This is a genomic window from Acinetobacter pittii ATCC 19004 = CIP 70.29, from assembly GCF_000369045.1.
Lineage (GTDB): Bacteria > Pseudomonadota > Gammaproteobacteria > Pseudomonadales > Moraxellaceae > Acinetobacter > Acinetobacter pittii.
In genome coordinates this window covers 1-57,671 of sequence record NZ_KB849786.1, presented here as the reverse complement: position 1 = coordinate 57,671, position 57,671 = coordinate 1, and the positions used below count along the sequence as shown (strand labels likewise).

The following is a 57,671-nucleotide window of genomic DNA, read 5'->3' as shown; positions in this document are numbered from 1 at the left end:
GGTCACGGTCTAATAATAGCGGAGAACTTGTTCCTTCAACTTGAATTTCGAGACCAGCCTGCTCAAGTTTGGGTTTAAAGTTTTCAACTTCTTGTAGTACCACTTCCCATGGATTTACAGAGCTCAAATAACACTTAAGCTGCTGAGCATCTGCCTGCGCCAAGTCTGCAAGGTCTTGGGTCAATTTTTTCAAGCTTGAAACCTGACGCATCATTGCATCTAAATGTTCAGGAGTTGCTTTTCGAATCCCGTCTTGCATCGCTTCAATTTGTGCTTGCAATACAGCCAAAGGCGTTTTTAATTCATGAGAAGTATCTGCCACCCATTGACGTCGTGACTCTTCATGCTGATGTAAAATCTCTGCCAAATGGTTCAACTGGGTTGATAAATCACCTAGCTCATCATTTCGCTTAATGACCACTTGGTGTTGATAATTTCCTTTGGTTAATTCATTGGTTGCATTTAATAAACGCTGAATTGGCTTTTTAAAATAAGTCGCCATTAACAGTGCTGCAACTAAACTTGATAGTAAGGTTAAAGCATAGATTAAGAGTAAATAACGTTTTTGATTACTAAAGAAATTAATACTCAAAGCGTCTTCTTTATCTAAAACAGGCTTTAAACCTAAATATCCCACGACTTTATTATTTAAAATAATTGGGCGAAATGACATCTGATCTGAAGAAGGCGGTTCACCTACCACAAACTGGTGCTGTGCATCATATAGAGATAGACGCGAACTCAATCCTAAACGGTCTGGTAAAGCGATAAAACGTTTCTTTCCATTTTGGGTTTCAATATCTTTTAAGCTTCCCTTCTTTGATTTATTTTTATCATCACTTGGGCGAAACTGATTTGCGCTTAAAGGGAAACGTAATCCTTCAAAGGGTTGATACTGTGAAGGTAAATTTTGCTCGAGTGCTCTTAATTCCTCATCACTAAAAATAGTATTTTTATTTGTCGGCGCAACTTGAGGCGAAATATTGATGAGCGCGTGTTCATCAAAAGAATGCTGCTGTATGGCAATGTCATATTGGCGACGGAGCCACCACTGCGAGAGACGATCGTAGTCATCGGGAGCCGCGGTTCCTTCGATTTGTAAAATCTGTGCCTGAATCGCATTTCCCCAATCATGGTACACGGTATAGACATCGCCAAGATTGGTAATGAGGCGGTCTAGTTTCTGCATTTCAACGTCAGCCACGTATTTGGCAAAGTTCTTTTGCATGGTCCAGTGCAAAACGCTCAAGCTTGCAGTCGCAATAAGCAATGTGGTGAGAAGGACTGTCAAAAATAACCGTAATGCAATGGGAACACGTAGAACGTTCAAAAGCACTCTCTCATTTTTACCCTATATTTTGCATTGTAACCAACAACGAAAAGAAAAACTCTCCATTGTTTCTACATCTTTATTATCTAATCTTTAAGCCATCAGAAAACACAACATTAAAAGGCTTTAAATATGAAAATGACAGCAAAAATTGCATTATTCAGTGCGGCAATTGTAACAATGGGAAGTTTGGCTGCGTGTCAATCGACAACTCAACCACCTAAACCAGAGCATGGAATGATGCAAGATGGCCCACGTGAGGGTCACCACCGTATGAAGCACCGTGAGTTCACCCCAGAACAAAAAGCTGCATGGGAACAGCACCGCGCAGAACGTCAAGCTCGCTTTGAACAAATCCAAAAAGCATGTGATGGTAAGGCCAATGGACAACCCGTAAGTGTTCAAGTTGGGGATAAGACACTTGAAGGGACTTGTAACCTTCGTTTTGAACCTAAACGCCCTCAACCACCTGTTAATGCCCCTGCTCCTGCACCAGTTCAAGCAAAATAATTCTAAAAATCATAAAACAAAAGGCGCCTATAGGCGCCTTTTGTTTATACATAACTGTTTACGATTTTGACTATTTGTATCATATAAACATAACCAAAAGTATTTACACTCAAAGCACTTACATAGTTTCAGCATTTTTTTCTTGACTTTGCAGTCACAAAGTAAAGGTCCTGAGGTGCTTGTACAGTTATGCAAGTTGTTGCACGATGTAATAGTCCAAGGTGCCTCATGGCACATTATCATAGATTAAGATTATAACTCTGGTTTCACCAGTATTGAGGAACCCGATATGCCACAATACAAAGCGCCCTTACGTGATATGCAATTCGTTTTGCATGAATTATTAAATGCTGAAGAACACTATGCAAAATTACCTGATTTCCAAGGTAACGTAAGCCGTGAATTGGTTGATCAATATTTAGAAGCTGCGGCGGACTTCTGTGAAAATGAGCTTTCTCCTTTAAACCAAGTGGGCGACCGTGAAGGTTGTACTTGGAATGATGGCGTAGTCACTACTCCAACAGGTTTTAAAGAAGCTTATCAAAAATATATTGAACTTGGCTTTCCGTCTTTATCAGCAGAAGAACAATACGGTGGTCAGGCCTTACCTAACTCTTTAGGTATCGCAATTTCTGAAATGGTAGGTAGCTCTAACTGGGCATGGGGCATGTACCCAGGCTTGTCTCACGGAGCTGTACGTACGTTAGAACATCACGGTTCTGATGAACAAAAAAATACTTACTTACCAAACCTTGTTTCAGGTGTTTGGACAGGTACGATGTGCTTAACTGAGTCTCATGCAGGTTCAGATTTAGGTATTATCCGTACTAAAGCAGAACCAAATGCTGATGGTAGCTATGCAATCTCTGGCGAGAAAATCTTTATCTCTGCTGGTGAACATGACATGGCTGAGAACATCATCCATATCGTTCTTGCTCGCCTACCTGGTGCACCAAAAGGTACTAAAGGTATCTCATTATTCATCGTTCCTAAATTCAATGTAAATGCAGATGGATCTATTGGCGAACGTAATGCGGTACGTTGTGGTTCTATCGAACACAAAATGGGTATTCATGGTAACGCAACTTGTGTCATTAACTTTGACCAAGCTAAAGGTTACTTGATTGGACCTGAAAACCGTGGTTTGAACTGTATGTTCACCTTCATGAACACAGCACGTATTGGTACTGCTGTTCAAGGTTTAGCAGCGTCTGAATCATCTTTCCAAGGTGCGTTAACTTACGCGAAAGAACGTTTAGCAATGCGTTCACTTTCTGGTCCTAAAGCTCCAGAAAAAGAAGCAGATCCTATTATCGTTCACCCTGCTGTTCGTAACATGCTTTTAACTCAAAAAGCGTTTGCTGAAGGCGGTCGTGCTCTTGTTTACTTACTTGCTCAATACGCAGATATCGTTGAAAAAGGCGAAACTGAAGAAGAGCGTAAGTTTGCTGACAACATCTTGTCTTTATTGACTCCAATTGCAAAAGCATTCTTAACTGAAACAGGTTCTGAATCTGCTAAGCACGGTGTACAAGTCTTCGGTGGTCATGGCTTTATTTCTGAGCATGGCATGGAGCAAATCGTACGTGATACACGTATTGCTTGCTTATACGAAGGTACAACTGAAATTCAAGCGCTTGATTTGTTAGGTCGTAAAGTATTGCAAACTCAAGGCGCAATGCTTCGTGATTTCACCAAGATCATCCATAAATTCGTAGAAGCAAACAAAGACAATGCTGCTATGAAAGAATTTGTTGAACCGCTTTCGGCACTTAACAAAGAATGGGGCGATCTTACTATGCAAATCGGTATGCGTGCGATGCAAAACCCAGATGAAGTCGGTGCTGCTGCTGTAGATTACCTATACTTCGCAGGTTATATCACTTTAGCTTACCTATGGGCTCGTATGGCGCTTGTAGCACAAGAGAAATTGGCAGAAGGTACAACCGATGTTGACTTCTACAATGCGAAAGTAACTACTGCTCGTTTCTACTTCAAGAAAATCTTGCCACGTGTACGTTCTCACGTAGATGTGATCGCAGGTGGTCTAGATCCATTAATGTCATTAGACGCTGAACATTTCGCTTTCTAACCATAGTTAGTTGCGATATGCAATGTTAAAAAACAAAAAAGGACTGCTCAGTTTTGACGGTCCTTTTTTTATAAAATCAATGATAAATTTACACTTTAAATTCCATATCCATTTCGTTTTACAGGATATCTAGCACAGGCCAATGTGCACAAAAAAGGTGAACGATTATGCCAATTTACAATGCTCCTTTAGCTGATATGAAATTCATCTTAAATGATGTATTTAAAGCAGAACAATTTTGGCAGTCTAATGAGAAACTCGCTCATGTAGATGCTGCAACAGCTGAAGCAATTTTAGAAGAAATGGCTAAATTTGCTCAGAACGTGACTCATCCATTAAACCGTACCGGTGATGAAGAAGGTGCTCGCTATGAAAACGGCGAAGTATTCACACCAGCTGGTTTTAAAGATGCATTTCGTCAATATGCAGAAGGTGGTTGGATTGGCTTAGGTGCCGATGAGGAATGGGGCGGTCAAGGCATGCCAAAAATGCTCACCGTTCTTTCTGATGAAATGTTATTTACGACTAACCCATCTTTCATGCTTTACCCGCTTCTTTCAGTGGGTGCAGGTATGGCTTTAAGCAGCTACGCATCTCAAGAACAAAAAGAAACTTATTTACCTAAAATTTATTCAGGTGAATGGTCAGGTACCATGTGCTTAACCGAGCCACATGCAGGTACTGACTTAGGTATTATCAAAACTAAAGCAGAACGTAATGAAGACGGTACTTATAACATTACCGGTACTAAAATTTTCATTACTGGCGGTGACAACGATTTAGCAGAAAACATCATTCATTTGGTACTTGCTAAAACTCCAGATGCCCCTGCTGGTTCACGTGGTATCTCGTTATTTATCGTACCGAAATACCTTGTAAATGAAGATGGTTCTTTAGGCGACCGTAACCATGTTGGCCCAGGTTCTATTGAACATAAGATGGGTATCAAAGCATCTGCAACTTGTGTGATGAACTTTGATGGAGCTAAAGGTTACCTCGTTGGTAAAGAAAACGAAGGCCTTGCTGCAATGTTCGTGATGATGAACTACGAACGTTTATCAATGGGTATTCAAGGTTTAGGTGCATCTGAATTTGCTTATCAAAATGCTGCTCAATACGCGACTGACCGTTTACAAGGCCGCAGTGCAGCTGGTGTTCAATCACCAAATAAACCTGCTGACAGCATTTTAGTGCATGGTGATGTACGTCGTATGTTGTTAAATGTACGTGCCAATAATGAAGCATCTCGTGCATTTGCTGTCTATGTAGGTCAACAACTCGATATTACTAAATTCTCAACTGATGCAGCAGCAGTGAAAAAAGCCAATGACCGCGTTGCGCTTTTAACTCCAATTGCAAAAGCTTACCTCACAGATACAGCATTCCAAGCAACTTTAGATGCTCAAATGGTATTTGGTGGTCACGGCTATATCCGTGAATGGGGTATGGAACAATGTATTCGTGACCTTCGCATTGCTCAAATCTACGAAGGAACCAACGGCGTTCAATCTCAAGATTTAATTGGTCGTAAAACCATTAAATGTGGCGGTGCATTCATTGCTGAATACATCACTGAAATCCGTGACTTTGCAAATGACCTAGACACTGACTTGAACTTCATTAAAGATGCAACTTTAGATGCTGCAACTGAAATTGAAGCAATCACTCAGTTTATTATTGAGCAAGCTGCTGAGAATGTAGAGTTCCCGAACTCAGCTGCGGTTGATTATTTACATGCGGTTGGTTTACTCAGCTTCTCATATATGTTTGCAAAAATTGCTGCCGCTGCTAAAGATAAGTCTGGTGATTTCTATCAGAACAAACTTGCTTTGGCTCAGTACTTTGTTGAACGTATCTTGCCAGATATTGATGCGCGTATTGCTAAAATCAAAGCTGGTTCTGACTTAATTATGGGCTTTAGTGAAGATTACTTTACAAATCAAGCTTAATTAAGTTCTTTATAAAAAACGCCTGAATAATCAGGCGTTTTTTATTTCTAATCATAAAAGATAGATAACTTTTACGTTTTTAATTTCTCGACCAAGAAGTCGGCTGTAATATTGACACTGGGTAAAAGCCCTCGTCTTGTCAACATCAATAAACTTGTCGTTACGCTACCAGCAGACCAGTCTGGCAAAACATGAATTAAGCTACCCTCAGATAGTTCATTCATACAAAAAGTTTCAGGTAAAAGCGTAATACCCAATCCCCTTTTTGCAGCCCCCTTTAAGATCTCCGACTCATTTGCTACAAAGCGGATGTTTGGACGTACTATCTCTTTCTGACCATTTATATTTTGAAAATGCCATGGATTCATTTGCAATTCAGGCCATAAGCCTTCGTGTTTAAGCAAATCTTCTGGTGTATGTATAGGAGCCGTTTTCTTTAAATATGTAGATGCTGCAACAGCAATAATTTTGTCATTTTTAAGTACACGTTGAATTAATCCAGAATCCGGCAGTGGTTGAAAATGACTACGGATCACAATATCAAAGTTTTCGCTCATAACATCAACGTAACGATCAGTTACCTCTACTTGTAATAACAACTTAGGATAACGTTCTGCAAGTTCAGGCAAACAATCAGATAGAAGATACTGAGCAATGGGCACAGAAGCACTGAGCCTGACTACACCACTTGGTTCTTGTTGTTGTATTAATAGATTTTCTTCTGCATAACGAAACTCATCTACTGCATTTTTGGCATGTTGATAAAACAGTTTTCCTGATTCGCTTAAGACAAAACTACGTGAACTACGATGAATTAACGTTAAGCCCAGCTTATTTTCTAATATTGCAACACGCTTACTAATAGTTGATTTAGGTAAATTGAGCTGTTTAGCTGCGGCAGAAAATCCTTGATGCTCTACAGCAACAACAAAGAGATAAACATCATTCAAGTTTTGTCTAAGTAGCATTATTCAATGTCCATATATGTAGACAATAAGTTTCATAATACCTGACTACTAGAAACTTTTCTGTCGACTTATGATGATTTTACATATCAAAAAAGAGTAATCATCATGTCAACTTTCACTTTATTTTATGGCGTCCCTTCTGGCTGCTCATTTGGTTCAATTGTTGCCTTGGAATGGTCAGGTTTACCTTATCAACTCTGTAGAATTGAGATGCCGGCTCAGTGTAATACCGAGGAATACCGCAGAATTAATCCAATGGGTGAAACGCCTGCACTGCTCTACGATAATGGTAAAGTTTTAACGGAAAGCATGGCTATCTTGAACCATGTCATGGCAAAAAGCCTGAATGCGGCTTTTCATTATGAACAAGGAACAGAACAATTTAATCTCTTTAATCAGAAACTAGCTTTTTTGAATACGACTTTATTCAATGCATTTAGCCCACTCTGGTATAGTCTTGAACACTCTTCATCAGAAAGTAATAAACAAGCATTACGTGAATATGGAGCAGTCCAAGTTAAAAAAGCATTTACCGCTTTAGAAAATAGTCTGATAAATCAAACTTGGCTAATGGGCGATCAATTGTCTTTTGTAGACGGATACTACGCAGGTATCGCACGATGGTTGAAATATCATAATGTTATTGATATTGATCAATTTCCAAACTGCAAACGACTTTATGAACAATTACAAAATGAGGCGGCGGTTAAATTTGCACATGCAATTGAACAAGAACAATCCGTAAAGAGTACAGGTAACTTTTTAGGCCATATTGTATTTGAAGATGTCATTCAACAATATAAAAATTTGAAATAGTCTTTGTATTTATAGTGGATATCACCTTAGTTAGTACCTGAGTTGAATTAAATCTTCATAAAAACGCCGGAATAATCAGGCGTTTTTTATTTTGTATTTACTATTTCCATTGGCACAAAATTTGTTTAATTTCTAAACATTACGAAGTAAACAAAAGATCTTATTATGCCTGATCCTAAAAAATACGAACGAATACTTGACCGTTTCGGACATTACGCCGTAGAAGCCTTCCATTATTTAGCCTTGTTTATTATCGGGTGTATGGTGGCATGGTCGGCAGCCAATACAGTTTTTGAAATTCTGACCGTCAAAAAGTATGCTTCAATTGATGATATTTTATTATTATTTATTTACTTAGAACTTGGAGCAATGGTTGGAATTTACTTTAAAACCAATCATATGCCTGTACGTTTTCTTATTTATGTCGCGATTACGGCCTTAACCCGTCTACTCATTTCAGATATTCAACATGATCATAAAGCGGATATCGATCAAGTCATTATTACAGGCTCAATTTTGATTTTAGCCTTATCTATTTTAGTCGTACGATTTGCTTCATGGCACTACCCATCAGTGATGAAAGAGAAACATGCAAAAACCTCAAATAATTTGAAAACCCCTCAACCGCAAGATGACGAGTTGGCATAAAAAAAGGCCTCAATATCGAGGCCTTTTTATTTTTACATTTAACGAACTCGGTAAATGTTGTGTCTTGAGTCTACTAATAAGTATTGATTAGGGGTTTTAACCCAGTGGTATCCACGTGGTGGCGCGTATAAACGGTGCGCTCTCCAGTCCGAAACATAATAACGGCTATGGCGATATTGGGTAGGAATACGCTCACCACGTTTAAAAGCAACATAGTTACCATAATGCTTACCACGATCAGCATTTGACCAAACTGGCGCTCGGTGATCATTACGATAATCATGACGGCGGTCATCACGATGCTCATATCGATCATAGTTTTTACCATGGTCATTGTTCCAACGGTGTCCAGGATCGGCCATCGCGGTAGCTGATATACCTAACATTAATGTCGAAAGTACAAGAACGATTGGCTTTTTCATGGCCTATTTCCTTTTAATCTTGATATGAAGCTAGATTAAAAGAGACTCAAGGAGAAACCATGAATAAAACCGCTTTGATTGCTAAACTTTGTAATGACTATAAAGAAAATATGAAGAATCTGTATCTGTGCTACCATTAGCATTTTTCAAACTAGGTCAATTGCTGTGTCTGAAATCAGTTTTGAGCGTCTTCATCAATTTTTTTGCAAAGTTCCAAGTGTACAAGAAGCCCGTATTATGGCTCATGGAGCAGATGGCGAACATGCTTGGTGGTTTAAGTTCAGTATTGACGTAGAGCATGCACTTGCATGGCAAACAGTTCAAGAATTAGGTCATGTTTTAAATTATCTATCGACAAATGAACGCCTACCCACATTATTCTTTCCTGTTTCACCACCACCTTATATGAACGGTGAAGCGAAAGACTTTTTATCATGGATTATTCAATGTAATCATCCTGAATTCTCTCCGGATGTGGTTTGTGATTGGCTTGAAGCGCGTTTGCCGAATCCTGTTGACGATGAGTCGCAGTGGAAAATTAAGACGGATTTGAGTGAAATAGAAAAGTTAGATGATAAAGCGTTGGATCAATTGATTCCGCCAGCGCCTTAAAATATTCAAAGTTTTATTTTCTATTTTTAATTAGCACGACAGGGTCTTACCGCTTTAATTTCTATTTGTAGTAGCTAATTCGTTACTTTGGTTTCGCCCAAAGTAACCAAAAGCATTTGTCATCCACAAAACCTGTTCACTGTTTTCGCTTATCTAATTTTATTGCAAAAACAATTTAATCTCAGATTTTGGGCAGGTTGTGGATGACTCTAGGCACAAGCCATTTTTGGAAAACTCCAAAGATAGTGATTAAAAAGTCGATAACCCTGACCATTCCATAAAACGATAAATCCAATACTTCACTTTAGATTCATCTGCATACTTCGCGTAATCCACGCTCATCTGTCTATCTTTTAGGTTTGACCACGAGGTATTGAAGTAATCTTGCGCATCTTTAAAGACTTGATCTTGAACTTTGCCAATGACCAACATATCCGTTTCAAGGTTGTAATTTTTTAAATTACGGGCCGTAAAGTTGGCGGATCCTACAATTAATTCAGCGTGTTGGGCGTTATATTTCAAAATCATTTTGCTATGGTTCTGCTCGCCATGAGTATCACACCAACGGATTGGAATACCGACAGCATGCAACTCTGAAGCCACCTGACGGTTTGGAATACCATTCTTTTGTCGACCAAATGCATCTTTATTTGGATCAAGTAAAACACGAACAATAACACCTCGTTCTTGAGCACTTTTTAGAGCTTTAATAATCTTACGTTCAGACAAATAGAACATACTTAAATCAAGATGTTCTTTAGGTTTAGCCGTATTAATTAATTTTAATACAGCTTCATAGATTGCGCCTTCAGTTAACACCTGCACTTGAGGCTTGCTAACGTCTTTTTCAAAGTCACCTAAAATGAGCGATGGAGAGCTACTGCCTGACATTTGTGCAACGGCAGCTTCAGTTTGGAGAACATCAGCAGCTGTTGCCCCTGTTACAACCAACGCGACATTAGAGTGTCTAGAACTACCATCGTGTGGATTTGCTGAGGTCACCAATGACTTCCAACCAGCATCGGTATCGACCACAACAGTCTTACGGTGATTGGCCTTAAAATTAAATAAGTTTAGATAGCTGCGCAGTGTAATTTTTTCATCACCGAATGGATTCGGTAACCAGCCCTTTTCAGGGTTATTGCCAATATTTTGACAGCAGATATACCAAAAACCTGACCAGAATGGATTAGAAGCTCGTAAAGGAGCTAAATTCGTTTCAATCACATCAACACCTGCCTGACGTAACTGACGGTAGTGTTCAGGGCTGATACCACCATAAACCGAGTTAATCGGGTCGGTAATCATAACGATCTGAATTTGGCGGTTCTGTCTTTTCTTACTTACTAATGCATCGGTTAGCTCTTGCATTAATGGTCTTTGCTTGAGTTTGGAGTCACCCACTTCTGAGTTAAACAAGAACATATCCACCACAATTGTGGTTTTTGCCTCATCAATCATTTTCAAGATTTCATCAAAAATATGCTGGTCAACCTGCTGTTGCCCTTTTGCATCAAGATAAGTTTTGTCTGCTAAAAATTTAACATCGGCATGTCTAAGCTTGCCACTAAAGTTAATCCCTTGTGGTAATGGTTTTACTGTGTGGTAAATTGCTGACGCAACATATGCAATAACAACAACGCAAAGTAATACCGCCATATAACGACGCCCTGACCAATTTATTTTTTGATGAATTCGTTGAAAAATACGCATAAAAAAGACCTAACTTGATGGTTTCAAATTAGGTCTTTTGGATTGATTTTTCAAGTTTAGTTTCGTGTTAAAGCCTTAGAAACTAAAATCAACACCTACAGTAAAATTACGTCCAACTTGTGGAATATTTGATAAGAATGAAGCATGTTGATAAACCGTGTCATCTAACAAATTATTTGCTTTCATATAAACACGATAATCTGTTTTTGCACCATATTGTCCAGAATATGCCACGCCAAGATTAAGCATGTTGTAGCCTTCAGTTTCGGTCTCGTAAGCTGCGATCTTATCTTGGTTAAAGACATGATAGTACTCGGCAGAACCACTAAAACCATCGCCAAAGTCTGCATCAACTTTAGTACCTAAACGTCCCGCTGGAATACGTGGGGCATTACCCTCTGCATCAATTTTACCGCGCACATAATCACCAAAAGCACTGATCTTGTACATTGGGGTAATTTGATAACCAATTTCACCCTCAGCACCATAGAAACGAGCTTTATCTTGAGTATATTGAACTAAACGGAAGTCTTTATAACGGTCAAGGGTTTGCGCATAGATGTAGTCATCAAACCAGTTATGGTAAACATGAAGATGGTAATCAAGTTTGTTATTATCAAAATGCAAACCTAACTCAACATTATTCGATTTTTCCTTACTGAGTTGATCATTTCCTAACTCATAAGTATTTGTCGCAAAGTGCCCACCATTTGCATATAACTCTTGAGCTAAAGGTAAACGTTCCTGATGTGAAGCGACAAAAGAAAGTTTGTAGTTCGGTACAAACTCCCAATTCGCAGCACCTGCGTAAGAAAATGCCGAACCATCAAAATCTTGTTTAGAGTTGTCGTCTACATCAATTTCTTGCTGATCTGCACGGGCAGAAAGCTCAAAATGTACGTCTTTCCATTGTTTATGTTCTAAAGCAAATACACTCCACTTTTTGGTAGTGGTCGGGGCCATAAATGCTTCTTCGCCAGTTAAATCTAATTTCTGTTGACCTAACTGTGCGCCAATTACCCCTTCCCAACTTGCAATCGGGTTATGTACTAACTCAATGCGTCCATCATAGCCTTTGTTTTGGAATCGGGTTGCAATTGCGCCCTCTTCAATTTCATCATGCTGATAGTCAGTATAGCTTGCTTGCGCACGTAACTTTTGGAAGCCTGCAAATGGATCATTTAACTCAGTTTTAAAATCATAACGCTCAGATTTTAAGTCAATCCATGGGCCGCCGTGTTCGTGCTCATGTTCTTCATGTTCATGATCGTGAGTTTCTTCACCCTCTTCATGTTCATGGTCTCCACAATGCAGATGTGGTCTTCCACCTAGATGAGCGCTACAACTTTCATATTCATGGCTATGCCCCGGTAAGCCATATTGATCCCGACGGTTGCTATAAGAAATACCCGTATAACCACGGTCATAAATCCAAGACAAACCAACGTTAACTGAATCACCCTGCGCAAAGGTATTGTCTACACGGCGCTCTTTTTCACCTTCATGAATATAATTGGGCGCAATATAATTATTCGCATCACGAGTTAACCCCTCAACACGTAAAGCAACTTGGCTGCCCAAGCCAACAGTTACGCCAGCACTCGCTAGTTTTTCATCACTTCCAGTGTTGTAACGTAAGCCAACTTGTCCTTCATAACCATTTTCAGGCATTTGCGTAGGGATCTTGTTATCAATGACGTTAACTAAACCACCGACAGTCCCCGCACCAAACAATAAAGTTGAAGGGCCGCGAATTACTTCGACTTGTTTCGCAAGCACAGGATCTACAGTGACGGCGTGGTCAGGAGACAACGTCGATACATCAATATTTTCTGATGAATTTTGAAGAACTTTAACACGTGGTCCATCTTGTCCACGGATGACTGGACGGCTCGAACCAGCCCCAAACTGATTCGCGTAAATTCCCACTTCACTACTGAGTGCATCCCCAATGGTAGCAGCGCCTTGCGACAGATGCTTTTGATCAACCACAGTATCTGCAACAGCAAAATCTTGTGACGTTTGCTCAAGTGGATGAGCCTTAATTCGAATGGTTTCTAACTTTTCAACATTTTCACTTTCTGCTGCAAATACAGGTACCGATATTGCAGCCAAAATGGATAAGGTCAAAATATTTTTATAAAACTGCATTGGATGTGTCCCGGATCACGATATGTTTTATTTTGTTATATTATAACATTTCAATTGTATTGCAATAAAAAACATTTTTAATCTGATGATTCGCTAGACTGTTTGCTTGGATGATGTGAGTAATTTTTGATTTCTAATGCCTTTTACAATCTCTCATGCTGTTATAGCGCCACCTCTTTCAAAGTTTAGCCAAAACACTTTGCCAGTTGCAGCTCTAGCAATTGGAAGTATGACACCCGATCTTTACCGCTTATTTACAATGCAATCAGGTATGTTGACACATCAATGGAAAGGCCTGATTTATCCCAACCTTGCCTTAGGCTTCATTTTTTGTGCTATTTGGTACTTTCTATATCGACCTGTAATTTACCGTTTTTTCGGCATTCAGCATGATCTTGGCCTCAACTCTTTAAAACGTATTTTTTTATTTTTGGTTGGAACATTACTCGCACTTACTTTAGGAATTGCAACACATTTAATATGGGATGGTCTAACACACTCAGACTTTCGGACTTTTGTATTTAAAGATGTATTAGCAACAAATATTCACCTTTTAGGACACCCCTATCCCTTACATCGTCTTTTGCAGTTAGGCTCCTCTGCTCTTGCCTTACCTTTTATTGTTTGGATGTGTGTTCACTATTATCAGCGCTATAAACAACACTGGAAAGTAAGTAAAAAAATTAAAATTTTTGCATGGTGTCTGTTGTTTTTATCTACAGTGTTAGGCCTATTTTCTTTTTGGGATTATGCCCGCTACATTCCTCATGAAGTTTGGCATGCCGATACCTATTATTTCACGGGCCGCTCCATTAATGAATTTATGCAAGGTTGGTTAAGTACTTTTAGCTTAGGATGCTTACTATTCTTGATTTTAGATCGACAACAAAGAATGGGATGAATAACTAAAATCGCTGCCAAATTGCTCATTTTCAGGTTAATTTCTGCGGTTTTTTGATCTAGTTCTTGTGACAAACCATCCAACAAGGCATAATCGAAAACTTACTTTTTTGACGGTGCGCGGTTTACGCATCCGTCCTTTCAGCCAATATAGTTTGGATAATCTTCATCATGATGCGAACTCATTACTGTGGCTCTTTAACTGAAGCCCAAATCGACCAGACCGTTACACTATGCGGTTGGGTACATCGTCGCCGTGACCATGGCGGTGTTATTTTCCTTGATATGCGTGACCGTGATGGTCTCGTTCAAGTGGTTATTGACCCAGATACTCCAGAAGCATTTGCAACAGCAGATAAAGCACGTTCTGAATATGTATTAAAAATTACAGGTCGTGTTCGTCGCCGTTATGAAGGTACTGAAAACCAAAATATGGTGAGTGGTCAAATCGAAGTTTTAGGCAAAGAAATCGAAGTTCTTGCTGCTTCTGAAACTCCGCCATTCCCGTTAAATGATGACACGATTAACGTGTCAGAAGAACACCGTTTAAAATATCGTTTCTTGGACATCCGTCGTCCAGAAATGTTAGATCGCTTACGTTTCCGTTCTAAAGTAACTAACTTGATCCGTAATTATTTAGACGATCACGGTTTCTTAGACGTTGAAACTCCGATTTTAACTCGTGCAACTCCTGAAGGCGCGCGTGACTATTTAGTACCAAGTCGTGTACAAAATGGTAGCTTCTACGCACTTCCACAATCACCGCAATTGTTTAAACAATTATTGATGGTGGGTGGTATTGATCGTTACTACCAAATCGCGAAATGTTTCCGTGATGAAGACTTACGTGCTGACCGTCAGCCAGAATTCACTCAAATCGACATTGAAACATCGTTCTTAAACGACGATGAAATCATGGATTTGATGGAAGGCATGACTGTTAAATTATTTAACGACTTGCTTGGCGTAAAATTTGAAAAATTCCGCCGTATGCCATATAGCGAAGCAATGCGTGACTATGCATCTGACAAACCAGATTTGCGTATTCCGTTGAAACTCGTTGACGTTGCAGACTTAATGCAAGAAGTAGAGTTCAAAGTATTTGCTGGCCCTGCAAAAGATCCTAAAGGTCGTATTGTTGCTTTACGTGTTCCTGGTGCAGCTTCATTGCCACGTAGTGCAATCGATGAATACACCAAATTCGTTGGCATCTATGGTGCTAAAGGTTTAGCGTACATTAAAGTTAATGAACTCGCTAAAGGAATTGAAGGTCTTCAATCTCCAATCGTGAAATTCATTGAACCGATTGTACTTGAACTGTTGGAACGTGTTGGCGCACAAGATGGCGATATCGTATTCTTCGGTGCTGATAAAGCGAAAGTTGTAAATGACGCAATGGGTGCGCTTCGTGTCAAGATTGGTCACGATTTGAATCTTTCAACTTGTGAGTGGGCTCCACTTTGGGTTGTTGACTTCCCAATGTTTGAAGAAACTGACGATGGTAAATGGACTTCTGTTCACCACCCATTCACACTACCTAAATCTAGCGTAGAAGACGTGAAGAGCAATCCAGGTGAAGCACTTTCTGTTGCTTACGACATGGTATTGAATGGTACTGAAGTTGGCGGTGGTTCACTTCGTATTTACACATTAGAAATGCAAAAAGCGATTTTTGAAGCGCTTGGTATTTCTGATGAAGAAGCAGAAGAGAAATTCAGCTTCTTACTTAACGCGCTTCGTTATGGTGCTCCTCCTCACGGTGGTTTGGCATTTGGTCTTGACCGTTTAGTTATGCTTATGACTGGCGCGACTTCAATTCGTGACGTTATTGCGTTCCCGAAAACTAAGACTGCTGAATGTCCACTTACTCAAGCACCTGCTCCTGTTGAAGCAAACCAGCTTCGTGACTTGGGTATCCGCCTACGTGAAAAGCCAAAAACTGAAGAATCTAAATAATTTTTAGATTTTCTCAATAAGAAACCCTGCTTATGCAGGGTTTCTTATTAGACAGTATTAAACAAACATTCAATTTTCATAAGCTATGCTTTGCGAAAAAGCACGTCAGTGGCATAATAGGCTGCTTTTAATTAAGAGGTCAGCTTTATGGCTATGCGCCCTGATGTACGTCGACATGCTTTAGTCGTGATTGTATTCTCCCTCGCACAATGGTTTTTCATGCGCTATATTCTTGCAAATGAATTATTTAATATGACTACAAATCAACGTATTTTATTTTTCTGTGTAAGTAGCTTGGTTGGTGCATTGCTCATTTTTGTTGCATTGATTTATATGGTTTTAAAAGGAAATGCGGACAAAGAGTAATGCAAAAGAAATTACTCATTCTTGGTAAACGTGGGGGTATATTGCAATGGTTCGAAAATATTCTTGCCACTTCTCACCGACACCCTAATTATGTGATTCAAGGCTTTGCTTTAAATCACAATAATACCTGTGAACGATTTCTTAAGAAAATTTTACCAAATAAAGATATATATACAGCTAATTTACTAAAGAAAAAGTTACAAACATTTCAGCCCGATCTAATATTGATTGCCGATCTCTTTTATTTTAATGATTATCTACTAGAAGTTTTAGCTGACTTTCCATGCAAAAAAGCTCATTGGATCGGAGATTTTTTTGATTCAAGGCTAAAAAAAACAAAAGAAATTATTGACTTATACTGCTTTACCGACTTCAGTTTTATTAAAGATGCTAAAGATATAGGATTAGATCATTCAATCTACCTTCCACTAGCTTACAATCCTGAAATCTTTTTTCCGAAGGATGAACAAAAAAATGACAGACTTTTATTTGTAGGAGCTTGGTCTCCTGACAGACAAGAACTAATTGAACGAATTCCGCTCCCAATTACTATTTATGGTAAAGGCTGGAATAATCTTGTAAAAAATGACAGTATTATTCATCCACATAATATTAGTCTACCCAATGTCGCTGAACTTTACCGTAAACATAAGTATGTTCTTAACCTCATTAATAAAGTAAATATACGACAAGGCATGAATATGCGTTGTTTTGAAGCACCTGCTTGCGGTTGCATTTTAGTCAGTGAATATGTAAAAGATCTTGAATTTGCATTCAGCATAGAAAATGAAATTATAACTTTTTCAGACCCTTCCGAACTGCAAAGCAAACTCAAAGAAAATTCTATTAATCCCTTACTAGCAATGGACAAGGTTCAACGAGATCATACCTATAAAAATAGGATAGATACGATTGTTGACCTATTGCTTTAAGAGTATCGTTACCAGTATTCATGTTATAGGTTCTACTCAGTGTTTGTTAGTATCATTGTCCCAAGTTATAATCATGCTCAATATTTAGAAGAAAGAATTAATAGTATTCTTAATCAAAGCTATTCACAATTTGAATTAATCCTTTTAGATGATTTGTCACCAGATCATAGCGCTAAAATTTTAGAAAAATACCGAAAACATCCTAAAGTTTCTCATTGCATTATCAATGAAAAAAATTCAGGCTCCACCTTCTACCAATGGAACAAAGGGATGCATTTAGCGAAAGGAGAGCTGATCTGGATTGCTGAATCCGATGATATAGCAGATCCTCGTTTTTTAGAAAAATTAGTACCACAGTTTGAGAAAAACCACAATTTAGTACTGGCGTATAGCCAATCATATCGAATGAACGCTAGAGGAGAAATAACTGGTTCTTGGAAAGATTTTACAGATCAAGTAGACCCAAAACTTTTCGAAAACAACTTTGAAATGAAAGGGCTTGAATATATAGAAAAATTTTTAAATACTCAAAATACTATTCCTAATGCGAGTGGGGTTATTTTCAAAAAACAAACTTACTTTGATGTGGGAGGGGCTAACCCGAGCTTACGCTTCATTGGCGATTGGGAAATTTGGGCAAAGATCGTAACACAAGGCGATATTTTTTTTACTCATGAATGTTTAAACTATTTTCGTTATCATAATACAAGCGTTATTGCGCAGGCAAAAAAGAAAAAAGATCATTTTGAAGTTAGACGTCAAGTCATTTTGTTCCGCCAAAGCATGTCACAGTTTTTAAAAGCCTATTCCCATCAACATCCAGAAGCGAATAAGGCTTATCAAATTAACCAAAGATGTCTATCAAAAGAATTAAGAAAAAATGCTTCTTTAGCTATTCGTCGTCGTTATTATAATCGGATTATGCCAACCTGTATAACAGCGCTGGAGACTTTACCTTTCTACATTGTACCTATTTATATTCTAAAACTACTTATACAACTTATTTTATCAATTTGCTTCGTTGCTCCTTATAAAGCATTATTAAAGCAAACAAAATAAAAAAGAGGAGATTCCTGCTCTTTTTATTTTTTAAATTTATCTAGAATTTGATGTATTGAATGATCAAGTTGGCGATTATTAAAAAATAAAATCTAAATATTTAGTTTATTTTCCCAAAATATTATTCAATTTTCGAGTCATCTCTCCCGTATGGTCTTGTACTTTTAATTTTTGGACAGCCTCAACAATTTGATGAGCATCTAAAAAATTTAATAAATATAACCAACGCTTTTGAGCTAAGGAGTTTAATTGTTGTTTGATAGCCACATCCTGTACTGCAACTTCATCATAAAGTACTAGCAATTTGCTTCCGGACATAATAACCTCTGCAACCATCGAGGTTGAGTCTGGGCTCGCTAAAATCCAATCAGCTGCTTTAATGTAGTCTTTAATATCACAACTTTGCCCTTGTGCAACCCATGTTAGCAAGTCATTTGCCTGAAAAATATCGTACTGTTCAGTAAGCTCTTGTAACTCTTTTTCGAAATTAACTGACGTTCTACGCGATGTCGTAACTAATAATCTCGCTGTTGGATATTGCAACCGAATCTGTTGTAAAACAGTTGCCCATTGTACAGCATCACCGATTTTGACTGTTTTGGTATTCGCACCAATTAGAACTGCTATCACTAATTCAGCACTGTGAATTCCTAAATGCTCACGTGCCTGATCACGTGTCAAAGGCAAAGCACACATTTTATTAGGTGCAACTGGGTAGTAAAAGTAATGTGGCAATGTAGCTTGTTGATCATGAATGGTAAATACCACATCGAATAAATCAGCACGAATTCCTCGTAATGAACTCGCTACTAAATTTTTAATGGCTTGATTATTGCGTAAATGTTGTTTTAACAACAAATTGGCGAGCAAGGTATTTCCCCCCGCTGATACAATATATGCAACTTGTTTCTGTTCTAACGACTTGATAGTTTTCATATCAAGGAAATAGCATAACCAATGAGTATTTATTGAAAAATTGGACAGAAACTTAAGAACACGGTATAACCATTTCTTAGGTAAATTTAGTTGAATCCATTCCACTTGATAGTTTTTCTGTTGATTCAATAGCTGAATCATTCCCTGAGTTTGAGTTTCGTGACCAGGTTTACCATCTGTCAATGCAAGAATAAAATCCTTTTGTTGTGTCATCAATACATAATCCTATACTGAAAACAGTGACTGATATACTTGTACTGTATGATCAATCATTTTCGTGAAAGTAAGTTGTTCTTGTGCTAGTACATAAGCAGTTTTAAAACTACTCTCTGGATCAGATATTTTTAAATAATTTTGGATGAGCTGCTGTAAAGCCAATATATTATTAGGTTCACATAAAAATTCTGTGGGAATAAATTCAGACATCATCCCGACATTTGTACCAATAACTGGTCGCTCAAGCAACAAGGTCTCAGCAAGTGTATAAGGACCGCCTTCACGTAAAGATGAAACAATTAAGGCTTCATGTTCCGCAATCAATGGATGAATATTATTACTATAACCATATAGCTTAACACGATCAGCTAACTGATATTCTTTAATCAATTTTTCCAGTCTGTCCCGTTCTTCACCATCACCAATAATAGTTAATTCACAAGGAATGTTCTGCCAAGCGGCTAATAAAAGATTAAAACCTTTCACTTCATTTAAACGGCCTATTGCAATAAATTTTCTATTCTTTACAAATGGTTGAGCAGTTATATTTAAGGAAATCCCATTATAAACCACACTTACTTTATGTGGTTGCCCTACTATTTGTGCAAGACGTTTACTTACACAAATAATATGATCAAATGCCAAATAGGTTTTAATATTCTTTTTTGCACCATGCATGGTTACAACACATGGAAAATTCAAACTATTCAATATACCTTGTAAAAGTTTTGCTGTTTTCGAAGCATGAGCATGTAGCACTTGTGGCTCTGTCGCCAATATTAATTTTTTAAGCCGATATTTTGTCCATGGGTTATAACGGCTACCACTCATGTCGAAAGCCACAAAGTTCACCGCACTTTTCACCTGACTTTTATATTTCTGATGTGCAATTAAAGATACTTCATGTGATTGTGACAAACCAGCAGCCAACTCAAGTACATGCTTTTCTAGTCCCCCTTCCTCATCACTCGCCATTACAAGAGTAATTTTCATGCTTATCCCTCACGCTTACCAAGCTTTAAACGGAGCTTGACAGCAAATAATGAATCTTTACCACTGATTTTAATACGTTGTAGTTGAAAAAAGTCTGGCTGTTCGCCTTCAATTCCTTCTACAGTCGTTACAGCATTGCTATACCCTGACTGTTTTACCAGTTTGACATCGCGGTCTGAATAAATCCCAAATGGATATGCAAAACTGGTCACGGGTTTGCAAATTAATTGCTCAAGTTGTTGCTTTGAGTCAGTCAATTCTCTTAAACAATCGGCATCACTGAGTTTATTTAAATTGGCATGCGTCAATGTATGTGAACCAATTTCAATCAGCCCACTGTCTGCGAGTTGCTTGACTTGGGCATCATTCAACTTAGCTTCACGCATAAGTTCACCACTATTGTGATGTTCTTTTTTATAAGTTGACCAATCTCTATCATGACGGTCAACCACCACATAAACTGTTGCTTTTGCTTGATATTTTTCTAAAATTGGATAGGCATTTTGTAAGTTATCTAAATAACCATCATCAAATGTAATTGCTATTGTTTTAGCAGGGTGTTCCCCCCAACCATTTTGTAACTCTTGCATAGTTACAAAATGGAATCCTTGTGATTTCATCCAGGCAATCTGCTTTTCAAATTCAGCGGGTTTCACACGAAGTTTATTAAATTTAGCACCATCAATATGGTTTCTGACCATGTGATACATCAATATACGAGGCTGATTCCAACTTATTTTCGGCTTCCACCAAGCATACTTATAACTTAATACGAAGATAAGCAGAACCAATAAAATCAGTATATATAGCACAATCTCAAACTCATTATTTTGCTAAAAGATATGTTGCCACACGGTCTGCTTCTTTAAAAGCATAAGGTTGTGGTAACTGTACAACATAAGTCTGCTGTGAGATTAATTTTGATTCTAACATTTGGTCAACTGAGTGCGTAATCCGGTCGTCTTTCAAACGGTCCATTGCCATCACCCCGACTCGACAACCCGCGGTAAGCGCCTCAAAAATCATAGAGACGCTGTCTTCTGTCACCCAAACTGCTTCTGCTTTTTGCATTTCTTCGAAAATCCAGCCTTGGGGTGTTTGATCAACTGGAAATATGTGTAAATGCTGGGCAAAACTTTGTTGCCTTAAAATATCGACAAACTCTGCTGGGGTTCGACGTGAAGTGGTCAGAATAATTTCAGCGTCTGGATTATTCTCAACAATTTTTTGAACACTGGTTAATACTTTATTTTGGTTCCATTGATGTCGTTTAGATGAACCACCTAAAGCGATTAAAACTCTCGCGGTTTGATGACGATTTTCATTACGGATAGGATTTAATGCACCACGCGTGACAATCACATGGTTATCGGCGTGAATACCATCATGCTCCGGAATAACAGCATAATCAAAGCAACCAATAGGTAAACTCGGCTTCATTAAAATAATCGTTTTAGCCTTTTTAAAAATTCTACCGAGCAACAAAACACGAAAATGTGTGTGGCTTCCCACGCCAAATACAAAATCAGGCGCTTGTTTAAATAAGGAATTTTTCGAAGAGAAGAGTGCCTGAATTAAGGAAATAATAGGTAAATCAGAAATTAGGACCTCTTCAAAAGTTGTTTCTGGCTGTTGTCTTTGCATTGCCTGAAACAAGCCTAATGCTTGTGAGCGGTGCCCTGCCTTACCATCAGACACATAGACAATATGCATAGAAGCTCCCTAAGCCAAAAAATAAAAAAGGCGAAACCGAAGTTCGCCTTTTTATGTTAACGGATTAACTTATTTTACGTAAGTTAACCAGTGTTCATATTTCGGATTTCTACCTTGAACCGCATCAAAGTAAGTTTTTTGGATTTCAGTGGTAATTGGGCCACGAGTACCCGAACCGATTGGACGGTCATCGTATTCACGAATTGGTGTTACTTCAGCAGCAGTACCTGTGAAGAATGCTTCGTCTGCGATATAGAATTCGTCACGTGTAATACGGCGCTCAACAACTTGGTAACCAAGATCTCTAGCGATTGTCATCACAGTTTGACGTGTAATACCATCAAGCGCACCACCAGCAATATCTGGAGTGTGTAAAACGCCATCTTTAATCAAGAATACGTTTTCACCTGAACCTTGGCATACATAACCTTGTGGGTCCATTAACATTGCTTCATCGTAACCAGAATGTGCAACTTCTTGGTGAGCAAGAATTGACAACGTGTAGTTACCAGATGCTTTTGCTTTACACATCGTCACGTTTGGATGATGGTGAGTAAATGATGAAGTTTTTACGCGAATACCTTTCGCCATCGCTTCATCACCAAGGTATGCACCCCACGCCCACGCAGCAACAGCAACATGAATTGTGTTATTTGTTGCTGCAATACCTAGTTTCTCTGAACCGATCCAGATCAACGGGCGTAAATAGCAAGAAGCTAGTTTATTTTCACGAACAACATCGATTTGTGCTTGTTCAAGCGTTGCTTGATCATACGGCACTTTCATTTGATAAATTTTTGCTGAATTTAACAAACGTTTTGTGTGGTCTTGAAGACGAAAAATCGCTGTACCTTTAGGAGTTTCATAAGCACGAACACCCTCAAATACGCCCATACTGTAGTGTAAAGTATGGGTTAAAACGTGAATCTTTGCATCACGCCAATCAATTAATTTTCCATCTTGCCAAATAAAACCATCACGATCAGCCAAATTCATGGAACACTCCAAATTGTTATAAAATCATTCACTATCCAACTCAACCGAAGCGGTTGGGTCTATTAATCTTTGCCATAAATTGCAAACGACCGCACGGGTACTACGCCAGTCCGCTGCGCTGACTTGCATGGATTGATTTGCAAGGGCTAAACGGTGGCTTTCGGCACGTTCACTAAGATAGGCTCGAATTAATGCTGTGGCATCTTCACTGGATAAGCAGTCTGCTTTAGCAGCATCTTCTAATATTCTTACATTATCAGAATAATGGGCGAGATCGGGTTTCGTCCCGCTCCATGCAAGTACAGCATACTGTGCCATAAATTCGATATCGACGATACCACCTGCGTCCTGTTTTAAATGAAAAATACCATGTTTTTTTTGTTCAGAAGACGAACCTAGGTGGTCTTTCATTTTCTGACGCATTTTCAACACTTCCTCACGAACATAAGCCTCATCTCTAGATTGAGTCAATATCTCGCGTCGAAATATTTCAAATTTCTGGCAAAGCACCTCATCACCTGCAATAGAGCGCGCACGTACTAATGCCTGATGTTCCCAAAGCCATGCACTTTTCAACTGATAGTGTTCATAGGCTTTCATGCTTGTTACCAATAAACCTGCTTCACCTGAAGGTCTTAAGCGTGTATCAATTTCATAGACACGACCATCTAGCGTTTGCGTAGTCATCAAAGACATAAACTTTTGAGCAACACGCATAGCAAATTCAAAGCCACTAATTGACTTGGTTCCATCCGTATCAGCTTGTTCATCTAGGTAATGAATAAAGACAAGGTCTAAGTCAGAACCATAGCCCAGCTCAATACCACCCACTTTGCCATAACCAATGACAGCAAAAGCTTTGTAGTCTAGAGAGCAGCGTTTTCCATCAACATCACATGGGTAACCATGACGCTTCGCCACGGTCTGATAAGCTAAATGGAGAGTTGCATTTACACTGACTTCAGCAATATCAGTTAATGCATCGGAAACCTTCATAAGAGGGCTTTCAGCTAAGACATCACTTGCAGCAACAGTTAACACATTGCTCTTTTTAAACAGGCGAAGTGCTCGCATTTGGTCTTCGACCTGATCAATCTCAATACGGAGTAACTGCTGACGTAATGAGTCTTCTAAGTCCTTACGCTTTGGTAACTCAAAGTCCATCGATAAGAACTCATCCAACAGTACTGGATACTGAGTCAACTCTTCACAAATCCATGGGCTCACTGTCGCCATTTTCACTAAGCGTTGCAATGCTCCCTTACTTTCAATCAGCATCACTAAATACACGGTTCGACGCATGACTGATTCAATCAGCGGCATTAAACGCAACAATGCAGTTTGAGGTTGTTCAGACTGTAAGATCGCTTCAATTAAATGAGGCCAAAATGTTTTTAAACGCTGCACAGCATTTGAAGGAAGTTTTTTAAGTGCATGACCATGCCAAAACTCATGAATCAGATTTTTCGCATTGTCATCCAGCACTTCATCTAATTGCTGCTCTAACTGCCCAAAATTTTCAGTTGCGGCATTAGAGCTGGTATCTTCAATCAGTTGCTTAAATTGAACTTTTACCTTTTGACGTTTTTCATTAAGAACATCGAGAAACTCATTCCAGCTCGTAAAACCTAAGGTATCTATAATGCGTTGTCTTAAGTCCAATTCTTCTGGTAATAATTGGGTTTGTTGATCATTTAGAGCTTGAATCGCGTGTTCAACACGGCGTAAAAATAGGTAAGCATCTTCAAGCTCTAATACAGCTTGTTTTTCTAATAAGCCAGCTTCCCCAATGTGCTCAAGACTGACTAAACATTGACGGTCTTGTAACTCACGTTTAGAACCGCCGTAAATAAGCTGAAAGACCTGAACAATAAACTCAATTTCACGAATACCACCCGCTCCGAGTTTAATATCATCCTCAATATGACGACGTAAGACTTCGCGCTCAATCATGGCTTTCATGTCACGCATAGCAGCAAAAGCGGTGTAATCGACATAACGGCGGAACACAAAAGGACGTGTCATTTCTAACAAATCCTGCCCTTCTTTACCTCCAGTCACTACACGCGCTTTAATCCATGCATAACGCTCCCACTCACGGCCATGTTGACTTAAATATTTTTCTAAAGCGGCATGACTAATCGCTAATGCCGAACCATCCCCCCAAGGGCGCAAGCGCATGTCGACTCGAAACACAAAACCATCTGCGGTAATGTGCTCAAGTAAATAAATGAGTTTTTGTCCCCACAAAATACAGAACTGCTGTACATCAATACATTTGCGGCCATTGGTTTCACCTTGCTCATCAAAGGCAAAAATCAAATCGATATCACTCGATAAGTTAAGCTCTTGGGCACCAAGTTTACCCATGGCAACCACAATTAAATCTTGAACTTTACCAGAGTAACTTATCGGTTCCCCATATTTCGCCACAAGTGCTACACGCGCAAAATCTTTTGCAGCACAGATACTGGCATCTGCAAAATCAGAAAGTTCGCGAGTGAGTGTGACAACATCGGTCAGTTGGTTAGCATCCTGCCAAATCCAGCGGAACATTAAACGGCTACGTAAAATGCGCATTCCGCGCATCCAAAGCGTTTCATCACCAATCCCATCTAGCGTGGTCTGTACAAATTGGTAAATCTGTTCGGTAGAGAGCGGTGCAGTAAATTGATCTATTTGATAATCTTTTTCTAAAACAGCTTGATGCAAACCTAAAACTTGTTCTGCGTACTGACTGGCACGCAATGTTTTTTGTAACTGCTCCGCATTCATATAAAAAGCTCTTTTCCTCGTACTCTGTTTTTAGTTATAGCAGTTCGAGTAGTGTTAGGAAAAGGGATTAGACTAATTTTGCTTCTGATGAAGAATGATGTTCGGTATGCACCTCATGACTTTCTTGAGCTGAAGGTAATAAAACCTTAAATGTCGTTCCCACCCCTTCTTTAGAGCTAACAGTAATTTGCCCCTGATTAATCTCGACAAAACGCTTGCAAAGACTCAAACCTAAGCCAGCACCTTTTTCCCCTGCAGTGCCTTTAAAGCTAGCAGTAATACGTGGATGGAATAAATTTGCCATTTGTTGCTCGGTCATGCCCAGACCTGTGTCTCGAACAGTAATTTCTACATTTGTATCCGCTTGTTGAGCTTCAATAAAGACTTTGCCTGATCCATCAACGTCGGTAAATTTCAACGCATTTGACACCAAGTTCTGAATTACAGAGGTCATCATATTGATATCGGCGTAGATGTTTAAATCATCTGGAACACCATTAACCAGTTCAATATTTTTCTTTAAAGCTAAAGTGTGCAGTACATCGCAAACGATATTGCTGACTTGTCTAAGCTTAAAATTAATTGGGTGATAAACAAAACGTCCTCCCTCGGCCATCGCCCATGTTAGTAAGCTTTCAAGCAAGTTATAGGTCGATTGTGAGGTGTCGTATAAATAATCTGCAATATTTTGAATACTAGATTCATCTAAGGTTTCACGCTCTTTGGCAAGTACTTCAGAAAATCCAAGCAAGCCATGAAAGGGTGCCCGTAAGTCATGTGAGATAATCGAGAAAAATTTTGTCTTACTTGAATTAATCGCTACCTGTTGTTCATAGAGCTCGTTTAACTCTTCATAGTTAAACTTCAACTCGACTTGCTGCATAAAAGTAGAACAATAATCGAGCAATAATTGAATATCATCATCTTCAAACGTTGCCGCATCGTCATCAAAAAAGACAGCAAAACCCATCGAAGTTTTATCAGGGTGTAGAAGATGCACAGCCAATGCCCTGCTGCAATCAATATTTAATTCTTTTAAATAGTTGATTAAATTTTGATATGAGGGATGTAAGTGATTAATCGTCTGTTGTTTGGCGAAGCACTGTTTTAAATGCTTTGATGGTTTAAACGAGATTGCCGTCATGCCTTCAGGGCAACGGTGCCAAAAGTAGGGTTCCTGATTAAAAGTCAATAAGGCTTTTTTACAATTCAAAAGACGAAGACTAAACCGGAAAAATTGCTCGATGTAGTTCTGCTCGGCGTTTAATCCAAGCAACAGAGATATCCTACAAGCACTTAACTGCTCAACCTGATTTAGTTCTAAACGTTGGAATGTCATTGCCCGCCTCACAGATTATGTCGTTTTTGGTCGGAACCGCTCTCAATAAATGTACTTATAATCATTATGATCTACTACAAACTTTAACACAGTACATTAAAAGAGCAACGTTCTTTTCAAAATAGAAATGTGAAGTTTCAATTAAAGGTTTTCAGATACATAAAGTGGGTATGCTTGAGGAAAATACAACAAATATTTGAAGGTAGACAGTTGTAAGATGTTAGAAATGCGAGTTCATAATATTATTAAAAGATGGTCAAAAATATTAGTTGAATAAGAGTTTAGATTCTTGCTCAGTTTCGCTTTTATCAAAGATGTTTGGTATTTAAAGAAGAACTTCTTAAGCTTAAAAAATGAAAGATTTTTATAAGCTCTAAATTTATAGCTAGAAATTCGAGTCCGACCCTCGGGATCAAATAATCATTTCATAATTTCTTAACTCCTATCTACTTTTTTATATCCAACAAAAAACCCCTAAGCCGTTAGCTTAGGGGTTTTCGGAGAATCTTAGATTCTGAATCTGGTCCCGAGGGTCGGACTCGAACCGACACGTCATCTCTGACAGCGGATTTTGAGTCCGCCGCGTCTACCAATTTCACCACCTCGGGAGAGGAAGTATGTTTGTGTTGCGTATATTAGCGCGTTTGTAAAACTTGTCAAACCCTAAGTGAATATTATCGTTCACTTTTAGATCATTTAAACATTTTTCATGATTTAGGTCAGAAGCACAGCCATAAAAAAGCGAAAAAGTTTATACTAGGCCCAATTTTTGTGGTGTTTTTTCTCAAATATGCAACTGTCTGACTTTTCCTTTGAATTACCTGATGAACTTATTGCCCGTTACCCACTCGAATCACGTAGTGCTTCACGGTTATTGCACCTAGATTCAAAGGGTCAATATCACGATCACATGTTCACAGACATTATCGATCTGTTCGAAGAGGGTGATTTATTGGTGCTTAATGACACCAAGGTCATGAAAGCTCGACTTAAAGGAAAACGCTCTACAGGCGGTGCAATTGAGATTTTGGTTGAGCGTATGCTGAACCACACTACAGCGTATTGTCATATTAAATCGAGCAACTCACCTAAAGCAGGTGCTGAGCTTTTTGTTGGTGCAGACAATATTCCTGTGATTGTTCGTGGTCGTCACGAAAATTTATTTGTGGTTGAGTTTTCACAGCCCATCTTGCCTGTACTTGAGCAATATGGTCAGTTACCTATTCCCCCTTACTTTAACCGTGAAGCAGAAGAAATTGATACTGAACGCTATCAAACGGTTTTCCATAATCCCGAAAAAATTGCCAGTGTTGCCGCTCCTACTGCGAGCTTGCACTTTGACGAAGAGTTACTAGCAAAGTTAGAGCAAAAAAATGTTCAAAAATCTTTTGTGACTTTACATGTCGGTGCTGGCACATTTATGCCTGTTCGTACTGATGACATTACCAATCATGTCATGCACAGTGAATGGTGTGATGTTCCTCAAGAAACTATTGATTTAATTTTGGCGACTAAAGCACGCGGCAATAAAGTGATTGCAATTGGTACAACCGCGACACGTGCTTTAGAAAGTGCAGCTCAAGCTCATGGCGGTAAAATTGCAGCTTGGACTGGCGACACACAAATCTTTATCTATCCAGGTTATGAGTTCTGCATCGTAGACCGTTTAATTACCAACTTCCATTTACCAGAGTCTACCCTGCTCATGTTGGTATCAGCACTTTCAAATCGAGACAACATTTTGGCTGCGTATGAACATGCAGTTAAAAGCCGCTATCGTTTCTTTAGCTATGGCGATGCAATGCTGATTGATAAGTTAGAAGTTTAAAAATTAAAGCTGGGTTAAATTTTATAAGCTCATTTAAATTTTAATCCAGCTGCCCCAACTACAATTTCGACTAATAATAAAATTTATGAAACTGCTTTTTCAAAAAATTCAAAGTGCTTTTGACAATCAAAATACACATAACAGAATTACTTTAAAAAATATTGAGACACTAAGAAATTTACTTAGTCAGCAATTACCTCCCGAAATACTTATTCATTCATTAAAAAATTGGACAGGCACCCAACAACTTGATATTCGAAATTATATTTTTTGGAATGCTACAATTTTCGCCTTAGTTTGTATGGCCTTAGGCTTTTTAATCTCGATTTACTTCTTTCCTTTTGCCATTCTTGCGATTTTTTATGGTTTTTACCATAGAGCATCGACGGCCGAACTGATTTGCCTACTTCAAGATATCCAAATTTATTATTATGAACATAAATATAATTTCAAATTTGCAACTGAAGATAACCTACCTAAAGAAGGAACATCCGCTTCAGACTTTCCTTTGTTTAAGTTAGGCAATCAAGAAAATTCAGTTTTAACTGCAATACACGGCAAGTGGCAAGTAAGAGAAACAATTCATCCATATAAAATCTTTAGATACCATTATATCAATCGAGAGATGGCCTATAATTCAAAAGGTAAATGGGAACTAAAAGATGTTAGCTATAATTTATACGGCGTCATTTTAGAGAATTTTCCAGTTCGCGGAGTCAGTATTTCAAGTAAACAGAAAAAGGCTTGTCGCTTAGGGGTAGCTTGGGAATCAAGTGATATCCGTTTTAATCAAAAATACCAACAAAGCGGAATTAATGAGTTGGATTTAGTAAAATTTCTAAGTCCAGACCGTTTGTTATTATTAGAAAAAATGTTGGAAGATTTTCCAGGGGATTTTTATGTACACCCTGAAACATCTGCATTATGTTGGCTTTGTAATGTAAATCTTTTACGGCAACAAAGCTTATATGGCGCTAGTGTACGCGAGCTTACTGAGTGCCTTGAATCTCTTTCAATGCCAGAGTTTGAGCAATTTGCAAATAAATTGCAGCATTTCATTAATGAAACTCAAATGCCGAAATCATAAAAGTAATTATTTATGACTTATTTCTATTTATCTCATTCAATTTAAAAGATAATCTAAAAATAACACTTTATAATAATGACCTCATTACTTCCATGCCAATTGATACCTTACAAGAAGCTCTGCATATAAGACGTAAGAAAAATACACAGGTTTTTCGCAATATTGCTCGACTTTGGGATGCTGGACAAAAATCACAAACAGATCAAGAACTCTTAAATGCGTTACATCCATGGCGTGAAGATCCTAACCTTCGTTTTGTTAATGTATTGCCGTATTTGTTAGGTATTTGCAGTATTACGACTTTATTCTTTGGATACTTTTTTCATCCTCATATTCAATATATTTTGAGCCTCTTATGGGCATTTTTAACTGGTTTTCTGGCCTATTTGCTCTATGAACCGCAAAAATCTCTAAGCGAAGTCATTCACTATTTAGAAGAACGTATCACCACTTTACGTTATGGATTACGGTTTCAACAGTTACCGGCCTATCTTCCTATTCAATCTCAACCAATTTTAGTCTTAAGCAAATTAAAGCAACACTTTCCACTGTTTAATCGGGGTAATGAATCTAACGAAATTACTCAGTTTGCTTCCACTACGTGGGATGATGGAATTACGGAACATCAAGTTCTGCTGTTCAAATATCACTATGTAAATAATTTACCCATTCTTCAAAATCAGGATAGTGACAAAAAAATAGTTAAAGAGATCCATAGAGATCTATGGGGCGCTTTTATATTTCAAATGCCTGCATTGGGTATTGCTGTAAGTAACCAACGTTCTCGCTTTTTTGCACCTTACTTAACTGAATGGCAAAGCACTGACATTCTGATTAACCAAAAGCTCAATATTTTTGGTACTGCCCAACACCAATTAGCCAAAGAAGTTAGTCCGAGTTTAACTTTAAAATTAAATGATTTTTTTCAGCACTTTAAAGGTGATTTAATTTATCATCATGAAGAGCAAATTTTGTGTTATCTCGGTGAGCAAGATCTTTTTCAGACCACCAGCAAGCAAAGTGAAATTCATGATGTTTCAACATTACGTGGACACTTGCGTACCATGACTATGCCGAAATATGAAAAATTTCAGCAATTAATGCTTAATTTAATTAAATAAATCTCTCGTAGGGCTGAACTGGCAACTTATCAAAAAATAAGAAGTTAAAAGGCTCAATGAGGGAATAAAAATAAGAGGAGTGAAAATGACAGGTTTATTTATTTTCTTGGGGATTTTCGTCGTATTGATTGTCTGGGGCGTTCACATCCGTAACACCATCGTACGTTATTTTAATGCGACTAAAAGAGCTTGGGCTGAAGTTGCCAATTTCGAGCGTCAAAAAGTAAAGACCTTGGAATCTCTCGAATCAATGCTCAATCAATATACTCAATTTGAAAAATCGACATTAGAAAAGGTTACTCAATTACGTCAACAAATTCTTAATTTAAATGTGAATAACACTGATATTTCTCAGCTACAACAGATCGAGAAAATGAGCCAAGAACTTATTCGAAGCTTAAACGTTGTTGTTGAAAACTATCCAGAGCTTAAAGCTGATTCGCTGTATAGCAAAATGATGGATGATATTCAGGAACAAAATGAAAATGTTGGTGCAGCAATTAGCATTTTTAACCATAATGTCGAGCTGTTCAACAACCAGATTGAAGTATTCCCTAATAATCTCATTAATACCTTAACCTTATCCAAGAAAGCGATTCGCCCTTTTAGAGATAATCTCGTGAATGAGAATTTTGACTATAAACCTAATTTTTAATAGGAAGAAAATAGTCTCTAAACTATCGGAAATTTATCTATTTTATAACCAGCTACATTTAGTAGTAGAACTACGTCGCAGAATCAAGGAAAATAGCCCTCTTTTTAGCAGCGAACTGTTTCTTCGCCTCTGCTCGTGTTCAGGATTTTTAGATGAAGTTTGAAAAATTAGGTCAGTCGGGGCGCGCCCGTCGTGGTCGTTTAACTTTAGAACATGGTGTTGTTGAAACACCTGTTTTTATGCCAGTGGGGACTTACGGCACAGTCAAAGGCATGTTACCTCGTGACATCGAAGACATTCAGGCACAAATTATTTTAGGAAATACATTCCATTTATATTTGCGTCCGGGTCTTGAAGTGATTAAAGAACACGGCGGTTTGCATGACTTTATTAAATGGAATAAGCCAATTTTGACTGACTCTGGCGGTTTCCAGGTTTTTAGTCTTGGCGCAATGCGCAAAATCAAAGAGGAAGGTGTTACTTTCCGCTCACCGATTGATGGTTCAAAAGTATTTTTATCACCTGAAATTTCTATGGAAATTCAGCAGGTCTTGAACTCTGACATCGTTATGATTTTTGATGAGTGTACGCCTTACCCTGCGACACATGAAGAAGCTCAAAAATCATTGCAGCTTTCTTTACGCTGGGCAAAACGTTGTAAAACCCATCATCATGATGAGCTCAAAAATCACAATGCGTTATTTGGCATTATTCAAGGTGGCATGTATGAAGACTTACGCGATGAGTCTTTAAATGGCCTTTTAGAAATCGGCTTTGACGGTTACGCAATTGGCGGTTTATCTGTAGGTGAACCTAAAGAAGAGATGATCAAAGTTTTAGATTATCTACCGAATAAAATGCCGCATGACAAACCCCGTTATTTGATGGGCGTTGGTAAACCAGAAGATATCGTTGAAGCGGTGCGCCGCGGTGTCGATATGTTTGACTGTGTAATGCCGACTCGTAATGCTCGAAACGGTCATTATTTTGTCACTGATGGTCTGGTACGTATTCGTAATAGTAAATATCGCCATGATCAAAGTCCGCTCGATCCACATTGCGATTGCTACACTTGTAAGAACTTTACCCGTGCTTATCTATTCCATCTTGAAAAATGTGGAGAAATGTTAGCGTCTATGCTCGGTACTATTCACAACTTACGTTATTACCAACGTTTGACTGAAGGTATGCGTGATGCATTAGACAATGGCACATTTGACGAATTTGTTCAGGACTTTTATGCCCGTCGTGGTTTAGAAGTTCCACCATGTCCGGTTGATGAATAAGCCAGATTTGCGCTCAACCTCAAGACAAGGTAAATTGCAAAACGAATTAGGATTATGTCAGTTATCTGACTCATATTTTTAACTTTAGGAAATCAAAATGAGCTTTTTAATTTCTGCTGCTCATGCAGCACCGGCAGCTGGCCCAACTAATGGTATTTTGCCAAACATCTTGATGATTGTCGTATTCGTTGCAATCTTTTATTTCTTAATTTGGCGCCCTCAAGCAAAACGTGCTAAAGAACACCGTTCTTTGATCGAGAGCTTAGGTGTTGGTAGTGAAGTTGTTTTCGCTGGCGGTTTAATGGGCAAAGTAACCAAAATTGAAGGTGACTATGCAGTTGTTGAACTTAGCCGTGGTGTAGAAGTAAAAATTCAGCGTGCCAGCGTAATTTCAGTATTACCTGAAGGCACTCTAAATAACCTTTAATCATAAAACAGTCGTGCTTTAGCACGGCTTTTTCATTTAAGAAGAAAGCGAATGCGTTACCCTGCATGGAAATATTTACTGATTCTGGTTGTTCTGGTAATCAGTACATTATACGCACTGCCTAGTCTATATCCGGATGAGCCCGCTGTTCAAATTTCCGGTGCCAAAGCTGGTACCCAAATTGATCAAAGTGTGGTGAAAAAAGCAGAGCAAATTTTAAAAACAGCAAATATTGCGAGCCATGACAATACTTTTACAAATAATGCTGCCCTATTGCGTGTCAGTTCATCTGAAGCACAGTTAAAGGCAAAAGAAGTATTACGTCGTGACTTAGGTGATGAATATGTTGTCGCCCTAAACCTTGCACCAACCACACCGGAATGGCTGCAAAAGATTGGGGCAAAACCAATGAAACTTGGTTTGGACTTACGTGGTGGTGTCCACTTCTTGCTTGAAGTAGATATGGACAAAGCCGTTGCCCAACGTATGGAAACCTCTGCCACCGATTTGCGTCGTCAGTTCCGTGAAAACAAGATCAAATTTAACAGTCTTGCATTAACAAATAATGTGATCACTGTTCAATTTGCTGACAATGCTGACCGTGATGCAGCAATGGATTTTTTACGTCGTAATGGGAATGAATATACCCAACAGGCATTAGCAAGCTCTACAGGTTCTACTTTAAAGCTTACTTATACCGATGTACGTCGCCAAGAAATTCAGTCATATGCGGTAAATCAGAACTTAACAACATTACGTAATCGTATTAACGAACTTGGTGTTGCAGAAGCATTGGTACAAAGTCAGGGTAGCAACCGTATTGTTGTTGAATTACCGGGTGTACAAGATACAGCTGAAGCTAAACGTGTTTTAGGGCGTACTGCGAACCTCGAATTTCGTTTAGTTTCTGACTTAAATGATCAATATATCGATCCATATACGGGTAAATATAATGGTCAACCTTTACCTCCGGGCACAGAAGTTTTTGCTTATGAGTCTTTAGATAGCGGTCGTCAACTCTTGTTGCAACGTAACCGAATCTTGACTGGTGAGCGTGTTCAAAATGCAAGCTCTGGCTTTAGTCAGGACTCTGGCGGTGCCGAAGTAAATATTACGCTCGACAGCGCTGGCGGTAAGCTAATGTCCGATGCAACCCGTAATGCTGTTGGTAAACGCATGGCGGTATTGTTCATCGAGAACAAGCAAAAAATTAACTATGTCACAGATCCAAAAACTGGGGCACAAACAGAAGTTCGTACGCCATACACTGAGTCTGTAGTCATTAACGCTGCAACAGTTCAAGCTGTTTTAGGTTCGACTTTCCGTATTACCGGTTTAAGTTCTCCTCAAGAAGCATCTGAACTTGCATTAATGCTTCGTGCTGGTGCTTTGGCTGCGCCAATGTACTTTGTTGAAGAACGTGTAGTAGGTCCAAGCCTTGGTCAAGAAAACATTGATAAAGGTGTATTGTCTACTCAAATCGGCTTCTTGCTCGTTGCAATCTGGATGGTGGTTTTCTTCCGTGTATTCGGTTTAATTGCGAACTTTGCTCTTGTGTTTAACTTGGCAATGATTTTAACCGTGATGTCATGGATTGGAGCTTCCCTCACCTTACCGGGTATTGCCGGTATCGTTATTACCATTGGTATGGCGGTCGATGCGAACGTATTAATATGTGAGCGTATCCGAGAAGAAATGCTCTGGGGGGCCTCACCCAAACAGGCCATTGTGGCCGGTTATGATCGAGCCTATAACACCATTTTTGACTCGAACTTAACCACGTTCCTCGTTGCATTCATTCTGTTTGCAATTGGTACAGGCCCAATCAAAGGTTTCGCCGTGACATTAATGATCGGTATTATTTGTTCGATGTTTACTGCAATTACAGTAACTCGTGCAATCGTACAAATCATTTATGGCAAACGTCGTAATTTGAAAAAGTTGAGCATTTAAGGAGATCGATGATGACTAAAGTGACTCAACAAGATTCAAAACAATATGGTCGTCCGGATGATGCAAAAATCATCCCGTTCATGAAGATTGCCAAACCTGCAGCGATCTTCTCGATCCTTATTACTTTGGCAAGTATTTTCTTTATTGCGACTAAAGGTCTTAACCTCGGTTTGGACTTTACAGGTGGTGTTTCAGCTGAGCTTAACTATGCTCAACCAGCCAATCAGTCTGAAGTTATTCAGGCACTCGATAAAGCTGGTTTTAAAGATGCTGTAGTACAAACCTTAGGCAGTAATAAAGACTTACTTGTGCGCATGCCAGTACAAGAAGTTAAGGTTGAAGATCTTAATAACGCGATCACTAAGGCTGTACAATTACCAAATAATGCTGCCGAAGTTCATAAAGTGGACTCTGTAGGTGGCCAAGTTGGTAACGAGTTATATATTCGTTCTGCTGGTGCCGTTGCACTTGCACTTATCTTAATGTTGATCTACGTAACCATCCGTTTTGAGTTCAAACTCGCGATGGGTGCCGTAATGTCTTTATTCCATGACATCATCATTATTATTGGTGCTTTTGCATTATTCCAATGGCCATTTGACCTTACAGTGTTAGCTGCGGTACTTGCTGTTATTGGTTTCTCGCTTAACGATAACATTGTAGTGTCAGACCGTATCCGTGAAAATTTCCGTAAGATTCGCGGTGCGACTCCTCGTGAAATCGTCGATATTGCGTTAACTGAGACTTTACGTCGTACGATTCATACCTCAATGACGTTATTGCTGGTTGTACTAGCAATGATGTTCTTAGGTGGCGATGGTCTACACTGGTTCTCTGTGGCAATGTTTGTTGGTGTATTTGTTGGTACTTATTCTTCAATTTATATCGGTACTGCATTTGCATTGTGGCGTGGTCTTAACCGCCAAGACTTCATCGTTCAGGTTAAACCTGAATTTGAGGATGAAATTCCTTAAGCTGTCTAAAAAAAGACAAATAAAAAACCGCGATTCATTCGCGGTTTTTTATTTGATTCAAAAATTATTTACGGCGTAATGCATCCGAAATAGCTTCAACCAATTGTTGAGAAATTTCCTGTTTAGATGCTTTCTCCAACTCACGCTTTTTCATGTGATAGCTTTCAGCAAAGAAAACTGTCATCGCATTCTCATCAGAAGCAAACCCAATATCAGCACGTGATACATCGTTACACGCAATCATGTCTAATTTTTTAGCAACAAGTTTACCTGCCGCATATTCTTCAACATTTTGCGTTTCGGCTGCAAAGCCCACCATAAATGGACGTTTTTCCTGACCTGCGATTGTTGCCACAATATCCGGATTTTTAACAAGGGAAACATTCAACTCATCCCCTGCTTTCTTAATCTTATGCTCAGCAACTTCTGCTACGCGATAGTCTGCAACTGCGGCAGTGGCAATAAAAATATCGCAGCCTGTTTCTAGTGAACTCATACTGACGTCAAGCATTTGTCGTGCTGAGGCAACATTTACACGTTGAACACCATTTGGCGTATCTAAACTTACAGGTCCAGCAATCAAAGTCACTTGTGCACCAGCAGCATAACAAGCAGCGGCTAAAGCAAAGCCCATTTTGCCAGTACTATGGTTTGAGATATAACGAACAGGGTCAATCGCTTCACGTGTCGGCCCAGCAGTAATAACTACTCGCTTACCTGCCAACAGTCCAAATTTCTCAGCGATGGCACGTTGAGCTTGATGGAAATAGCCAGCGACTTGGCGAGCAATTTCTTCTGGCTCAGGCATACGGCCTAAGCCAACATCACCACAAGCCTGCTCACCCGCATCCGGCATGATCACATGTACGCCATCTTCGACTAAGGTTTGCAAATTACGTTGAGTTGCTTTAGCCGCCCACATTTGCTGATTCATCGCCGGAGCTACCCAAACAGGAGATTTTGTTGCCAAAAAAACTGTACTGAGTAAATCATCTGCCAAACCATTCGCAAATTTAGCCAATGTGTCACAGCTTGCAGGTGCGACTAGTAATAAATCAGCCCAACGTGCTAATTCAATATGTCCCATACCCGCTTCAGCCGCAGGGTCTAGAAGTTCAGTATGAACAGGATTACCAGAAAGAGCCTGAAAAGTTAGTGGGGTAATAAATGCCTGAGCACCATGTGTCATCACCACTCGCACGTCAAAGCCATAATCTTTGAGGCGGCGGACTAAGATGGCACTTTTATAGGCAGCAATTCCGCCAGTAACAGCTAAAACAATGTTTTTATGAGGAATAACGCTTAGATCAAAGCTCACGAACAGGATACCTTTCTGTTGCAGTGGCGCTCACAATAGCATTAAATACGCGCAGACCCAAGATTGATTGGGCAAACAAAATAAAATTTTAAGCGAATAATGCTGGGGAATATGAATACTTCTATTAAAAATTGGCCTGAACAAGAACGGCCAAGAGAACGGTTATTACAACAAGGTCCACAAAGTTTATCAGATGCTGAGCTACTCGCGATTTTTCTTCGCTCAGGTTCACGGCAATATTCAGCAGTCGAGTTATCTCGTTTACTCATTCAGCACTTCGGTAATCTTAATGCCGTGTTTGATGCCTCATTTAGTGAGTTAACTCAATTTAATGGCATTGGGGCAACGAAATATTCACAATTACTGGCAGTCAAAGAACTTGGACGGCGTTATCTCGATCATCACTTCCAGACAAATAATCTCAGCCTCCATTCATCAGATTTAGTTTTGGATTATCTGCGCTATGAATTAAAAGGTGAAAAACAAGAAGTCTTTGCTGTTTTGTGCCTAGATCCCGAATTAAGAAAGCTTCATTTTAAAAAGCTATTCTTTGGTTCAGTTCAGCATTGCGCAGTCTCAGTCAATCAAACCCTACGCTACGCCTTACAGCAACATGCTTGCCAGCTCGTGATTGCACACAATCATCCCTTTGGTTCAGCGCAGCCGTCTTCCGAAGATATTGCCTTAACTCAGCAACTTGAACAGGCTTGTCAGCTTGTCGAAATTCGTCTGCTTGACCACTTTATTATCTCACCAGAAGGGAGCTTTTCCTTTGCTGAACAACAACTGCTCAACCTAGCAACAATATCAGTTCAATGATATTGACAAAGTACTACTAAGCCTAGAAGATCAAAACAAAAATAGCGACGTTTAAAATAAAATGATTGTTCGGGAACAGCCTAGTATTTTCAAAGTTTTATTCTCTTGGCGAGGCACAATTTTACCCAAAATTTTGCCATCCCTAGGCGTTGTGATGCTGATCTCGGCAATCATTGGTGGAGTGGAGTACATCAATCTTTATCGCTTTCCAGAGATTCCTTTGGTTGGCTTTACGCTCATTGGTGTCGTACTTTCGATCTTCCTAGGATTTAAAAATACTGCGTGTTATGACCGTTGGTGGGAGGCCCGAAAATTATGGGGCGTTCTCATTGCAACTTCACGCCATTTTGACCGCGATTGTCGTATTTTAACTCAAGCTCGCCGTGAGCGCGTTATTCAACATGTGATTGTTTTTGCTAATGTATTGCGTGACCGTTTACGTCGTCAGACGGCGAACCCAACTGAGTTAATACAAACCAGTGGTATGAGTCAGCAAGCACTCACTCAACTCTACCAGCAAAATAACGCCCCTCAGTACACGCTCAGTCTCATTCACTGGGAATTGTTGCAGGCACTTAAAGAAGGTGAAATTTCTGACATCATTTATGCACAAATGAATAAAAATGTTTCAGATTTAAGCGTCGTACAAACTGGCTGTGACCGAATTGCCAATACACCCATTCCATTTGCCTATTCAGTTTTGCTTAACCGTACAGTCTATTTTTTCTGTTTTATGTTGCCGTTTAGTCTGGGTTCATTGCTTGGATTAGCAACACCTTTACTCGTCGGAATTTTGGCATACACATTTTTAGGTCTAGATGCACTAAGCTCTGAAATTGAAGAGCCTTTCGGTACTCAAAGTAATGATTTACCGCTAGATGCAATGGTACGTAGTATCGAGATTGAACTATTAGGTACTCTCGGTAAACCTACCCCACCGCCAATTCAGGCTCAAGATAACAACTTACTATAAAGAATTTAAATAAAATTCTCCCAAATCCCATGCTGCTTATCAGTTGGTTTAGGTGTATTTCCTAGTTTAATCCATGGCATATTTTCACCATGAAAATCACTGCCAATTGAAACTGCCAACTGATATTGTTCAATCATTCGATCAATCATCTGGCGGGTAGATAGAGGTTCCATTGGTGGAGGTAACTCAATTGCATCTCCACCTGATGTCGCGAATAATTCAATTAAATAACGAACATTAGTTGCAGATAAATCATAACGGGTCGGGTGTGCTAATACTGCGAAGCCTTTACTTTGATGAATCACATGAATGGTTTCTTTTAAGCCTAGTCCTTCAAACTTTACAAAAGCACGTTTTCCTTCTTTTAAGAAGCGATCAAATGCTTGTTGAGGACGAGTCACGACATTTTTCTCGACCAATGTTTTAGCAATATGAGTTCTTGTTACCCTATCCGCCTGATTTTCTACTTTGGCAAGAACATCATCATAAATCTGAAAACCAATACATTTTTCTAATAGCTCACAAATCACTTTAGCTCTTTGCGCTCTAATTCTTTTTTGTTGTTCTAATGCTTCTAAAATTGGTGCTTCATCTTGCATATTTAAAGCAACAATATGTACACCATAACTCTTCTTAGTGGTTGGGCGCGACCATTGACTAGAAATCTCTGCGCCAGAAATAATATTTAAATCATGGCCTTGTGCAGCAATTTTTGCACGCTGCAACCCATCCATTGTATCGTGGTCAGTCAAAGCCAACGTATGCAAGTTCACATCAATAGCAGCTTGCACCAGCAATTCCGGAGACAAAGTTCCATCAGAAATATTGCTATGTGTATGTAAATCTATGCCTTGCATCTTTTATACTATGCCATTCGCCAAACCTGATCAGATACTCTAACATGAAAGCACTTCTGGACTTTGTTCCATTAATTATTTTCTTCTATTTATATAAAACAGTTGATCCAACTGACACCCAGCATCCTTTACTGAAACTGATCGGGTCTGCTGGTGGTACCGATAATAATAATATTCTTGTAGCGACGACTGGCTTAATTATTTCAATGCTTGTGGTATATGGTGCCTTATTCGTTTTCCAAAAATTCCGTCTTGATAAACAACAGTGGTTTGTATTGTTTATGACTGTCATTTTTGGTGGCATCACCCTCATGTTAAGTGACGACTTCTATATTCGTCTTAAAGCTGCGATTTTAAATTTAGTTTTTGCAGGCGCATTCTTGGTTTCACCTTGGTTTGGTAAAGACCGTAAACCACTCATTCAACGCTTATTTGACCCTATTTTAGATTTGAGTGAAAAAGGTTGGAAAAACCTCAATTTTGCTTGGGCAGCGATGTTTGTCGTGATGTCTTGTCTACATGTATTCTTCGCATTTTTATTTCACGGTGGAAAATATTGGGGCGAATTTACTGCATTTGGTGACATGATCGTGATGTTTTCATTTATCATTATTCAGTTCATTATTTTACGCAAACATTTTAAGTCACCAGACGCTTAAAGTGCTTCCAGATTGATTATAGAGATACGATGACATGCCTTTTTTTGTTCTAAGCTGTACCGATAACGAAGGAACTTTAGAAAAACGCTTGGCAGTACGCCCTCAGCATATCGAACGCTTACAAAAACTCGATGATGAAGGCCGCCTTGTTACAGCGGGTGCTATGCCAAAAGATCCTAATGATCCGCAAGCAGGCTTCTATGGTAGCACCATGATTGTTGAATTCGACAGTCGCGAAGCATTAGATGAATGGTTAAAAGAAGAACCTTTTCTTAAAGAAGGCATTTATGCTCACGTTGATGTAAAACCGTTTAATAAAGCATTTCCAAAAGGGTAAACGCATGCAGCTTGCAATCAAAAGCTTTCTTGGCTTGTGTTTGATATGTTCAACTGCTGGAGCAGTTGAACCTGCTGCGACACCAGCAACTCCTTCCCCAAGTGCGCCTTCAACTCAAGCCGCTAAACCAGCTCCAACATCTGCAACTGGAGTCAAAACAGCAGCGACGACAGCACCAACTGCAACACAACCACTTACAGCAGAACAGCTCGCAAAGAACAAGCAACAGCAAGACGCAAAAATCAAAGCCTTAGTTCAAGATCAAGCATCTCGCTTAAAACAGCTAGAACATGCCAACCTTGAAGCATTGGCTCAGAACCAAGAGTTACAGCTAAAAAATGATAATCTCTCTGTTCAGGTTCAAGTCTTACAAAGTGAACGAAGTGCGCAAATGTTTTTATATGGTGCTGTTACCTTAGCGGGTGGTGTATTGCTAGGTTTCTTTATTGCTAGTTATATTCATACAAAACGTCGACGCCAGTGGTAATACCAAGCGATCTATTAAATTCAATGAACGTATCAAACCGTATCCAAACAGCAGAACTGGACTGGGAATTTGTCGATGGTATCGAGATTCCCATTTCCAAACAATTTGGTGATGTCTACTTCTCTAAAGATAATGGCCTACTTGAAACACGACATGTTTTTCTAAATGGTAATGACTTATCAGAACGATTAGCCAATTTAAAAGATTTTGAATATTTCAGTGTAGGAGAAACCGGTTTTGGTACAGGTTTAAATATTCTTGCACTCTGGCAACTTTGGCAGCAAGTCCGTCCTAATAATCAAAGCCATTTACACGCAATTAGCGTGGAAAAATTTCCATTAAGTAAAGCTGATCTTATTCGCGCTTTAAATGTCTGGGATGAGCTTAAACCGCTTGCAGAGCAGTTAATTGAACAATATCCCTTGCCTATTGCTGGATGTCATCGTTTAACTTTCCCTAAAGAACGTTTTAGCATCGATCTCTGGCTTGGAGATGCGCAAGAAATTTTTCCAAGCATGGCTAAAACTAAAGCTGTGAATGCCTGGTTTTTAGATGGCTTTGCACCGTCTTGCAACCCAGACATGTGGGAACAGAATGTTTTAAACAATATTGTCCGTCTTTCAGGTTATGGCACTACATTTGCCTCTTTTAGTGTTGCTGGCATTCTAAAACGTGGACTAAAAGCACATGATATAGATATTTCTCGTCCACGTGGTTTTGGCCATAAACGAGAAATGCTCAAAGCAGTCTGGAATCTGCCTGAATCTGATGAAGGTTCCTTAGAATTAGATCAAACTCACGCATTGGCTACAGAGCAACAGCATATTGCGATTATAGGGGCTGGTGTAGCAGGTTTAAGCACGGCGTGGGCATTTGCAGCACGTGGCCACCAAGTGACCTTATACGAGCAAACCAAGGCATTATCGGGTGCCTCTGGAAATCCTTTGGCATTACTTAATCCGAAACTATGCCCAATTGAACAAAGTCATGAACATCTCATGACCTTAAGTTGGCAACATGCTTTAAATTTTTATAAAAATTTTAATGCATTCCGTCCACTTCAAATTCAACAAATTGCATTGAAAAATGCAGAAGAACTTCTAGATTTGGTAAATCAGTATCCAGCTCAAGTTGTTACCAACTCAGCGAGCTCACTTGAAACTGATTATTTAAGCATATTACTAACTGAGGCTGGTTCCGTTTCACCACATCAATTACGTGATGAAATTTTGCAGCATCCATGTATTAATCTCAAAATTGCTCATGTCACAGCACTTGTTTCTTGTGAAAATAAAGTTCAATTGCAAACCAATAATGAAATTATTGCAGAAGCAAACCATGTCGTTGTTTGCTGTGCTCGAGAAAGTGCAGCTCTATTTGACAGCTATCCGCAGTTAAAACCAATACGTGGACAAGTGAGCTGGGTTGATAATACGTTTGCCCCTCTGCCTTTAAATGAAGCTTATAGCTATGGCGGCTATTGCATGCAACTTGACACTGCACAGATGATTTTAGGTGCGTCTTTCTACCCAAATCGTGAAGATCAAGATGTACTTCCCGAAGACCATGTGCATAACTTTGAATTAATGCACAGTATATTCCCTGAATATGCTGAAAAGTTACCATCACCTTCGACATGGCAAGGGCGTGCATCTATACGGGCACAAAGCTTAGATTATTTTCCTCTGGTTGGAAAAATGCAGGAGAATAGCCGAATTGCTACTTTTGCTGGGCTTGGCTCTAAAGGCTTCTTATTTGCCCCGCTGTGCAGTGAAATCTTAGTTGCTCAAATGTTAGGAGAAGCTTGTCCAGTACCAGACCGCTTATTACAAAAATTGAATCCTCAACGGTTCCAAAAGAAAGTGAAACCTAAAAAGCCTTATTTTAAACCGCAATAATTCATTTCAATAAAAAAGCACCCGAAGGTGCTTTTTTTATGCGCCCTGCTCTAGAGGCAAGCCAGCATCACGAGCTGCACGTGTCCCGCCCATCAGCACGACATATTCACGCGAGGCATCCAATCCTTCTAGTTTCTCAGCTGCACGAGGAGCTTTGCTACCACCACCACATAAAATATAAATCGGCTGACCCGCAGAGACCTGGTTCAAAATATCAGCATTCAAATCATTAATTGGGCGATTCACCGCACCTTTAACATGCCCTTCTGCATAAGCATTAGTATCACGGACATCCCAGATAACAGCATTTTCTGGGAATTCAAATGTTGTAATTTCTTGTTTACGGATCATTGTGCACTCCTTTGATGTAAACAACACTTGGCAAATGAAGAAAACCCTCTTAGCATCTCAAATATTCTTTCACTTTGTAAAGGTCTAAACTATGCCTTCTTTCGATATTGTCTCTGAATTAGAGTTATTTGAAGTTAATCATGCTGTACAAAACACACAAAAAGAGATTGCAACACGCTTTGACTTCCGTGGTCACGATGTTTCTATCGAATTAAATGAAAAAAATAAAGAAATCAAAATCAGTACCGAAAGTGATTTCCAGTGTGAACAAGTTTATAACATGTTAGAAAATCATTTTTATAAACGTAAAATTGATGTTCAAGCACTTGATCCACAAAAAGCTGCGGCTTCAGGCAAAAACTTTGTACAAGTCATTAAACTTAAAGATGGTCTTGACTCTGATACTGCAAAAAAAATTAATAAAGCCATTAAAGAAAGTGGCGTTAAAGTGCAATCTTCTATTCAAGGCGACAAAATTCGTGTAACTGATAAAAAGCGTGACACCTTACAACAAGTCATGACTTTTTTACGTGAACAACAATTCGGTGTGCCATTACAGTTTAATAACTTTAAAGATTAATATCTTGTCGGCCATTTAAAGCTAAGGTAATCCCATGTCTCAATCCAACCGTCTATCAAAACTGGTAAAAGCAACTTCAAAATTCCCTAAAGGCATTCGGAGCACGCTTTGGAGCAAGGCGTTTGGTCGTATCGTACCAATGGTGGGTACAGCAAATATCCGCTATCTGGAAGTAGACTCAAACCACGTTACTGTCCGTTTAGATAACCAAAAAAATATGCAGAATCATATTAAAGGCGTCCACGCTGCGGCTATGGCGCTTTTAGCAGAAACTGCAACGGGTTTTCTAACCGGTTTACATATTCCTGATAATCGAATTTTATTAATCAAATCATTACATGTAGATTATTTAAAAGTGGTTGAAGGCGGTTTGACTGCTACAGCAACATTGTCTGCTGAACAACAAAAGTTTATTGCAGAGAATGAGAAAGGTGAACTTGTGATTCCTGTTACTGTGATTGATGACGCAGGCAACGAACCAATCCGATGCCAAATGCTATGGGCATGGTTACCTAAACGTAAAAAATGATAACCAATTTAAAATATTTTTAGATTGTTATTTACCTCAAGATATAAAACTAATATTTTGTATCTTGAGGTTAAAAATGAAAAAAATACTAATTCTTTCCTCTTTATTTACCAGTTTAATATTTACAACTATAATTTCTCACGCGACTGAACCCAGCATTAAAACCAGTAAAGTAACTTCGGCTAAATCAGAAGCTCTTGATAAAGTAAGTGCTCAAAACAAAAGAATAGTGACCGACTTTTATGAAGGTGTCTTTTTAAAACATAAAGTCAAAGAATATGCAGACCGCTATATTGGTCAACAATACATTCAGCACAATCCTAATGTGCCAGATGGTAAAGCACCTTTCGTTAATTTCTTCACTGAAAAATTCCAAAAGAATCCGCAAGCTAAAAATGAGATTAAACGTGCAATTGCTGAAGGTAATCTTGTCGTTTTACATGTCCATTCGACTGAAAATGAAAAAGATCGAGGAAGAGCGATTGTTGATATATTCCGTGTTGAAAATGGGAAAATCGTAGAGCATTGGGATGTGATACAAAATATTCCTGAGCAAAGCAAAAATACAAATACGATGTTTTAATTTCTAAAAACTAGTTTTTCTTTTGAATAAAAATTAAAGCCTGAATACTAATATTCAGGCTTTCTGATTCTTATTGAGTTTCCAAAAACTTCTGTTTCGCTTCTTCAGGTATTTGACGCTTATTACCTTTTACATCTACTGCTACAAAGGTAAAAACTCCTTCAGTAATGCGTATTGGTTCACGAGAGTCATCATGACTATCCCAAACTTCAATTTGCATCTGAATAGAAGTATTTCCAACTTTTAAGATCTTGGTATAGCAGCTAATGACAAAGCCAACTTTTACCGGAACCAAAAAGGTCATTTGATTAATAGAAATCGTAGCACAGCGCCCACGACTGAAACGTTCTGCGTGAATTGCTCCAGCCAAGTCCATTTGTGACACAATCCATCCACCAAATACATCACCACTCCAGTTTGTATCTGCTGGCATGGCAATCGTTTGTAAGGATAAAATTCCTTCTGGTTTGGTATAAGCTTCTGACACCTTAGCTCCCGAAATTCGTTTGAAGTTGTTGATCGAGCCACTGTTGCAATTCAGGCGCACGTAATGCACCGCTAATACGCGCGACCTCTGTCGTTTTATTCATTAAGACAAGTGTCGGAATACTTCTCACATGAAAAGCTTGGCTCAAGCGAGGAGATTCTTCGGTATCAATCTTGGCAAAGATAACGCCTGGATTCTGTTTTGCGACCTGCGCAAAATGTGGAGCCATCATTTTACAAGGTCCGCACCATTCTGCCCATAAGTCTATAAGAATAGGTAGATCACTATTCGTGATGTAGTTACTAAAATTTTGCTCATTTAGGTCAATAGGTGCAAGCGGTAGTAATGGCTGATGACATTGCCCACAGCTTGGTTGCTCCGGAAGTTTTTCTTCCGGAACTCGGTTTTTAGCACCACACGATGCACATACAATAATCATTTACATCACTCCTATATGCTGATGTAAAAATTCTAATTGGGTTGTCACTGCTTTTTCAAACCATGAACCGTGATAGATATCAAAATGTTTCATATCCCATTCATGATAACTCACAAAAGGCGCAATATTTGTCGCAGCTTCACGGCTTGACTCAATAGGAATAAGCGAATCTTTTTGAGCAGCAATAAATAAAACAGGAATATTAATCTGGCGCACAACTTGGATTGGACGGTAGCGCATCAAATTAAAAAAGACACGAGCAGGAACTTCCCCACTCCAATAATAGTCAGGATTCACAATTGATAAATAGCCATAATAACTATCTGCTGTAGGCATAAAACATAAGTTATGTTGATCAACAACAGGTAATCTCTTTGGATTAAGCCCCATCTTTGATCCCATATAATCCTGACTCGATAGCTTTAATGCTTGAGGATAGCGCTGCAAAGGATAGAGCTTGGCAGTTTCAGCGCCATCTACATATGGAATTTGTACTAAAACTGCTTGAATATTCTTTAACTCAGAAGCTAGGCTTAGTGCATATCCCCCACTTAAAGAAGTTCCCCAAAGCACAATCCTTCGGTTATCTACGAGTTTAGAAGTCGAAGCATACTGAATCACCGTCTTCCAATCTTCTAATTGTGAATTGATGGAGACCATTTCTCTAGGCTTGCCAGTGCTCCCACCCCAATATCGATAGTCAAATAAAATAACAGCGTAACCTGCTTGTGCAAATCGCTGGGCATACTGAATGAGTTTAAATTGACGCAATCCGGCAAAACCATGCGCCATGATAATTACCGCAGATTTATTATTTGTTTTTGGAATATAAAAGTCAGCTGCGATCATTTCCTGATCACATGGAACATATAAAGGCTCAACCGTATAAGCGTGCATATGTGCTCCGTGGCATTATGGTCGAAGTAATGAATTTACAAAAAACATCCTGATCGCCTTTTAAAAATCTAGAGCTGTTCTATGACATAAGTTTTATCTATGTAGGAACAACGTTTTAGTGTCTTGTATCTCAGGTTAAGCTTAATGCTATGATACAGCATAAGAGGTTTTGTTAAATTTTGGAGTGACGAAATGTCAGATAATGTTGGTTTCGCAGGTCAAATTGGTCCAGAACACGTTGGCCAAGTTGTAGAAAAAGGATTTAAATCTATTATTAATAACCGACCAGATATGGAAGGCGGCCCAGAACAACCTACAAGCGCTCAGATTGAAGAAGCAGCACGTCAAGTAGGCTTAGACTATGTTTATCAACCTGTTGTAGCTGGACAGATTACTGAGCTAGATGTACGTACTTTTGCTAATCATTATAATGAATTGCCAAAACCTGTGCTGATGTTCTGCCGCACAGGAAACCGTTCAAACAACCTATATCAATTAGCAAAACAAATGGACTTATTAGACGACTAAGTTTAAAAAATTGGTACTCTTTAAAACCCTATTTTCTTCTTTAAAGTAGGGTTTTGATAAATTATTTTGCATATCTCTGCACGAACTCAACAGAACTAAAAATAATATTAATTTAGAGTATTTATATCTTTTGATTCATTTATTAATTTTCTATGAATAAATTTATTTTCGTTCTTTTAAGCTGTTTAATCATTAGCGCATGCTCCTCAATGCAAGTAAAACCTACTGTAGGAGTAACGATGGGTACACGCATTTAATCAGTTACTCTGCCTATAAATATCATGAGCAACCTCATGAAATATATGTTATTTTATAAACCTAAAAAATTATTTTAAATAACTTATCATTTTAATGGGGATAATCATGAAACTTACTCAAGGAGTATGTGGAGTTACTTTGGCTGCTTTTTTGACAGCTTGTGGTGGGGGTGGCAATGATGGTTACTATAATCAAAATTCAAATTCTGGTTCTACAACAACACCAACCACTCCATCACCAGATCAGGAGTTAGCGACCTCAGTTTTAAATAATGTAAAACAAGAAGGTAAATATCTATTTGGTGCCTATGATCTTAATGATGAAAAGCTATCAAAAGGTTACATTGATCATGCACTAGATACCTTCGCTCAAGGACCACTTAAGTTAACCTTAGATATTCGAAAAGTAGATCTTACCCAGTACTCCGATCACTATCGTGATAAATGTTTTATCAAGAGTACTACAGACTACCGCGCCTGCTATGTATTTAAAGGGGAAGAAATAAAAACTTTACTCACTGGATATAATGATTGGGATTTTGATATTACAGCAGACGACTTGAAGAACATTAAACTGGCAAACGACAACATATCTCCAAACTTACAGGACTATCAATCAAATACCAGAATTTATATTTTTGAAAATGAAAATAATGATAAAAACTTTCAAGATGTAACTATTACAGGTGCGTTTGCTTATCCTTTCCAACAGTCATGGGGACTTGAACAAACCAAGCAAAAAAGATTCGTATTAATTAATGCTGCCACAAGTGATTATAAAATTACGACAACCGCTCTAGTTCAAGATCCAGAGACTGGCCAACCAACTGAAAAAGAAGTAACCACGGGTGCAATGAGTGTCTATAAAGATAATACATCAATTGATGGTGATCTCTATGTAGTTCAAGGTGGTTCTGGTTTCAACGTACTCATTAATGACAATCCTAATGTCCCTTTTGCAGAGCCAATTTCATTTGTTGTGAACTCAACTCCTGGTAATACGAACAATGCGACATATAAAGTAATGGCTAATAATCACCAAATATTGAGCCTACCAAGTATTACTAGCCTTGAAGGAAGCCGAGTTGAAAATGAATCACCAACAACGAATGCACAGAAATTTAATGGCAGTATTTATTTAGAAGGACAAAATATTTTTACTTTCAAACAAAGCTTGAATGGAACTACATTAGACTTTAAGCATGTTATTAATGGGGTAAGCATTGAAGGTCAGTCTATTAATCAAAATGGGACTGTTTCAACAACCCTAAAAACACCTTTTATGCAAAAATTTACATTTTAAAGCTAAATAATTAGGACGAAACCCTCTGTTTAAGAGGGTTTTTCTATATATTCTAAATATCTATTAAAATAGCTTAATGACAATGTTCGATATTATTATTATTGGCGCAGGTACTGCTGGTATTAGCTCATACAAAGAAGCCGTTAAACATACCAACAATATTTTAATTATAAATGATGGAACATGGGATACCACTTGTGCCCGTGTAGGCTGTATGCCAAGTAAAGTTCTCATCTCTACAGCAAACCGTATGTTTGACATTCAAAATGCTCAAGAGGTTGCTTTAGACGTATCTGCAAATATTAATACTAATCAAGTGATGCAGCATGTACAAACTTTACGTGATAGATTTACACAAGCAACTTTAAAAGATATAGATCAATGGCCGACTGAGCATAAAATTTCTGGCAAAGCACATTTTATTGATGCACAAACTGTAGAAGTTAACAGAAAACAGTACAAATCAAAAAGTTTTATTCTGGCGGTTGGTTCAACTCCTAATTATGATCAAATTTGGAAGCAAGAATTAGGAAACCGGCTTATAACAACAGACCAAATATTTGAGTTAAAAACACTTCCTAAATCTATTGCTGTAATTGGTAGTGGTGTAATCGCTCTTGAGATCGCACAAGCTATGCATCGTCTAGGTGTAGAAACAACAATCTTCGCTCGCAGTAAACGAATTGGAATCCTAACTAGTTCTAGACTTCAACAGCTTGCTAAAAAAGAGCTAGGAAAAGAATTAACAATTCTATTCGAGACTTTACCGAGTGAAGTTAAATGCAGTAAGGAAAACGCTGTATTAACTTACCAATTTGATGAAACAGAGAAAACTCTCGAAGTTGAATATGTTTTAGCTGCAACCGGCCGTACAAGTTTAATTGATACTTTAAAACTAGAAAATATCGATAATTCATTCAAAGATATTAAGTTATTACCTGTAAATGCTAAAACTAAGCAGCTAGATACATATCCAATTTTTGTTGTCGGTGACGCTTACACCTCAACGCCACTACAACATGAAGCAGCACATGAAGGTAAAAAAGTTGTTTATAACTGTTTAAATTATCCACAGGTAAACTCAGTTAAGACACTTACTCCATTAGGAATTGTCTTTAGTCATCCTGAAATGGCGATCGTAGGTCAAAGTTATAAGCAATTAAAAGATGAAGGTATAGATTTTATTACAGGCGAAGCCTCTTATGAACGACAAGGAAGAGCTATAGTTCTTGGAAAAAATAAAGGTGCTATTGAAGTTTATATAGAACGAAAAAGCCAAAAGCTTCTAGGTGCTGAGCTATTTACAGAAGCAACTGAACATATGGCCCATTTATTAAGCTGGATAATCGGTGAAGAATTAACGCTAAATGATATTCTAGAGAAACCCTTTTATCATCCGACTTTAGAAGAAGGTCTTCGCACTGCTCTAAAGCATGCGCGTAGACAACTGAAATAATCGATTTTAGAAGAGCTCTTTATTAATAAAAATTGGCTCTTCTCTACTTCACATTGCTTTAATTAATTCATTTGATGGGAAATAACCGCAACTAATGAAGCATTCTTTTCAGATGAACTAGTATATATCCATGTTTCTAAAGCCTTCCCATTTTTAGAAATAATATAATTTGTTGTGGTCAAATTCTTATCTTTATATACTTCTTTTTTATAAGTTAGGCCCGTAGATTCTGGAGGTAGCCAGCTTTCTAAATTCTTCTGAATTTCAGTTGAATTTCCTTTATTTATAAATAATGAACATACGCCATTATCGAGTTGAGTAATAACAAATTTTCCTTCAGAGGAACTTATCATCCAAGCATGACCATTATAATCTTTTAAAAAATGCACAGCATATTCATTAGGCATTTGGATAAATCCCATATTTTTTGCTTGTTTACTTATTAGTTCTGGATTTCCTCTAGTACTTACACAAATATTTAAAAAGGCTTTTGTACTATATAAACTTTTCACAGTTTCATTAGCATATATAGAACTACAACTGAGTGTTATAGCCAATATAATAGAAAATATTTTAAACTCTGAAAATTTCATGATTAATTCTCTTGTTATCATTTTAAATAGTGTGTTTTATATCATAATTCATTCTAAAGTTAGTCGGGGATTTAGATTTTTTTATCGCGATAAAAAAACACCCCCATTCGTTGGAACGGGGGTGTTTAGAATAATGAGCTGGCGATGACTTACTCTCACATGGGTAACCCCACACTACCATCAGCGCTAAGAGGTTTCACTTCTGAGTTCGGGAAGGGATCAGGTGGTTCACTCTTGCTATGGTCGCCAGCACAACTGTTTATGGATACTTGCTTCGTTTTATTCACTGTGTGATACGTTGCGTTTTCCAAATCTTTACAGATGGGCTGATTGGTCTGATTTTTCGTTGTTCATTTTAGCTAGTAGTATAACTAAATCAAGTTGCTTTGCATGTTTATGAATCGATTGATGCTTCATATACAACTGCTTGGGTGTTGTATAGTCAAGCCTCACGAGCAATTAGTATTGGTCAGCTTCACATATCACTATGCTTCCACATCCAACCTATCAACGTCCTAGTCTCGAACGGCTCTTTAGAGGAATAAATTCCTAGGGAAATCTTATCTTGAGGTAGGCTTCCCGCTTAGATGCTTTCAGCGGTTATCCCTTCCGAACATAGCTACCCGGCGATGCGACTGGCGTCACAACCGGTACACCAGAGGTTCGTCCACTCTGGTCCTCTCGTACTAGGAGCAGATCCTCTCAAATTTCCAGCGCCCACGGTAGATAGGGACCGAACTGTCTCACGACGTTCTAAACCCAGCTCGCGTACCTCTTTAAATGGCGAACAGCCATACCCTTGGGACCTGCTTCAGCCCCAGGATGAGATGAGCCGACATCGAGGTGCCAAACACCGCCGTCGATATGAACTCTTGGGCGGTATCAGCCTGTTATCCCCAGAGTACCTTTTATCCGTTGAGCGATGGCCCTTCCATACAGAACCACCGGATCACTAAGACCTACTTTCGTACCTGCTCGACTTGTGGGTCTCGCAGTTAAGCGCGCTTTTGCCTTTATACTCTACGCGTGATTTCCGACCACGCTGAGCGCACCTTCGTACTCCTCCGTTACTCTTTAGGAGGAGACCGCCCCAGTCAAACTACCCACCAGACACGGTCCTCGTCCCGGATAACGGGACAGAGTTAGAACCTCAACATTACCAGGGTGGTATTTCAAGGACGGCTCCATTGGAACTAGCGTTCCAACTTCAAAGCCTCCCACCTATCCTACACAAGTAAGGTCAAAGTTCAGTGTCAAGCTGCAGTAAAGGTTCACGGGGTCTTTCCGTCTAGCCGCGGGTACACTGCATCTTCACAGCGATTTCGATTTCACTGAGCCTCTGCTGGAGACAGCGCCGCCATCATTATGCCATTCGTGCAGGTCGGAACTTACCCGACAAGGAATTTCGCTACCTTAGGACCGTTATAGTTACGGCCGCCGTTTACTGGGGCTTCGATCAAGAGCTTCGCTTACGCTAACCCCATCAATTAACCTTCCAGCACCGGGCAGGCATCACACCCTATACGTCCACTTTCGTGTTTGCAGAGTGCTATGTTTTTAATAAACAGTTGCAGCGGCCTGGTTTCTGCGGCTGTCGTCAGCTCAGGAAGCAAGTTCCATCACCAACAACAGCGTACCTTCTCCCGAAGTTACGGTACCATTTTGCCTAGTTCCTTCAGCAGAGTTCTCTCAAGCGCCTTGGTCTACTCGACCTGACCACCTGTGTCGGTTTCGGGTACGATTCCTGTGTAACTGAAGCTTAGAGACTTTTCCTGGAAGCATGGTATCAGCCACTTCACTGTACAAGTACAGCTTGCTATCGGATCTCAGTATAGAGTACCCCGGATTTGCCTAAGATACATACCTACATCCTTCCACCTGGACAACCAACGCCAGGCTGACTTAACCTTCTCCGTCCTCTCATCGCATTACACAGAAGTATTGGAATATTAACCAATTTCCCATCGACTACGCCTTTCGGCCTCGCCTTAGGGGTCGACTCACCCAGCCCCGATTAACGTTGGACTGGAACCCTTGGTCTTTCGGCGAACGGGTTTTTCACCCGTTTTGTCGTTACTCACGTCAGCATTCGCACTTCTGATACCTCCAGCATACTTCTCAATACACCTTCATCGGCTTACAGAACGCTCCCCTACCACTTGACTAATGTCAAATCCGCAGCTTCGGCACATAGTTTTAGCCCCGTTACATCTTCCGCGCAGGCCGACTCGACTAGTGAGCTATTACGCTTTCTTTAAAGGGTGGCTGCTTCTAAGCCAACCTCCTAGCTGTCTATGCCTTCCCACATCGTTTCCCACTTAACTATGATTTTGGGGCCTTAGCTGGCGGTCTGGATTGTTTTCCTCTTGACTACGGACGTTAGCACCCGCAGTCTGTCTCCCGGATAGTACTCATAGGTATTCGGAGTTTGCATCGGTTTGGTAAGTCGGGATGACCCCCTAGCCGAAACAGTGCTCTACCCCCTATGGTATTCGTCCGAGGCGCTACCTAAATAGCTTTCGGGGAGAACCAGCTATCACCAGGCTTGATTAGCCTTTCACCCCTATCCACAAGTCATCCCCTGGCTTTTCAACGACAGTGGGTTCGGTCCTCCAGTTAGTGTTACCCAACCTTCAACCTGCTCATGGATAGATCGCCTGGTTTCGGGTCTATACCCAGCAACTAAACGCCCTATTAAGACTCGATTTCTCTACGGCTCCCCTATACGGTTAACCTCGCTACTGAATATAAGTCGCTGACCCATTATACAAAAGGTACGCAGTCACACCACGAAGGTGCTCCCACTGCTTGTATGCATGCGGTTTCAGGATCTATTTCACTCCCCTCACAGGGGTTCTTTTCGCCTTTCCCTCACGGTACTGGTTCACTATCGGTCAGTCAGGAGTATTTAGCCTTGGAGGATGGTCCCCCCATATTCAGACAAGGTTTCACGTGCCTCGCCCTACTCGTCATCATTATGTGTGCCCTTTCGTGTACGGGAATATCCCCCTCTACGTTCGCACTTCCCAGAGCGTTCCACTAAAACACACATAACTTAATGGGCTGATCCCCGTTCGCTCGCCGCTACTGAGGGAATCTCAATTGATTTCTTTTCCTAAGGGTACTGAGATGTTTCACTTCCCCTCGTTCGCCTTGCAACACTATGTATTCATGTTGCAATACCTACCTTAAAGTAGGTGGGTTCCCCCATTCAGAAATCTCCGGATCAAAGGATATTTGCCGCCTCCCCGGAGCTTTTCGCAGGCTATCACGTCTTTCATCGCCTCTGACTGCCAAGGCATCCACCACATGCACTTAATTACTTGACTATACAACCCCAAACAGTCGTCAACACCTACAAGTGAGTGTTGTCCGTGCGATTCTTCATCGCTACTATCTGTTGTCTGTGTACTTAAACACTGTACAGCTTCAATCTAAATTCATATACCAAAACGCTTGATTCAGTTAATTTGCTAGTTCTCAATTCATCTAGATTAATTGCTTAATCCAAACTCTTGAGTGAACAATTTATTTCAGACTCAATTTTGCCAATCTGTTAATGAATAAACACGCCTTCGTCAGGTCATGCTTAATACCGTGATACTTAAATCACAGAAGTTAATAAACCAAGATCTAAATCTCTATTTACTAATTTCTGTAATCCGAACTTCTCTTAAGTTCTGGTGGAGACTAGGAGAGTCGAACTCCTGACCTCCTGCGTGCAAAGCAGGCGCTCTACCAACTAAGCTAAGTCCCCAGCTTACATCATCAGTCATGTATCTTTTATCTATAACTTCAACCAGTCAAAGTCATGGTGGGTCTGACAAGACTTGAACTTGTGACCCCACGCTTATCAAGCGTGTGCTCTAACCAACTGAGCTACAGACCCTCAGATACATCTATGAAGAACAACTTGTTGTGGATTCTTACCAATCGTCAATCTTTCGTTAAGGAGGTGATCCAGCCGCAGGTTCCCCTACGGCTACCTTGTTACGACTTCACCCCAGTCATCGGCCACACCGTGGTAACCGCCCTCTTTGCAGTTAGGCTAGCTACTTCTGGTGCAACAAACTCCCATGGTGTGACGGGCGGTGTGTACAAGGCCCGGGAACGTATTCACCGCGGCATTCTGATCCGCGATTACTAGCGATTCCGACTTCATGGAGTCGAGTTGCAGACTCCAATCCGGACTACGATCGGCTTTTTGAGATTAGCATCCTATCGCTAGGTAGCAACCCTTTGTACCGACCATTGTAGCACGTGTGTAGCCCTGGCCGTAAGGGCCATGATGACTTGACGTCGTCCCCGCCTTCCTCCAGTTTGTCACTGGCAGTATCCTTAAAGTTCCCGACATTACTCGCTGGCAAATAAGGAAAAGGGTTGCGCTCGTTGCGGGACTTAACCCAACATCTCACGACACGATCTGACGACAGCCATGCAGCACCTGTATGTAAGTTCCCGAAGGCACCAATCCATCTCTGGAAAGTTCTTACTATGTCAAGGCCAGGTAAGGTTCTTCGCGTTGCATCGAATTAAACCACATGCTCCACCGCTTGTGCGGGCCCCCGTCAATTCATTTGAGTTTTAGTCTTGCGACCGTACTCCCCAGGCGGTCTACTTATCGCGTTAGCTGCGCCACTAAAGCCTCAAAGGCCCCAACGGCTAGTAGACATCGTTTACGGCATGGACTACCAGGGTATCTAATCCTGTTTGCTCCCCATGCTTTCGCACCTCAGCGTCAGTGTTAGGCCAGATGGCTGCCTTCGCCATCGGTATTCCTCCAGATCTCTACGCATTTCACCGCTACACCTGGAATTCTACCATCCTCTCCCACACTCTAGCTAACCAGTATCGAATGCAATTCCCAAGTTAAGCTCGGGGATTTCACATTTGACTTAATTAGCCGCCTACGCGCGCTTTACGCCCAGTAAATCCGATTAACGCTTGCACCCTCTGTATTACCGCGGCTGCTGGCACAGAGTTAGCCGGTGCTTATTCTGCGAGTAACGTCCACTATCTCTAGGTATTAACTAAAGTAGCCTCCTCCTCGCTTAAAGTGCTTTACAACCATAAGGCCTTCTTCACACACGCGGCATGGCTGGATCAGGCTTGCGCCCATTGTCCAATATTCCCCACTGCTGCCTCCCGTAGGAGTCTGGGCCGTGTCTCAGTCCCAGTGTGGCGGATCATCCTCTCAGACCCGCTACAGATCGTCGCCTTGGTAGGCCTTTACCCCACCAACTAGCTAATCCGACTTAGGCTCATCTATTAGCGCAAGGTCCGAAGATCCCCTGCTTTCTCCCGTAGGACGTATGCGGTATTAGCATTCCTTTCGAAATGTTGTCCCCCACTAATAGGCAGATTCCTAAGCATTACTCCCCCGTCCGCCGCTAAGATCAGTAGCAAGCTACCTCTCTCCGCTCGACTTGCATGTGTTAAGCCTGCCGCCAGCGTTCAATCTGAGCCATGATCAAACTCTTCAGTTAAAATCATTTTGCACCTTATTAAAGACAAGGTGCCAATTCTGGCTCATCAATTACTGACTTAAATTTCGCTCAAATAAACTTCGAGTAATTTAAACCAATCAATCAATGAAA

The 57,671-nt window shown here is 39.6% G+C and carries 50 protein-coding genes, 3 tRNA genes and 3 rRNA genes (1 of these 56 running past the window's edge); 31 read left to right on the top strand and 25 right to left on the bottom strand.

All coding sequences use genetic code 11. The annotated features are described in order from the left end of the window. Positions 1-1,330, bottom strand: partial view of a sensor histidine kinase efflux regulator BaeS gene (gene baeS / locus F928_RS04620; protein WP_005064224.1) — the 5' portion only. 329 nt of this gene lie to the left of the window's left edge; the window shows 1,330 of its 1,659 coding nt (coding positions 1-1,330); it begins with the start codon at positions 1,328-1,330; its stop codon lies beyond the left edge, outside the window. Between the two features lie 132 nt (positions 1,331-1,462). Here baeS and F928_RS04615 point away from each other — a divergent pair, with 132 nt between their 5' ends. The 3 genes from F928_RS04615 (at position 1,463) to acdA (ending at position 5,881) form a co-directional block, all read left to right on the top strand. Next, positions 1,463-1,840: a hypothetical protein gene (locus F928_RS04615; RefSeq protein ID WP_002116027.1), complete on the top strand. Its 378-nt coding sequence runs from the start codon at positions 1,463-1,465 to the stop codon at positions 1,838-1,840. A gap of 289 nt (positions 1,841-2,129) precedes the next feature. Further along, positions 2,130-3,932, top strand: coding sequence for an acyl-CoA dehydrogenase C-terminal domain-containing protein (locus tag F928_RS04610; protein ID WP_005072697.1), 1,803 nt, complete (start codon positions 2,130-2,132; stop codon positions 3,930-3,932). A gap of 167 nt (positions 3,933-4,099) precedes the next feature. Next, on the top strand, positions 4,100-5,881 hold the full coding sequence (gene acdA / locus F928_RS04605) for an acyl-CoA dehydrogenase C-terminal domain-containing protein (protein ID WP_005072693.1): 1,782 nt from the start codon (positions 4,100-4,102) through the stop codon (positions 5,879-5,881). A gap of 71 nt (positions 5,882-5,952) precedes the next feature. On the opposite strand, the gene F928_RS04600 is transcribed toward acdA, so the two are convergent. Beyond that, on the bottom strand, positions 5,953-6,831 hold the full coding sequence (locus tag F928_RS04600; protein WP_078210307.1) for a LysR substrate-binding domain-containing protein: 879 nt from the start codon (positions 6,829-6,831) through the stop codon (positions 5,953-5,955). Positions 6,832-6,954: 123 nt separating this feature from the next. On the opposite strand from F928_RS04600, the gene F928_RS04595 reads away from it, so the two are divergent. Both F928_RS04595 and F928_RS04590 read left to right on the top strand, forming a co-directional pair. Next, positions 6,955-7,665, top strand: a complete 711-nt coding sequence (locus F928_RS04595; RefSeq protein WP_005072687.1) for a glutathione S-transferase family protein — start codon at positions 6,955-6,957, stop codon at positions 7,663-7,665. A gap of 165 nt (positions 7,666-7,830) precedes the next feature. Continuing rightward, positions 7,831-8,313: a phosphate-starvation-inducible protein PsiE gene (locus tag F928_RS04590; RefSeq protein WP_002116490.1), complete on the top strand. Its 483-nt coding sequence runs from the start codon at positions 7,831-7,833 to the stop codon at positions 8,311-8,313. A gap of 38 nt (positions 8,314-8,351) precedes the next feature. Here F928_RS04590 and F928_RS04585 read toward each other — a convergent pair whose 3' ends face one another. Next, positions 8,352-8,735: an RcnB family protein gene (locus tag F928_RS04585; protein WP_005072685.1), complete on the bottom strand. Its 384-nt coding sequence runs from the start codon at positions 8,733-8,735 to the stop codon at positions 8,352-8,354. Between the two features lie 165 nt (positions 8,736-8,900). Here F928_RS04585 and F928_RS04580 point away from each other — a divergent pair, with 165 nt between their 5' ends. After that, positions 8,901-9,347, top strand: coding sequence for a hypothetical protein (locus F928_RS04580; protein ID WP_002116392.1), 447 nt, complete (start codon positions 8,901-8,903; stop codon positions 9,345-9,347). Between the two features lie 249 nt (positions 9,348-9,596). Here F928_RS04580 and F928_RS04575 read toward each other — a convergent pair whose 3' ends face one another. Together F928_RS04575 and znuD are read right to left on the bottom strand one after the other, a co-directional pair. Further along, positions 9,597-11,060, bottom strand: a complete 1,464-nt coding sequence (locus F928_RS04575; RefSeq protein WP_002116040.1) for a phospholipase D family protein — start codon at positions 11,058-11,060, stop codon at positions 9,597-9,599. A 75-nt stretch (positions 11,061-11,135) separates the two neighbouring features. Continuing rightward, positions 11,136-13,211 carry a zinc piracy TonB-dependent receptor ZnuD gene (znuD, locus tag F928_RS04570; RefSeq protein ID WP_005072682.1) on the bottom strand — a complete coding sequence of 692 codons (2,076 nt, stop codon included), beginning with the start codon at positions 13,209-13,211 and terminating at the stop codon, positions 11,136-11,138. 136 nt (positions 13,212-13,347) lie between these two features. Here znuD and F928_RS04565 point away from each other — a divergent pair, with 136 nt between their 5' ends. The 5 genes from F928_RS04565 to F928_RS04545 all read left to right on the top strand — a co-directional run bounded on the left by F928_RS04565 (position 13,348) and on the right by F928_RS04545 (position 18,424). After that, positions 13,348-14,112 (top strand): DUF4184 family protein, encoded by a 765-nt coding sequence (locus F928_RS04565; protein WP_005072679.1) that lies wholly within the window; start codon positions 13,348-13,350, stop codon positions 14,110-14,112. Between the two features lie 170 nt (positions 14,113-14,282). After that, a complete protein-coding gene (gene aspS, locus F928_RS04560) occupies positions 14,283-16,067 on the top strand; it encodes an aspartate--tRNA ligase (RefSeq protein ID WP_002116046.1) in 1,785 nt (594 codons plus the stop codon). A gap of 147 nt (positions 16,068-16,214) precedes the next feature. Then, positions 16,215-16,433, top strand: coding sequence for a hypothetical protein (locus F928_RS04555; protein ID WP_002116556.1), 219 nt, complete (start codon positions 16,215-16,217; stop codon positions 16,431-16,433). Continuing rightward, positions 16,433-17,365 carry a CgeB family protein gene (locus tag F928_RS04550; RefSeq protein ID WP_002116205.1) on the top strand — a complete coding sequence of 311 codons (933 nt, stop codon included), beginning with the start codon at positions 16,433-16,435 and terminating at the stop codon, positions 17,363-17,365. The genes F928_RS04555 and F928_RS04550 overlap by 1 nt, the downstream gene beginning before the upstream one ends. Positions 17,366-17,404: 39 nt before the next feature. After that, positions 17,405-18,424 carry a glycosyltransferase family 2 protein gene (locus F928_RS04545; protein WP_002116408.1) on the top strand — a complete coding sequence of 340 codons (1,020 nt, stop codon included), beginning with the start codon at positions 17,405-17,407 and terminating at the stop codon, positions 18,422-18,424. 105 nt (positions 18,425-18,529) lie between these two features. Here the strand turns inward: F928_RS04545 and F928_RS04540 are convergent, their stop codons facing one another. The 8 genes from F928_RS04540 to F928_RS04505 form a co-directional block, all read right to left on the bottom strand. After that, positions 18,530-19,573 carry an ELM1/GtrOC1 family putative glycosyltransferase gene (locus F928_RS04540; protein WP_002116052.1) on the bottom strand — a complete coding sequence of 348 codons (1,044 nt, stop codon included), beginning with the start codon at positions 19,571-19,573 and terminating at the stop codon, positions 18,530-18,532. Between the two features lie 12 nt (positions 19,574-19,585). Further along, positions 19,586-20,569, bottom strand: a complete 984-nt coding sequence (locus F928_RS04535; RefSeq protein ID WP_002116302.1) for a glycosyltransferase — start codon at positions 20,567-20,569, stop codon at positions 19,586-19,588. Between the two features lie 2 nt (positions 20,570-20,571). Next, the gene (locus tag F928_RS04530) at positions 20,572-21,381 is read right to left on the bottom strand and encodes a polysaccharide deacetylase family protein (RefSeq protein WP_005064195.1); all 810 of its coding nucleotides are present in this window, start codon (positions 21,379-21,381) and stop codon (positions 20,572-20,574) included. Positions 21,382-21,394: 13 nt separating this feature from the next. Then, positions 21,395-22,282 carry a mitochondrial fission ELM1 family protein gene (locus tag F928_RS04525; RefSeq protein WP_002116427.1) on the bottom strand — a complete coding sequence of 296 codons (888 nt, stop codon included), beginning with the start codon at positions 22,280-22,282 and terminating at the stop codon, positions 21,395-21,397. Positions 22,283-22,351: 69 nt separating this feature from the next. Further along, the gene (ilvE, locus tag F928_RS04520) at positions 22,352-23,278 is read right to left on the bottom strand and encodes a branched-chain amino acid transaminase (RefSeq protein ID WP_002116157.1); all 927 of its coding nucleotides are present in this window, start codon (positions 23,276-23,278) and stop codon (positions 22,352-22,354) included. Positions 23,279-23,302: 24 nt separating this feature from the next. Next, positions 23,303-26,053 (bottom strand): bifunctional [glutamate--ammonia ligase]-adenylyl-L-tyrosine phosphorylase/[glutamate--ammonia-ligase] adenylyltransferase, encoded by a 2,751-nt coding sequence (gene glnE, locus F928_RS04515; RefSeq protein ID WP_002116106.1) that lies wholly within the window; start codon positions 26,051-26,053, stop codon positions 23,303-23,305. A 67-nt stretch (positions 26,054-26,120) separates the two neighbouring features. Then, the gene (bvgS, locus tag F928_RS04510) at positions 26,121-27,392 is read right to left on the bottom strand and encodes a sensor histidine kinase (RefSeq protein WP_002116115.1); all 1,272 of its coding nucleotides are present in this window, start codon (positions 27,390-27,392) and stop codon (positions 26,121-26,123) included. 521 nt (positions 27,393-27,913) lie between these two features. Further along, positions 27,914-28,000 (bottom strand) — tRNA-Leu (locus F928_RS04505). Between the two features lie 182 nt (positions 28,001-28,182). On the opposite strand from F928_RS04505, the gene queA reads away from it, so the two are divergent. The 8 genes from queA (at position 28,183) to secF (ending at position 36,723) form a co-directional block, all read left to right on the top strand. Then, on the top strand, positions 28,183-29,220 hold the full coding sequence (gene queA, locus F928_RS04500; protein ID WP_002116179.1) for a tRNA preQ1(34) S-adenosylmethionine ribosyltransferase-isomerase QueA: 1,038 nt from the start codon (positions 28,183-28,185) through the stop codon (positions 29,218-29,220). 85 nt (positions 29,221-29,305) lie between these two features. After that, on the top strand, positions 29,306-30,307 hold the full coding sequence (locus F928_RS04495; protein WP_002116470.1) for a hypothetical protein: 1,002 nt from the start codon (positions 29,306-29,308) through the stop codon (positions 30,305-30,307). Between the two features lie 92 nt (positions 30,308-30,399). Further along, on the top strand, positions 30,400-31,428 hold the full coding sequence (locus F928_RS04490; RefSeq protein ID WP_002116316.1) for a hypothetical protein: 1,029 nt from the start codon (positions 30,400-30,402) through the stop codon (positions 31,426-31,428). Positions 31,429-31,513: 85 nt separating this feature from the next. Further along, a complete protein-coding gene (locus F928_RS04485; protein ID WP_002116127.1) occupies positions 31,514-32,083 on the top strand; it encodes a LemA family protein in 570 nt (189 codons plus the stop codon). Positions 32,084-32,235: 152 nt separating this feature from the next. After that, positions 32,236-33,369: a tRNA guanosine(34) transglycosylase Tgt gene (gene tgt, locus F928_RS04480; protein WP_002116306.1), complete on the top strand. Its 1,134-nt coding sequence runs from the start codon at positions 32,236-32,238 to the stop codon at positions 33,367-33,369. A gap of 97 nt (positions 33,370-33,466) precedes the next feature. Then, entirely contained in the window at positions 33,467-33,796 is a 330-nt protein-coding gene (gene yajC, locus F928_RS04475; RefSeq protein WP_002116168.1) for a preprotein translocase subunit YajC, read from the top strand. 51 nt (positions 33,797-33,847) lie between these two features. Then, positions 33,848-35,749 (top strand): protein translocase subunit SecD, encoded by a 1,902-nt coding sequence (secD, locus tag F928_RS04470; protein ID WP_002116237.1) that lies wholly within the window; start codon positions 33,848-33,850, stop codon positions 35,747-35,749. 8 nt (positions 35,750-35,757) lie between these two features. Continuing rightward, positions 35,758-36,723 (top strand): protein translocase subunit SecF, encoded by a 966-nt coding sequence (gene secF, locus F928_RS04465; RefSeq protein WP_016802533.1) that lies wholly within the window; start codon positions 35,758-35,760, stop codon positions 36,721-36,723. A gap of 64 nt (positions 36,724-36,787) precedes the next feature. Here the strand turns inward: secF and coaBC are convergent, their stop codons facing one another. After that, positions 36,788-38,041, bottom strand: coding sequence for a bifunctional phosphopantothenoylcysteine decarboxylase/phosphopantothenate--cysteine ligase CoaBC (coaBC, locus tag F928_RS04460; RefSeq protein ID WP_002116235.1), 1,254 nt, complete (start codon positions 38,039-38,041; stop codon positions 36,788-36,790). A 99-nt stretch (positions 38,042-38,140) separates the two neighbouring features. Here coaBC and radC point away from each other — a divergent pair, with 99 nt between their 5' ends. Together radC and F928_RS04450 are read left to right on the top strand one after the other, a co-directional pair. Continuing rightward, positions 38,141-38,860 (top strand): RadC family protein, encoded by a 720-nt coding sequence (gene radC, locus F928_RS04455; RefSeq protein ID WP_002116331.1) that lies wholly within the window; start codon positions 38,141-38,143, stop codon positions 38,858-38,860. A 61-nt stretch (positions 38,861-38,921) separates the two neighbouring features. After that, the gene (locus tag F928_RS04450; RefSeq protein WP_005072669.1) at positions 38,922-39,833 is read left to right on the top strand and encodes a bestrophin family protein; all 912 of its coding nucleotides are present in this window, start codon (positions 38,922-38,924) and stop codon (positions 39,831-39,833) included. A gap of 5 nt (positions 39,834-39,838) precedes the next feature. Here F928_RS04450 and trpH read toward each other — a convergent pair whose 3' ends face one another. Further along, a complete protein-coding gene (trpH, locus tag F928_RS04445; protein ID WP_002116272.1) occupies positions 39,839-40,690 on the bottom strand; it encodes a PHP domain-containing protein in 852 nt (283 codons plus the stop codon). Between the two features lie 44 nt (positions 40,691-40,734). On the opposite strand from trpH, the gene ispZ reads away from it, so the two are divergent. Genes ispZ through mnmC form a run of 4 tightly spaced genes read left to right on the top strand, consistent with a single transcriptional unit; the run spans position 40,735 to position 44,071 of the window. After that, a complete protein-coding gene (ispZ, locus tag F928_RS04440) occupies positions 40,735-41,349 on the top strand; it encodes a septation protein IspZ (protein WP_002116472.1) in 615 nt (204 codons plus the stop codon). Positions 41,350-41,383: 34 nt separating this feature from the next. After that, positions 41,384-41,686: a YciI family protein gene (locus F928_RS04435; protein WP_002116400.1), complete on the top strand. Its 303-nt coding sequence runs from the start codon at positions 41,384-41,386 to the stop codon at positions 41,684-41,686. A 4-nt stretch (positions 41,687-41,690) separates the two neighbouring features. After that, complete coding sequence (locus F928_RS04430; RefSeq protein WP_002116073.1) at positions 41,691-42,173, top strand: SH3 domain-containing protein; 483 nt, start codon at positions 41,691-41,693, stop codon at positions 42,171-42,173. 23 nt (positions 42,174-42,196) lie between these two features. Further along, positions 42,197-44,071, top strand: a complete 1,875-nt coding sequence (gene mnmC, locus F928_RS04425; protein WP_002116361.1) for a bifunctional tRNA (5-methylaminomethyl-2-thiouridine)(34)-methyltransferase MnmC2/FAD-dependent 5-carboxymethylaminomethyl-2-thiouridine(34) oxidoreductase MnmC1 — start codon at positions 42,197-42,199, stop codon at positions 44,069-44,071. Positions 44,072-44,107: 36 nt separating this feature from the next. Here mnmC and glpE read toward each other — a convergent pair whose 3' ends face one another. Next, positions 44,108-44,422, bottom strand: a complete 315-nt coding sequence (gene glpE, locus F928_RS04420; RefSeq protein WP_002116171.1) for a rhodanese-like domain-containing protein — start codon at positions 44,420-44,422, stop codon at positions 44,108-44,110. Between the two features lie 91 nt (positions 44,423-44,513). Here glpE and F928_RS04415 point away from each other — a divergent pair, with 91 nt between their 5' ends. From F928_RS04415 to F928_RS04405, 3 genes are all read left to right on the top strand, one after another. After that, positions 44,514-45,002, top strand: coding sequence for a YajQ family cyclic di-GMP-binding protein (locus F928_RS04415; protein ID WP_002051423.1), 489 nt, complete (start codon positions 44,514-44,516; stop codon positions 45,000-45,002). A 34-nt stretch (positions 45,003-45,036) separates the two neighbouring features. Beyond that, entirely contained in the window at positions 45,037-45,531 is a 495-nt protein-coding gene (locus tag F928_RS04410; protein WP_002116531.1) for a DUF4442 domain-containing protein, read from the top strand. A 76-nt stretch (positions 45,532-45,607) separates the two neighbouring features. Then, positions 45,608-46,114, top strand: a complete 507-nt coding sequence (locus F928_RS04405) for a nuclear transport factor 2 family protein (RefSeq protein WP_002116374.1) — start codon at positions 45,608-45,610, stop codon at positions 46,112-46,114. Positions 46,115-46,184: 70 nt separating this feature from the next. On the opposite strand, the gene F928_RS04400 is transcribed toward F928_RS04405, so the two are convergent. From F928_RS04400 to F928_RS04390, 3 genes are read right to left on the bottom strand one after another with little or no spacing between them, the layout of a single operon-like run. Continuing rightward, positions 46,185-46,601 (bottom strand): acyl-CoA thioesterase, encoded by a 417-nt coding sequence (locus F928_RS04400; protein ID WP_002116010.1) that lies wholly within the window; start codon positions 46,599-46,601, stop codon positions 46,185-46,187. A 1-nt stretch (position 46,602) separates the two neighbouring features. Then, a complete protein-coding gene (gene trxC, locus F928_RS04395; RefSeq protein WP_002116359.1) occupies positions 46,603-47,040 on the bottom strand; it encodes a thioredoxin TrxC in 438 nt (145 codons plus the stop codon). Further along, on the bottom strand, positions 47,041-47,937 hold the full coding sequence (locus tag F928_RS04390; RefSeq protein ID WP_002116064.1) for an alpha/beta hydrolase: 897 nt from the start codon (positions 47,935-47,937) through the stop codon (positions 47,041-47,043). It lies immediately after the preceding gene. A gap of 192 nt (positions 47,938-48,129) precedes the next feature. Here F928_RS04390 and F928_RS04385 point away from each other — a divergent pair, with 192 nt between their 5' ends. The 3 genes from F928_RS04385 to pdhD all read left to right on the top strand — a co-directional run bounded on the left by F928_RS04385 (position 48,130) and on the right by pdhD (position 51,481). Then, positions 48,130-48,465 (top strand): protein tyrosine phosphatase family protein, encoded by a 336-nt coding sequence (locus tag F928_RS04385; RefSeq protein ID WP_002116083.1) that lies wholly within the window; start codon positions 48,130-48,132, stop codon positions 48,463-48,465. Between the two features lie 363 nt (positions 48,466-48,828). After that, entirely contained in the window at positions 48,829-50,025 is a 1,197-nt protein-coding gene (locus tag F928_RS04380; RefSeq protein WP_002116352.1) for a hypothetical protein, read from the top strand. 82 nt (positions 50,026-50,107) lie between these two features. Next, positions 50,108-51,481: a dihydrolipoyl dehydrogenase gene (gene pdhD / locus F928_RS04375; RefSeq protein ID WP_005072663.1), complete on the top strand. Its 1,374-nt coding sequence runs from the start codon at positions 50,108-50,110 to the stop codon at positions 51,479-51,481. Positions 51,482-51,543: 62 nt separating this feature from the next. Here pdhD and F928_RS22745 read toward each other — a convergent pair whose 3' ends face one another. The 6 genes from F928_RS22745 to F928_RS04345 all read right to left on the bottom strand — a co-directional run bounded on the left by F928_RS22745 (position 51,544) and on the right by F928_RS04345 (position 57,560). Continuing rightward, the gene (locus tag F928_RS22745; protein ID WP_005072659.1) at positions 51,544-52,074 is read right to left on the bottom strand and encodes an NMCC_0638 family (lipo)protein; all 531 of its coding nucleotides are present in this window, start codon (positions 52,072-52,074) and stop codon (positions 51,544-51,546) included. A 136-nt stretch (positions 52,075-52,210) separates the two neighbouring features. Continuing rightward, a 5S ribosomal RNA gene (rrf, locus tag F928_RS04365) occupies positions 52,211-52,325 on the bottom strand. Positions 52,326-52,512: 187 nt separating this feature from the next. Beyond that, positions 52,513-55,403, bottom strand: a 23S ribosomal RNA gene (locus tag F928_RS04360). A gap of 352 nt (positions 55,404-55,755) precedes the next feature. Further along, a tRNA-Ala gene (locus F928_RS04355) sits at positions 55,756-55,831 on the bottom strand. A 55-nt stretch (positions 55,832-55,886) separates the two neighbouring features. Continuing rightward, a tRNA-Ile gene (locus F928_RS04350) sits at positions 55,887-55,963 on the bottom strand. Positions 55,964-56,022: 59 nt separating this feature from the next. After that, positions 56,023-57,560: ribosomal RNA gene (locus tag F928_RS04345) — 16S ribosomal RNA — on the bottom strand. Together the 16S, 23S and 5S rRNA genes with 2 tRNA genes alongside form the textbook arrangement of a ribosomal RNA operon. Positions 57,561-57,671: the final 111 nt, after the last annotated feature.

Bases quoted from the DNA above. Each gene is read 5' to 3' on its own strand.
- glpE (WP_002116171.1), bottom strand. From the start codon at position 44,422: ATGATCCGTAAACAAGAAATTACAACATTTGAATTCCCAGAAAATGCT.
- F928_RS04390 (WP_002116064.1), bottom strand. From the start codon at position 47,937: ATGCACGCTTATACGGTTGAGCCTTTATATGTTCCATGTGATCAGGAA.
- F928_RS04575 (WP_002116040.1), bottom strand. From the start codon at position 11,060: ATGCGTATTTTTCAACGAATTCATCAAAAAATAAATTGGTCAGGGCGT.
- pdhD (WP_005072663.1), top strand. From the start codon at position 50,108: ATGTTCGATATTATTATTATTGGCGCAGGTACTGCTGGTATTAGCTCA.
- F928_RS22745 (WP_005072659.1), bottom strand. From the start codon at position 52,074: ATGAAATTTTCAGAGTTTAAAATATTTTCTATTATATTGGCTATAACA.
- ilvE (WP_002116157.1), bottom strand. From the start codon at position 23,278: ATGAATTTGGCTGATCGTGATGGTTTTATTTGGCAAGATGGAAAATTA.
- F928_RS04410 (WP_002116531.1), top strand. From the start codon at position 45,037: ATGTCTCAATCCAACCGTCTATCAAAACTGGTAAAAGCAACTTCAAAA.
- F928_RS04535 (WP_002116302.1), bottom strand. From the start codon at position 20,569: ATGAAAATTACTCTTGTAATGGCGAGTGATGAGGAAGGGGGACTAGAA.
- trxC (WP_002116359.1), bottom strand. From the start codon at position 47,040: ATGATTATTGTATGTGCATCGTGTGGTGCTAAAAACCGAGTTCCGGAA.
- F928_RS04380 (WP_002116352.1), top strand. From the start codon at position 48,829: ATGAAACTTACTCAAGGAGTATGTGGAGTTACTTTGGCTGCTTTTTTG.
- F928_RS04435 (WP_002116400.1), top strand. From the start codon at position 41,384: ATGCCTTTTTTTGTTCTAAGCTGTACCGATAACGAAGGAACTTTAGAA.
- F928_RS04385 (WP_002116083.1), top strand. From the start codon at position 48,130: ATGTCAGATAATGTTGGTTTCGCAGGTCAAATTGGTCCAGAACACGTT.
- F928_RS04495 (WP_002116470.1), top strand. From the start codon at position 29,306: ATGAAACTGCTTTTTCAAAAAATTCAAAGTGCTTTTGACAATCAAAAT.
- F928_RS04450 (WP_005072669.1), top strand. From the start codon at position 38,922: ATGATTGTTCGGGAACAGCCTAGTATTTTCAAAGTTTTATTCTCTTGG.
- F928_RS04585 (WP_005072685.1), bottom strand. From the start codon at position 8,735: ATGAAAAAGCCAATCGTTCTTGTACTTTCGACATTAATGTTAGGTATA.
- mnmC (WP_002116361.1), top strand. From the start codon at position 42,197: ATGAACGTATCAAACCGTATCCAAACAGCAGAACTGGACTGGGAATTT.
- F928_RS04485 (WP_002116127.1), top strand. From the start codon at position 31,514: ATGACAGGTTTATTTATTTTCTTGGGGATTTTCGTCGTATTGATTGTC.
- F928_RS04540 (WP_002116052.1), bottom strand. From the start codon at position 19,573: ATGACACAACAAAAGGATTTTATTCTTGCATTGACAGATGGTAAACCT.
- F928_RS04525 (WP_002116427.1), bottom strand. From the start codon at position 22,282: ATGCATATTGTCTATGTGTCTGATGGTAAGGCAGGGCACCGCTCACAA.
- queA (WP_002116179.1), top strand. From the start codon at position 28,183: ATGCAACTGTCTGACTTTTCCTTTGAATTACCTGATGAACTTATTGCC.
- bvgS (WP_002116115.1), bottom strand. From the start codon at position 27,392: ATGACATTCCAACGTTTAGAACTAAATCAGGTTGAGCAGTTAAGTGCT.
- F928_RS04565 (WP_005072679.1), top strand. From the start codon at position 13,348: ATGCCTTTTACAATCTCTCATGCTGTTATAGCGCCACCTCTTTCAAAG.
- aspS (WP_002116046.1), top strand. From the start codon at position 14,283: ATGATGCGAACTCATTACTGTGGCTCTTTAACTGAAGCCCAAATCGAC.
- F928_RS04490 (WP_002116316.1), top strand. From the start codon at position 30,400: ATGCCAATTGATACCTTACAAGAAGCTCTGCATATAAGACGTAAGAAA.
- F928_RS04615 (WP_002116027.1), top strand. From the start codon at position 1,463: ATGAAAATGACAGCAAAAATTGCATTATTCAGTGCGGCAATTGTAACA.
- ispZ (WP_002116472.1), top strand. From the start codon at position 40,735: ATGAAAGCACTTCTGGACTTTGTTCCATTAATTATTTTCTTCTATTTA.
- yajC (WP_002116168.1), top strand. From the start codon at position 33,467: ATGAGCTTTTTAATTTCTGCTGCTCATGCAGCACCGGCAGCTGGCCCA.
- radC (WP_002116331.1), top strand. From the start codon at position 38,141: ATGCTGGGGAATATGAATACTTCTATTAAAAATTGGCCTGAACAAGAA.
- znuD (WP_005072682.1), bottom strand. From the start codon at position 13,211: ATGCAGTTTTATAAAAATATTTTGACCTTATCCATTTTGGCTGCAATA.
- F928_RS04555 (WP_002116556.1), top strand. From the start codon at position 16,215: ATGGCTATGCGCCCTGATGTACGTCGACATGCTTTAGTCGTGATTGTA.
- F928_RS04595 (WP_005072687.1), top strand. From the start codon at position 6,955: ATGTCAACTTTCACTTTATTTTATGGCGTCCCTTCTGGCTGCTCATTT.
- secD (WP_002116237.1), top strand. From the start codon at position 33,848: ATGCGTTACCCTGCATGGAAATATTTACTGATTCTGGTTGTTCTGGTA.
- trpH (WP_002116272.1), bottom strand. From the start codon at position 40,690: ATGCAAGGCATAGATTTACATACACATAGCAATATTTCTGATGGAACT.
- F928_RS04430 (WP_002116073.1), top strand. From the start codon at position 41,691: ATGCAGCTTGCAATCAAAAGCTTTCTTGGCTTGTGTTTGATATGTTCA.
- tgt (WP_002116306.1), top strand. From the start codon at position 32,236: ATGAAGTTTGAAAAATTAGGTCAGTCGGGGCGCGCCCGTCGTGGTCGT.
- F928_RS04610 (WP_005072697.1), top strand. From the start codon at position 2,130: ATGCCACAATACAAAGCGCCCTTACGTGATATGCAATTCGTTTTGCAT.
- F928_RS04550 (WP_002116205.1), top strand. From the start codon at position 16,433: ATGCAAAAGAAATTACTCATTCTTGGTAAACGTGGGGGTATATTGCAA.
- F928_RS04415 (WP_002051423.1), top strand. From the start codon at position 44,514: ATGCCTTCTTTCGATATTGTCTCTGAATTAGAGTTATTTGAAGTTAAT.
- F928_RS04405 (WP_002116374.1), top strand. From the start codon at position 45,608: ATGAAAAAAATACTAATTCTTTCCTCTTTATTTACCAGTTTAATATTT.
- secF (WP_016802533.1), top strand. From the start codon at position 35,758: ATGATGACTAAAGTGACTCAACAAGATTCAAAACAATATGGTCGTCCG.
- F928_RS04590 (WP_002116490.1), top strand. From the start codon at position 7,831: ATGCCTGATCCTAAAAAATACGAACGAATACTTGACCGTTTCGGACAT.
- glnE (WP_002116106.1), bottom strand. From the start codon at position 26,053: ATGAATGCGGAGCAGTTACAAAAAACATTGCGTGCCAGTCAGTACGCA.
- acdA (WP_005072693.1), top strand. From the start codon at position 4,100: ATGCCAATTTACAATGCTCCTTTAGCTGATATGAAATTCATCTTAAAT.